The sequence below is a fragment of the Methylosinus sp. DMC45 genome, assembly GCF_056313885.1.
Genome location: NZ_JBQUZK010000054.1, coordinates 1 through 57,671 on the forward strand (window position 1 = coordinate 1; position 57,671 = coordinate 57,671).

Below are 57,671 nucleotides of genomic sequence, written 5' to 3' on the forward strand. Positions count from 1 at the left end.
TTCGCCAAGCTCAAAGACTGGCGCCGCATTGCCACCCGTTACGATCGATGCGCACACGCCTTCTTCTCGGCTATATGTATCGCCGCCGCCGTCGCCTTCTATCTCAATCAATGAGTCCTGAGCCTAGCACGCGCACCTGCTGAAAGGAACCATTGCTCAAAGTGTAAAAATATAGAACAATACACGCCTCACCGCGCCCGACACGGACCCGCCGTCCACGGTCTATTACAGTGGTGATTTAAAATAAATCGTTATATCTGCTATAATTAATTACAGCATTGCTATTTTTATGCAAGAAGCGATATTATTTTATCGTTGGTCGAGCTTTGATGCTACTCGGTTTATGGAGGTATTTACGGAAATAGAGGCTCGCCCTGGCATTGTTCTCGGGAGACTCGAATGACGCCACGACAATTCGTCGAGACAGACAACAAGAATTTTTTTAGGGTGCATCGGCAAGTCTATGTATGTAAAGACACATGGCGCCGGGAGCTGACGCGAATATTCGACAAATGCTGGCTGTACGCCGGTCATGCGAGCGAGTTGCAAAAGCCTGGCGACTTTCTCACACGCAAGATTGGCGGTCGGCCCGTCATCTTGGTCAGGGACGTAGCTTCCGAGACGCCGCTCGCGTTCTTGAACGCCTGCGCGCACCGCGGCGCCGTCGTCTGCGCGGACACGAAAGGAACCACGAATCGATTTGCATGTCCCTATCATGGCTGGATGTACGATACGTCCGGCGCTCTCACCGGCGTGCCGGGCAGGTCCGCTTATGGACGCATCGGCGAAGGACTGCCCGCCCCTTCCTTGCCGCAAATCAAGCTCGACGATTATCGCGGCTTTCTCTTCATCAGCTTCGGCGCCCCGTCGGCAAGCCTCGCCTCCTATCTCGGAGGCGCGAAGGAATACATTGACCTCGTCTGCGATCAGTCCGAAGGCTCCGTCGAAGTTCTGCCCGAACATCTTCATCATTCCATCCGAGCCAATTGGAAGCTGCTCGCTGAAAACGGCGTCGATGCTTATCATCTACCGTTTGCCCACAAGCGATTTCTCGAACTTCTCGATTCGCTCGGCACTGATCCGAACTCGCACAAGCGCAGCGGCATCGGCTATGCTCTCGGGGGCGGCCATGCTGTCATTAAGAGTGGGCCGCCTTCGACTGGACGGCCAATTGCCTATTGGAGTCCCCTATTCCCGCCGGACATGAAGGCATCGATCGATAAGAAATTCGATGATCTCGTCGCTCGTGTCGGACAAAGCCGCGCGGAAGACATGGCTCATACCAACCGCAGCCTTTTCGTTTTTCCAAATCTGGTCATCAACGACATCCTCGGATTGAACATCCGGACTTTTTTCCCGACGTCTCCCGACGAAGTCGAAGTGACCGTCTGGGGCGCCGGATTTTCGAATGAGACGCCGGAAGAAAGAGCCATGCGCGTCAGCGCGCTGATCTCTTTCATTGGGCCAGGTGGTTTCGGAACGCCCGACGACGTTGAAATTCTGGAATCCTGCCAGCGGTCGTATGCACACGCGGGCATCGGCTACAGCGACTTCTCACGCGGCATGAGCATCGGCACGACAAATCATACAGATGAAGAGCAGAACAGAGCTTTCTGGCGCGAATGGGCCAATTATGTGGAGCAGCCGTAATGACAGCAACATTCGTCGTTCCCTATATGAGCGCAGTCCCGATCGTTCCGGACATCGTAAGCCGCATCACTTCCTTTCTCGCCTTGGAAGCGGACCTTCTCGATGATTGGCGCCTCGAAGACTGGTTCGAGCTTTTCGAACCGGACGGGCGCTACATCGTCGCTCCATTGCAGCGCCACGCCGAAAGCGCGCCTGAGCAAGCTCTCTGCCTCATTTTGGACGACTATGACCGACTGCGGGCGCGCGTTCGGCATTTCGCGGGCGCGTCGACTTGGATGGAACAACCGCGCTCGCGGACGCGCCGCTTGGTGTCCAACTTGCGATTTTTGGCGCCTCCGACGGAAGAGATCGTCGTGAGAGTGAATTTCGTCGTCTATCAATTTCGAAATCACGAATCCTGGGAATTCGTCGGCAGCGCGAGATATCGGCTCGTTCCGCATGAAGCCGAGTTTCGTATCCGCGAGCGATCGGTGCAATTGGACCATGAGTCGATTTCGAAGCAAAGACGCATCAGCATCATCATCTGAGACCTTTCACGGTGAAAACCATGCAGAACCACGACGGCTATTCGAAGAGTGAAAGCGAAGCCTATATCCACGATGTCGGCTACGCCGATCGAGAGCGCTTGGAGATATTGACGGAGCTATACGATCCCGCGAGTCGAGACTTCATCTCGAGCCAGCTTCCTGACAATGCTCGGTCCGTGTTGGAAATCGGATGCGGGCACGGCCAAATGGCGTTCTGGTTCACCGATCAGGTCAGGTCGCGCAACGGAGCTGTAGTGGCGATAGACGAGTCGCAAGCTCAGATCGACGTCTGTCTCCAAAGACGGGACGAGCGCGGGATCGACAATATTCGCTTCATCCGCCATGACATGACATCCACGCTGGACATCGGAGAAGCGTTCGACGTCGTCTACTGTCGCTTCGTTCTCGCGCATATCACGAATTGGACGACATTTTTCGAAAACGTCTTATCGCTGTGTAAGGACAACGGCTCGATTATCATCGAGGAGCCGACGACACGGCGCTTTTCGATTCCGCATCACCCCTCCGTCCCCCGTTCGGTCGAGCTGCTCGAAAGGTTGGGCGAGAGAATAAATGTCAAATTCAATTGCGCGGAGCCTCTTTGGACATATGTGCAGAACATCGACGTCGACATCGAAGCGGCGCAGTTCACGCAACCGGCGCTCAGGACTCCCCGTCAAAAGAGCCTGATCTGGCGTTCGTTCGTTCAGATTCGTGATCGGCTGCAAGAATTCGGGCTCGCGACTAGTCCAGAGATAGAAGCGCTCGACCGCGATCTCCGGAACGTCGCAGAGGACGACGGCTACCTACTGGAAGGCGTTCGTATTCTTCACCTGCATTTGAGGAAGCGTCCTCCGGTGCGAAACTAAACGGCGCCCATCGGATCGCAGAGCGACGCGGCGGGACGTCTCTTCATCCTTCGGCCGCGTGGCGGAAACAGCGACAAGATCGAGTCCGCGCAAGAATGCTGGAGTCTGCATGTCTCATAATAGTTTCGGCCACCTCTTCCGCGTCACGACATTCGGCGAGAGCCATGGGCCGGCGCTCGGGGTAGTGGTCGATGGTTGTCCGCCCGGAATTGAGCTGACGGCAGCAGAAATTCGACATGCGCTCGATAGACGCCGCCCCGGTCAGTCGCGCTTCACCACGCAACGGCGGGAGCCGGATGACGTGAAAATTCTCTCTGGCGTCTTGACGGACGGAGATGGCCGGCAGATGACGACGGGTACGCCGATCGCTTTGATGATAGATAACACCGATCAGCGCTCGAAAGACTATAGCGAGATCGCGAACAAATTCCGTCCCGGTCATGCAGACTACACCTATGGTGCGAAATACGGAATTCGTGACTATCGCGGTGGCGGACGCGCATCGGCGCGGGAAACGGCCGCGCGCGTTGCAGCGGGCGCGGTCGCCCGTAAAGTCGTCGCGGGCGTGTCGATTCGTGGAGCGCTCGTGCAGATCGGCTCGGACAGAATCGATCGTGAGCGCTTCGACTGGAGCGAGGTGGGCAGAAATTCGCTATTTTGCCCGGATCCACAAGCAGCGCGGCGTTGGGAGGATTATCTCGACGAGGCGCGGAGAACGGGCTCGTCCGTCGGCGCCGTGATCGAAGTGATCGCGGAAGGCGTCCCCGCAGGCTGGGGCGCGCCGATTTACGGTAAGCTCGACGCCGAACTCGCGAGCGCTCTCATGTCGATCAACGCCGTCAAGGGAGTTGAAATCGGAGCGGGCTTTGCGGCCGCGGAACTCTCGGGCGAAGCCAACGCCGACGAAATGCGCTCGGGCAACGACGGCAAACCGGTCTTTCTCTCCAATCACGCCGGCGGCGTCCTCGGTGGCATTTCGACAGGGCAGACTATCGTGGCGCGTTTCGCTGTCAAACCGACATCGTCGATCCTCACGCCGCGGGCGACGATCGACATCCTCGGCGGAAACACGGAAATCGTCACGAAGGGCCGGCACGATCCCTGCGTCGGCATTCGCGCCGTGCCAGTCGGCGAAGCAATGATGGCGATCGTGCTCGCCGATCAGTTTCTGCGGCATCGCGGCCAAGTCGGATAGCGTCGAATGGCGGGAACTTGGCGTCACGCGGCGAGCCGAAGTATCTCCGCTGGAGGACCGACACGAAGCGGCTTCGCGAGGCGCGCCCACTGGAGACGCGATCCGGTCAACGGCCGGGCAAATACGGACGTGCGGCGCAGTGACCGCCGTGGTCTTCACGAGAGCGATGATCGCTGCGCACTGCGGTCCGGCGCTCAAAGCTTTTCGAGCGCGCGTCTCCATCGGAGAACCGAAAATAATCCCTCTCACCGTTGCTCCAAGCAAGCTCGTTACCATCATCAACGGCCCATTCCAGGACGCTACGCTGTGGCGCGATCAAACCGCTCGACCCTGAAATCCATCGCAGAGATTTCCTCCTAACGCGAACGGAGCCTTTTGAAATCATGAACGCCCCCTCTTCCCGTCGCACGGTAAAACCTCTCATGTTTAGCGCTTGACCCTGACATTGATGTCAGGGGCTAGGCCATGCGGAAGGAGGGCGGATGAAGATCGGAGACGTTGCAAGAAGGACTGGGGCGAGCGTGCGCTCCATCCGTCATTACGAGAAAGTCGGCCTGATCCGCGCCACCCGCGAGGAGAACGGCTATCGTGATTTCGACGAGGCCGACGTGGCTTTCGTGCGCCGCATCAGCCGGATGATCCGGCTCGGCTTCACCACGGACGAAATCGCGACATTTCTCAACTGCATCGTCGACGATCCCGCCGCGGTCACCGCCTGTCCGAAGGTGGCCGCTGCACATCGGTTGAAGCTCGAGGCGATCGAACGGCAAATAGCCGATCTCGAAACCCGCCGCCAGAAGCTTCTCATCACGCTGAAGGCTGCCTCCGGTCAGGACGACATCAACTTACCGGAAGCGCTTGTCCATGCCGAAACCGAATCCAACCCCATCGCCCTCGCTCACCCTCGCCACCCTGGCGCTCGCCGTCTATTTCGTCGGCGCGGTTGAATTCATGCTCGCGCCGATGCTGACGCCATTGGCGTCGGCCTTTGCTGCAAAGCCCGCCGATATCGCCTGGCTCGTCTCGGCCTACGCGGTGTCCTATGCCGTACTCGCTCCGCTCATCGGCCTCCTCAGCGATCGGATCGGTCGGCGGCGTCTGTTGTTGCCGGCGCTGGCGCTTCTTGCCGCCGATGCGCTGGCTGTAGCCTTCGCTCCCTCGCTCTCCTTCGCGATCGTCGCCCGAGCGCTCGGCGGCGCGGCGGGAGCGGCGCTTACGCCGACGGCCTTCGCCTTGATCGCCGAGACCGTTCCCGAAGAACGTCAGGCCGGAGCCATGGGGTTGGTCCTCTTTGGCTTGACCCTCGGCATCGCCACGGGTCCGACATTTGCGGGGCTCTTGACCGAAGCTTATGATTGGCGAGCGCCGTTCATTGCCGTCGCCTGTGGCTGCATCGCGGTGCTCATCGTGGCGGCGCGCATTTTGCCGCCATCCATCGCGCGGCAGAGTCGCCCGCTCAAGGCGTCGATGGCCCGATTGCTCGACGGCGCGATCCTCCGGCCCAACCTTTCCAAGGGATTCTGGCTCGGCGCGACGATCGCCGGCTATCTGATCTCCGGCGAGGTTCTGCGTAGCCGCTACGGTCTTTCCACGGGCGTCATCGGCCTTTCCGTCGCTGCCTTCGGTCTCGGGCTCGCCGCAGGCAATCTCGCAATCGGACGGCTGACCGCCTGGGCCGGACGGCCCGAGACTGTGCTGGTCTTCGCCATCGGCCTCATCTTCTTTACGCAGAGCGCGTTCCTCGCAACCGAGCCCAGCCGCGGAACCGCAGTTATCCTTCTGGCTCTTTGGGGATTTGCCTCGGGTCTCGCCGCCCCCGCCAACACCGCTGTTCAGGCGAGCCGAGCTGGATCTGACGCGGGCTTTGTACTGGCGTCATCGGAATCGATGAACAATGGCGCTCTTCTTGTTCTGGCACCAGTCGTCGCAAGTTGGATCGGACGAGCCGACACCGTCGACGCGGCGATCCTGCTCGGCGCCTGTACGCTTGTGGCGCTCGGCGTAAATCTCCTCGATCAGCGGTCGCTCCCGCAAATCCTTCCCGGCGAGACTGCCTAGGTTTCCGGCTTCCGTGATAATCTGCGCTTGTCCCCTTGCGGATAGAGCGCGTCGTCGACGTGCGATTCGAGGAAGTAACGGGAGATGATCGGCGGGTCGAAGCCTGCACCTCTCGACCTCGCCCTGACGCTCGCCATCGCAGCGTCACGCAGCGCGCGAGCGAATTGCTCGCGCGTACTCAACAAAATCGTCGCCAAAGAGACGGCGTGACCCAGATGCTTCTCACTCATATTCAGACTCTCGGTCGGTTCGGACTCGCCCCCTCTGCCGCGCCGGCGCTCCCCGCTCAATAATCGGCCAGCGATCAAATGGCGGGAGCTTTGCAACAATCGGATATTGCTGACGCGGAGCCCCGTCGATTCTGAGCTCGAGCAATCGCTGATATTTTTTAGAAACGAGGAAAGAAACGCGCCTTCGCGGGCGACGGGGCAAGGGCGCACGGCACGGGCGGGAGCGCAGCGACGAACCCTCGCGGCGTTGATCGCGCAAGGGGCATTGGTCTTGGTCGGCGTTTCTCGGCGTTTCGCTTCGTTTCGCGCCAGGTGAGAAAGGCCATCTTGCTACGGTCGAGCCACTGGAGCGGATCGTGCGATTCGTCGAGCTGGTCGAGCGCCGAGCCGAACTCGGATTGGCGGACGTTGCCGCATATTCTCGTGCTGGGTGTTCGCAGGAGCTGCTGGGCGGCGCGGATCGTCACGGCGAGCGCCGTGAGGGAGTAATGCGGGCGCTCCTCGGCGGCAATCGGGCTCGCCCACCGACTCGTGCGCCCGCTCGTTCACGGAGCGCCCGCGCCCTCTTGTCCGCCTCGACGCCTGAGCGCCTATCAGAGATATTGATCGAGAAACCGCAGAATTTTGTCCCGATATTCGGCGTTGGTTCGGAAATAGATGTCCTCATGGCCGACGCCCTCTACCGCCCAGAAGGCTTTCGGCTCTGGAGCGCGGTCGAAAAGTTCGCGCGCTTCGTCGATATGAGTGTTCGGATCCCGCACTCCCGAAATGATGAAAACCGGCGCCTGGACCTTCTCGATCCGGTCGATCGGACGCAACAGCGCTGGATCGAGGCCCGTCATCGTCTGCCCGACGAGCAGCAGGGCTGGCGTCACGAGATGGCCGAGCGGACCGAGAGGGGCGGTCATTCGGTCGTCGATGGCGCGCTCGATGTCAGGATAGACCGACTCCAGCACGAAGGCGTCGGCCGCGATCGGCCCCTGTCCGAGCAATGCCGCAGCGCCGCCGAGCGACTGTCCGATCACGGCGATCTTTCGGCCCGGCAGCTTCTCCCGCATATAGGCGAGCGCTTCGGCAGCGTCCGCGCTCTCGTCTCGACCGAATGAGATTCGGTCACCCGTGCTCTCGCCATGCGCGCGAAAGTCGATTGCCGCGACCGAATAGCCGGCCGCGTTCAAAAAGCGCATTCGAGCGATCATCGCGAGCCGGTTGGCGCGCACCCCATGCAACAGCAATACGCCGCCGCGTTCGGGCGCGCCTGGGATGAACCAGCCCTCTACGCTCACGCCGCCGTTCGGGGCGAGCATGAAGCGCGTCACAGATAGATCGTCCGGCGCCTTTACGATCGCTGGCGCGGGGGCCGTCAGCGCATCAACGAGGCCGATGAGCACGATCGGAACCAGCGCCATCGCGCCGACACCGGCGTAGAGGAAATGTAAAAATCTCATCCGTCTTCGAACCCCATGCCCAAATACGAGCATAGACCGCGTCGCTCGCCCCATTATCTCCGCGCCGCTTCGCCCGAGAGCTTCACAGAAGGTGGAAACGAAAATAGATCACATCCGGTCTCGACGCCAGAATAGCGGCGCGCGCTCGTTCGAGGACGCCTCGCGGCAGCGCGCGCGCCGGCGAGATAGCGCCAGATGGTCGAACCCGGCTGCAGCTGGGGGCGTCGCTCCCAGCGCTTGGCGAGCGCGAGCGCGGGCCTCGACTCTCCTCGGAAGCTCTGGAAACTGGGAAATCGCGGGGCGACGCCGGTGAAACCGCGCAGCACTTTGCGGACTTCGCCGAAATTTAGGCGCGGCTCGAGACGCTGAACGAGATCGAAGACATCGCCCTTCGCGTCGCTCTGAGGGTCCCACCAGCCGCGGCCCTCGTGATTGACGATCAGGATTTCTCCCTATCCGCGTCGGTATTTGAGGCAATTCTTCGTGCTCTCTCGGCGGTCGGGCCGCCAGAGCGGCGTCGCGCGCTCGAGAAACGCCGCCGACCACGAGACGGCCGCGCTGCAAGGGCGCGCGGAACGCGCTGGAGCCTCGGCGACACGCCGTTGCCGGCGTGGACAGCGCTAGCGTAGCCATGTCTTCCCTCTTCCTTTGCTCCGGATTCCCATTCGTGATTCACTCTTACTCGAATGCGAAGCGGCGGCGCGGAGGGCCGGCATGGCGGCGATGGACGAGATCGCGATTGCGTTGCAGGGCCGAAGTCCCGAGGCGAACCGCCATCGTTCCTGGCGCGTCGAGGCCGGGCGCGATCTGTTCGGATCCTGGATCGTGCGCGTCTCCTTCGGCCGGATCGGCTGCCGGGGCCGAACATTCGCGCGCGAATTCGGATCGGAGGACGAGGCGCGCGCCTATGTGCGCGACGGGCTGCGCCGCCGGAAGGGCGCGGTTCAGCGCTGCGGGGTCGAATATCGCGTCGTCGACTCCTCGCCCGCGGCGCAGCTTCTCTTGGCGACGCTCAGATTATCGAGCGGCCAAAAACCCACGGAAGCGCCCGAGCCCCGCCATGAAGAGTGAGCAGCCGCCGCAGAGCGGCGCCTCGCGGGAAACGCTCGTCGGCTCGGTCGAGCGCGCGACGTTCCACAATGAGGAGAATGGGTTCGCGGTCCTGAAGATCAAAGCCCACGGCAAACGCGATCTCGTGCCGGTCGTCGGCCGCGCCGCATCGATTTCCGCGGGCGAATATATTCACGCCGTCGGCGTCTGGATCAACGATTGCGTGACGACGTTCGAAACCATCGAAGCGACCCCGGAAAAGCTGAAGGAGGTCTCGGGGATCGGAGAGTTCCGCGCCAATAGGATTGCCTCCGGCGGGGCCGCGCAGAAGGCCGTGTGCGACATTATGGAGTTTCTGCACGCGCATGGCGTCGGAACCTCGCGCGCGGCGCGCATCTTCAGAAGCGGACGGGAAAGACTCTCGCGCCGTCGCAGCGCGCAGCGATCAAAATGGTGTGAGCTCCAAAGTCGCCGTGATCACCTCCCGACAGCCTCGACGTACAAATCGATGTCAGGTTCGACAACTGGTTCAGCAAGCGGGAGCGAAAATACGAAAGTAGCGCCCCCGCCGGGCGTGGCGTCGACCGAGATCTTGACGATTTGCGACGGCCATTACAATCCACCGTGGAAGGGAAATCCGACCGAGCGGAGATTTTCGCCGAACATCGGCATCCTGTTCAAGCTCACTCCCGAATATTCGTTCTTCGCGAGCTACTCGGAATCGTTCAGCTTTTCGAATTCCGCGATAAGCTTCGACGGTTCGGCGTTCCCGCCTCAGAAGGGCGAACAGTGGGAGGGCGGCGCAAAAGCAAGTCTCTTCGACGGTCGGCGCACGGGCTCTGTCGTGTATTTCGATCTCACCATGAGCAATCAATTGACCGCCGACGTGCTTCATCCCGGCTTCTCGGTCGCGACGGGCGAGGTCCGCAGCAGCGGCGTGGAATTCGACCTGGCCGGGCAGATCACAGACAACATAAGCCTCTTCTGCAGCTACACCTACGACGACACGATCATCATCAGCGACAACACGACAGGGGCCGGCGCGTCTCTCGGAAAGTGCTGGCCCGGCGTGCCGCGTAACGCTGGCATCTATGGGCCAAATACGATACGGCGCCGGGCCTGAGCGAGGGTTGGACCTTCGGCGCCGGCTTCTATGCGAATGGAGACCGTCAGGGCGACAACACGAACTCCTTGCAGCTTCCCGGGCTATGTCTGCGTCGACACGATGTTCGGATATAGAACGGTTCTGGCGGGCGTGCCTGTCGAGGCGCAGCTCAACGTCAAAAATATCAATGATATCGATATTTCGAGGCTACCGGCGGCGGAATCTACTTCTATTACGGCGCTCCGCGGACTTTCGTGGGCTCAATGCGCGGACTTTCGTGGGCCCAATGAAGGTGAAATTCTAAAAAATTGAAATGAATGCTATGAAGCTACCGCGGCTCCGATCAATTCGAGCTGCGGTGCGCCACGAAGGAGCAGGCTGGCGGCATGCGTCGGGATCGCTGCTTTGCACTTCGTCGCGGTGAGGGTTCAAATGTATATGCTACTGATGGAGGCCGATTTGACCACACTCGATTTGTCATCGCACCAGCCTGCCGCACGGCCGAAGACGCTCCGAAGCTGGCGCGCGGCATGGCTGAAAATTCACCTTTGGCTCGGCCTCGCCTTGGGCCTCTTTCTGTCGATCATCGGCGTCACCGGCTCGTCGCTCGTGTTTTTCCATGAGATCGACGAAGCGCTCAATCCGAAACTGCGCATCGTCACCGCGCCGGCGCAAGGCAAGGCGGCGTGGCGTCCCGTCGAAGAAATCGCCGATGCGGCGCGAAAGGCCATCCCCGTCGGATCGCAGCTCGGCTTTTGCTATTGGCCCCAGCGCGACGACGAGGCTTTCCTCTTCTATTACCAAATCAAAGCGCCCGGTTCGGACGATGTCGAGACCCGTCATGTCTTCGTCGATCCTTATCGAGCCGAGGTCACGGGAACGCGCCGCTGGTACGCGGCTGGCAATCCCTTCGACGACGCCTTCGTCGCATTCTTGTTCAGGCTGCATTACGCTTTGCTCGTCCGCGGAACCGGCGATATTGCGGTGGGGATAATTGCGGTCCTCGCTTTCGTCTCCACCGTGACGGGGGTCGTGCTTTGGTGGCCCCGGAACGGCAAATGGCGTGGCGCCTTCACCTGGAAATGGCCAGCGAAATCGGAACGGCTGAACTACGATATCCATCGCCTGTCAGGAGTCTTCCTTCTGCCTGTCGCTATCGCCGTGCTGCTTTCAGGGGTCTACTTCAATCTGCCGACGCAGTTTCGCACAGTGGTCGAACTGTTCTCGCCGCTTACGAACGCGGACAAGCTTCGTTCTGCGGCGCCCGATGGAACACTATCGGTTTCGCTCGATGATGCGCTCGAAATCGTTGCGCGGCGTTTCCCTGATGGGCGCGTCTATGCCTTGGTTCCCCCACAAGCTCCCGACAGCTCGGTCCGCATTCATCAACTGTTCCCGGTCGGCTGGGGTATCGAGGGCCGTCGTACGATTTACATCGATCGATACAAAGGGGACGTGCTGCATGTGAACGATCCCCTCGCCGGAAACGGTGATGGCTTCGTCGCATGGCAGTGGCCGCTGCATTCTGGCTATGTGTTCGGCTGGCCGGGGCGCATCGCGGTTTTTCTCTTCGGGCTGAGCTGGCCGCTCGTTTTCGTTACCGGCATCATCCGCTGGCGGCAAAAACGCCGTGCCCGGGATGCTGTAGCGCTAAGGCGAATATGATCACGTTAGCGAACGCTGACAGAGAGAGACGTAGGATCGTCATCGTTGCGCGACATCGGCGATTGTGTCCACTTGTATATAGAAGCGGACACGACCATCGCGCCACCTGTCAGGTAGCTATCTCAAAAAAACCGCAATCAACGCCAAGCGGCCGCCGCCGGAGGGATGCTGTCCGTCATCGGCGGGTTGATTGTCAGCTAGGCGCTGACGTTCTAAACGACGCCGGTCGTATACCGCGCCAGCTTGTCGGCGAACCGTCTCGCTGTGGCGCGGTACGGGGGAAGGCAAGGGGCGCGATTCTACACGGCCTGTCGCTCTCAATAATTCAGCGTCGTTCCGGCGATGTGGAAAATCAGGAAGACATAAGCGATGATAAGTCCACTCGCCGCAAGTCCGCTCTGGTGGAGGCGCGTCCACCTCCCGCCGACCCGCCTGCGCCAGAAATCGACAGCCACGAAAACGGCGAATGCGGCGCCGACGACGCCGAGCCAGGCCAAAACATAGATCGCGATCAGCGCCGGATCGAAAGAGTCGTTCAAAAGGCTGGCGTCGTTTCGCACGGCGAGCATGATGAGAGCCCCGACGACGAGGAGATCGACGAGCAGCGCTGATCTGACGAAAGCGAGCCGATGACGATCCGCGGCCGGCAGGCGGGACGATCGCTTGCGCCAGCGCCGCCATAGGGCGGCGAGAGGCCAGGCCAGCAGCGACAGCAGCGCAAATGCGACGCTAGCCGCGAAGGCGGGGACGACCCAGCGAGCGTCGATCGGCCAGGGGGCGCGCTCCAGCCGCTGTGCGCCGCCGTTGAAGTAGGGCTCGGACCCGAGAACGGCCGAAAAGCGCCAGCCGCTCGATCCCTCGAAGACATTGGCGCCGACGGGCTTCATCGCGCGGCCCGCGCCGAAGGGCCAAAAGGCCGGCCGAAGCGTCAGGCCGCCGTCGGCCTCGACGCGAATGACCTGCTGCCCCACCAGCGCCAAGACGCTCAGGAAATTGGTCTGCGCCCGGCGGCTTCCCTGATAGGCGCCGGCGAGACGCGGGTCGGCCGGGGAGACAGCTGAGAACGCCTCTCGCGGCGCGATGCGATCCGCCAGGGCCCGCGCGATGTCCTGGGGCTGCGGCTGATCGCTGAAGCCGTCGCGCGAGACGAAAACGCCGAGGCCCTTGTCGCGGAACAGCTCCAGATCGCTGAAAAAGGCCTGCGTGCCGCCACCATGGCCGGCGGCGTCGACGCCGCCGAGGCGTCGCAGAATGAAGACTAGTCCGACCTCGGCGCCCGGCTCGGCCAACGTCAACATCTGCTCGAGCCGAGCAGATGGGAGAATGCGCGCGCCGTCGAGTTCCCCGCCGCTCAGCAGCGCCCGCATGAATCGGCCCATATCCTCGCCCGTCGCCGTCAGCGCGCCAGCCGGGGCGGCGGCTATGGTCTCGAAATAATCGACCGGCGGCAGGCCGCGGCCGCGATAGCCTTTCGCCATCATCGGCCCGAGCGCTTCCGGCAGCGGTTGGCGGAAGGTGGCGCGCTCCATGCGCAGCGGTGCGAGAATGTGACGCTCGACATAATCGACGAAGCTCTCACCCGAGACGCGCTCGACGACATAGCCGGCGAGCGCCATGCCGTAATTCGAATAGGCGGTGACATCGCCATTGGGAAAAATTCGAAGTGGCAGAGATTTCGTGACCCAGGCGGAGAGCGGCATGGGCTCGACCAAGCGGGAAAAGAGATCCTTGAAATGCTCTTCGAAGCCGGCGCGATGCGTCAGCAGGAGGCGCAATGTAACAGGACGGCCGCCCGGCGGCGTCGGAATGGAGAAGCCGGCATAGTCGGAGACGTCCGTGTCGAGATCGAGCTTTCCTTCGTCGACGAGCTGCATCACCGCTATTCCGGTGAAGAGCTTGGAGATCGAGCCCGGACGAACCAGCGTCCGATCGGCGGTGAAGGGGCGGCTCGCCTCCTTGTCGGCGACGCCATAGCCCTTGGAAAAGAGCGGGCGTTCGCGATCCACCACCACCACGACGGCGCCCGCGCCGCCATGGTCGAGCCATTCCTTCATGATCGGATCGACGACCTCAGCGATATCTCTTTCCTCGACGGTGGCGGGCTCGGCCAAAACGCTGAGACCGGCCGCGAACAAAAAGCCAACGGCGAGCAGGAAAAGCCCCGCCATCCGCGCGAAACGAAAACGCCGCATTTTGCAAATCCCTTCTACGAAATCATGGCGGCATCACCGCTCGGGGACGACCGTGAGCCCCGCAAGCAAGGATGCTCCGACAAAGTCGAGCGTCGGCGACTTCTAGGGCGCGATTCTGGCGCGAAACGCCATACGACACAAGTTACGGATTCGACAGCTTCTGGCGCGATTTTACGTTCCTGAGCGTGAACCAGTTCATCGGAATTGGAAAATGCAAATAGGCGTGCAATCTCATTCTAAACGGCGATGCTCATTATGCGCGACCCGCCACTGCGCCCATGCTCAGTCGACCTATGGTTCGCGTAAATCGAGCGGCCGATTATGGCGGAGTTCCCCTTCCGGCGGCGAAGAAGCAGGCGGCTCGAAAGACCGATGACGACGAAGACGGCGCCGGCGAGAAGGCCGAGCCCGAAATGCAGCTTTCGTAGTATCGGCCCGATCCTTCCACCTTTCGCTGTACGCTGGTCTCGCGATTTGGCTCCCAAATCAGTTTTCATGGGGCCGCTCCCATAGGGTAGGCTGCGGCGCGGCCCTGGAAAGCCGGCCACGCCGGAAAGTTCGATCAGAATTCGACTTTCAGCGAGCCAGTGAAGGCCCGCGGCGATTGCGGAGACACATTCCAGCCGCCGCCGAAGACCTGATAATAGGTTTTATCGAGGAGATTGTTGATATTGAGCTGCAGAGTGAGCCGTGTTCCCTGCCAAGCAAAGGAATAGCGCGTCATGAAATTGACTGTCGCATAGCCGGGCACGAGGAAGGTATTGCCGTTGTTGATCGGCGTGTCGCCGCGCGCATAGACGCCGGCGCCGATCGCCAGACCACGCAGGGGCTCATATTGCGGCTCATAGACGCCCCAGACGCTGCCGCTGAAGCGCGGCGCGCCATAAAAGCGATTACCCTTGTTGCCTGTGTCGTCCTTGACGATCCTCGCATCGAGATACGAGAAGCTGCCGATGAATTTCAGCTCCGGCGTCAATTGTCCAGAAGCGTCGACATCGACGCCGCGATTGCGAACGGCGCCAGTCGGAACCTGGATGCCCAGCGCCGCGGAGATCGGATCGGAGGCGGGTGACGGGACGTTGATTTTCTCTATGTCGAACCAAGCGACCGTGCCGGTCAGTCGGCCGTCCCAGAGGCTCGTCTTGACGCCGGCCTCCCATTGGCGGGCCTCCTCCGGCGGCAGATTGTACTGATAAGGCGAGTCATTTGAAAAAATATTCGCCGTGAAGCCTTCGACATAATCGCCGAACAGGCTCACTTCGGGGATCGGCTGCCATAATAGGCCGACGCGCGGCTTGATCACCGCCTGCGCCTCGCGCCCGCTCGAGATCTGCAGCGAGGGCGCATAAACCGTCTGCGTGCCGAGCGAGCGCACATTGTCGTAGCGAAAGCCTGCCAGCACATGGAAATTATACGGCAGCTCGATCTGGTCCTGGAGATAGAGTCCGAAAAGGCTCTGATGCTTCTCGAGAGAATAGCTCCAATCGGGCGCGCCGAGCAGATAGAGCGGCAGACCGGTGTGAACCGGATTATAGAGATCGATCGACGGAGCGGAGAAATTGAACGAGCGCGTTCCAGTGCGATGATAGAGCGAGAGATCCGTTCCCGCGAGCAGAGTATGGGCGAGGCCGAAGGTCGAGAAATGTCCGGTGACGTCGACGCTCGTGTAATAATTCTGCTCCTTGCTGTCGGGGTTGCTGATCATACGCTCGACCGTGCAGGACGTTGCGCCGCAGGCGTTGAACGGGCCGATCGCAAGGAGGGCCACTCCCTTGTTGTCGATGAAATTGGCGTCGAAACGATGGGTGAGCGACCAGTCGGCGGAGAAATCATGCGTCCATTTGAAGCCGGCACGGATATTCGTATTGTCGAATTGGCTTCCCGGCTCTCCGTAATTGCGTGACCGCGAGATGGGCGCGATCGCTCTCGGCGTTCCATTCCCGTCGACGAGCAGCGGCGTGCCGAGCTCGAGCGGGCCGGAGCCGTCGAGATAGCGTAGATAAAGGTCGAAACGCGTGTCGGCGGAAGGCTCCCAGTGAATGCGCGGGGCCAGGAATATATGGTGGCTATGGACGAGTTCGCGGAAAGACTGATCGTTCTCATAGGCGGCGTTGAAGCGATAGAGGATGCTCTTGTCGGCGGTCAGCGGGCCGGTCGCGTCGAGTGTGGTGCGATAATCGGCAAAAGAGCCGATCTGCTGCTGAATGCTGTAATAGGGAGCGTCGAGCGGCTTTTTGGTGGTGAGCTCGATGATTCCGCCGGGATTGATGCGACCGTAGAGGATCGACGCCGGCCCTTTGAGCACTTCCACCTGCTCGACGTCGGCGGTCTCTTCTCTTATAGGCGTGTTGTAATTTTCGACGCGGACGCCGTCGATGAAATATTTGTATGTGTCGAAGCCGCGGATCTGATAGCCGGACTGCAGGCCGCCGATCGATGTCGCATAGACGCTGCTGACGTTCTGGACCGCGTCGTCGATGGTGATGACTTGCTGATCCTTCAGCACCTGTTGCGGAACGACGACCACATCGACCGGCGTTTTCATGATCGGCGTATCTGTGCGCGTCGCGAGGTTCGTATCGGTCCGAGTGTAGGACTGCGGTCCATTCGCCTCTCCTACGGCGGCCCGCGGGCGAGCGCTGTCGCGCGCAGCCATATCCTTGCCGATTTCGATCGTCGGCAAGGATTCCTGCGCGAAGGAAAAGGAGGGTGAAGCGAGCGCTATCGTCAGCGCGCCGAAAGAGGCGGAGACCCGCCGTTTGGAACGTAGCATGAAATTCTCCTTGAGCGGCCGCTCTGGGCCGTCTCGACCGAGGTGGGGAATACGCAGCCGCAAGGCCGCGCCGTCGGTTCAGGAGAAGAAGGGAGGCGCGCGCGAGCACCAGCTGCCACCCCAACCGAGCGGGGGGCCGCCGGTTCGCTCAGAGGGCATATTGGCGATACGCGTGAGGTCTCGCACGGGAGAGGGAAGTTCGGCGTCCGAACGAGCGGAGACGAGCGGAAGGCCGGCCGCCGCCGGACAGGCGAGACAGCAAGTCTGACAATCGCGCCGATGATCGTGCTTATGCCCGCGCTCGCCGTCGCATTGTCCGGAGTCGCTCGCCTGCACCAAATTCGTGCGCAGAATCTCCGCCTCGGCGGAGAACGGCGCGGGAGCCGCGGTCTGGGCGACGAGCAGCCAAGCGGCCGCGAGCACGAGAATCGCGCGCGTGAAAAGCCGCAGCTGCCGAAAACATCGCATCAGCGATTTGACCCATGGAGGCCGGACCGATCGACCCGAGCGTCGGTTCCTCGCATGTGAATATCTCACGAAACTCTCACCCGAGCGCTGGGCCCGAAATTCCGACGCGCTGTGGCGCCTTTGCCACATGGACGTGACGCTTGCGGCGCAGATCCGGGGCGCTTGTCATCGGACGCCGGATCGGGAAGAGTCGGACGGTCGCACTCGTGGCGAGTCTATAGGATAGTAGACGCAGGGAGCGGCGCGTGAAGGCGTAAGTTTCCGTGATAACTCGCGACCTGCGAGACGTCGTGCTCGTAATATTGAAAGGCGAGGCGCTTCTCGCGTCGCTCGCGCCGCCAATATTCATTCACGAAATCCGCGCGCGAATAGACCAGGCCTCGAGGTCGAGGAACCTCCACCCCATCGAAGCCGCGCTGGATGGCCAGCCGCTTGGCGACATGGAACGCCTCGCAGTGCGGCTACGGAGATTCCGGCGTGATCGGGCCCGGGGCGGCTCGTGGCGCGACGGGCCGCGATTCGCGTGAGGCGTCGCTCGAGGCCGCGTCAGACATACCCGAGCCTCTCACTCGGCGCTGAGTGTCTCGTCGGAACGATGACGCGCGGGCTTCGCCATGAGGATCGGCGTGATCGTCTCGATCTCGCGGCCGTCATGCTCGAAAGCGATGCGCTTCAGCGGCGCGCGATAGAGCGAGCAGAGATTGTCCTCGGTCAAAATCTCGTGCGCCCTGCCGCCGAGATAATCGCCTTGCCCGCGCATCAGCAGCGCCTCGTCGGCAACCGCCAGAGCATGATGCGGATGATGCGTCGTCATCACGATCGTCAGCCCGTCGTCGCGCGCGAGGGCGGAGATGCGCTCGAGCACCAGCGACTGGTTCTCGAGGTCGAGCGCCGATGTCGGCTCGTCGAGCACGAGAATATCGGCTTCCGCGACGAGCGCACGCGCGAAGATGACGAGCTGGCGCTGGCCGCCCGAGAGCTCGCCGAAGGGTCGCTCGGCGTAGTCGGCCATGCCGAAGCGGTCGAGCGCGGCGAGCGCCGCCGCCTCGTCGGCGCGCGAGGGCTGCGAGAACAGGCCGATCTTTCGCGCGCGCCCCATCAGCGCCATGTCGAGCGCGGTATAGTCGAAGGTGACCTCGAAGAGCTCCGGCACGAAGGCGATGCGCCCATTCACCGTAAGGGAGCCCTCGCAGGGCTTCAGCGCGCCGATGAGGAGATGCAGCAGCGTCGTCTTGCCGCGGCCATTGGGGCCGAGCAGCGCGAAGACGCGGCCGCGTGCGACGCGCATGTCGCAATGGCGCAGCACCCATTGGTTCGGCCGATAGAAATAGCCGAGGTCGGTAAGGGCGATCGCCGGCTCACTCACGCATCCAGCCTTTCGATTGCGTCTTCCAGAACAGGAAAGCGAAGATCGGCGCGCCGACCGCGCTGGTCAGCAGACCAATCGGAATCTCCTGCTCGGTCGCGCTGCGCGCGATATCGTCCATGGCGAGGAGATAAATGCCGCCGAGACAAGCGGAGGTCGGCAAGAGGCGTGTATGCTCCGGCCCGACCAGCATGCGCGCGAGATGCGGCACGATGAGCCCGACCCAGCCGACGCCGCCCGAGACGGAGACCTGCGCGGCGACGAGCAGGGCCACGAGGCCCATCAGTCCCCAGCGGAGCGCCTCGACATTGACGCCGAGCGCCGCGGCGTCGGTCTCGCCGAGCGAGAGCAGATTGATGCGCCAGCGCAAAGCGAGCAGCGCCGCGCCCGCAAAGAGCGTGACGCCGGCGACGATCGCCACTTTGTCATAGGTCGCGCCGGCGAAGCTGCCGAGCAGCCAATAGACGATGGAGGGCAGCTTCACGAGCGGATCGGCGAGCGTCTGCAACAGGCCGACGAGCGAGCCGCAGAAGCCGCCCACGATGACGCCGGAGAGCACGAGAGCGAGCGTGCTGGCGCGTCCCGTGAGCCGGGCCAGCGCGAAAGCGGCGGCGAGCGCGCCGAGGCCGGAGCCGAAGGCGAGGCCGACAATGGCGAGAGGCGGCCAGGACAGCATGATGGCGGCGACGCCGCCGAGCGCGGCGCCGGAGGAGACGCCGGCGATCTCCGGCCCGACGAGCGGATTGCGAAAGACGCCCTGCATCGCCGCGCCCGACATGGCGAGCCCCATGCCACAGAGCGTGACGAGCAGAATGCGCGGCATGCGCACGATCTCGACGACGACCCAGGGGGCGTTCTCGTAATCGCCAACGGCGTTGATCGGGAAGGTGGTGAAGACGATGCGCGCGACATCGGCGAAGGGGACGGGATAGCGGCCCAGAGTCAGCGAAAACAGCATGAGGAGAGCAATGGCTATCGAGAGAAGGATGGAAACATGATCGGCGCCCGGCTTGTGAAGCATTTCCGACCCAATCCCCATCATAAGGTCCTACCTGCGCGCTGAAATGCGCTATCTATGTAATTACGTTATATTGATTTTTCGACGAGAAAAAGCCGTTTCTTCGAGCGCCCGTGCCCTCGACATGCGGCACAGGCTCGTCGCCTGCTTCGGCGCCCTATGGTCACAACCGCGCGAAGTCGGACAAATAGCGGAATAGCGAAGAGCGACATCGAACGGCTTCGATAAAGAGAGGACGTTTGGGGAGAAGGGATGCCGTTCTGTGTCCCTCGACAGCAGCGGAGACCGTGGACGGCGGCGGGCTCCGCCAGGATCTCGGACGAACGCCATGCGCGCGCGGCGGCGTCCGGCCTCCAATATCGATTTGTCCAAAAATTGTGTTACATAACGGACAAAATATCTATTCGTTTTCAGACAAATAAAAAGGCGTTGACTGCTTTCAGCTATTCTGTTGGCTATATGGCGTCGCCCTTTCGTTCGAGCTCGCCGTGCCTCGCAACCCGCTGCTTCCGAAACCGCAGAAAAAGCCGATCCGTTGGCGCATCGGAGCCCTCAAAGGCACGATCGGCGTCCCTTCGATGGCGGCCGCGGCGCCTCTCGCGACAGTCGAAGAGTCCTGCGAGCGCTTTTACAAAAAGGATCCTCGCGGCCGGAAACCAAAGTCGCCCGCGAAGGCGCGCCCGACTCGGGATCTTCGGCGAGATTCGGGTCATTTCGAGACGATCGAAACGCGCACGCCGCCCTCCTATCCGAACGCCGGAAAAATCGACTTCTGCTCTGGCGGTCTGCTCGGCCATACGGTCGCGAGCTGGGCGTCGGCGCTGGATATGGTCCCGCTCGATCACGGCCCGGTCGGCTGCGGCGCCTATGGGCAGACCATGCGCCTGACGGCGCCCGGCCATCTCCAAGGGGTCGAGAGCTTCGGCGCGCTTCATGCCTGCACCGACCTTCGAAGCGAGGATATCGGCGACGCCGGCGACCGCCGCCTCGCTCGCGCGATCGACGAAATCGCGGAGCTGTTTCCACTGGCGCGCGGAACAGTCATCGCGAGCGAGGAGCCGATGCCGGCGCTCGGCGCCAATATCGCCGGAATTGCGAAAACCAAAATGGCGGAGCAGCGAAGGCTGATTCTGCCGCTCTGCGGCTACCGGTCCTGGGTGGTCGAGACCGCGGCCGCGCTGCGCGCCGCCGAGCTGCTGCATCCGCTCGCGACGAGCAGCAGCAAGCGCGTGGTTCTCCCTTATTCCCGGGAGGCGACCGCGCTCGTCTGGATCGTCAGCAAGCTGCTGATGGAGATCGGCCTCGAGCCTGTTCATGAGATGACGCAATCATCTGCGATCGATCTCGCCCGCGTGAGCGATTGCAAATTGGTGATTGGATTCGCGAGCAAGGCGGACGCGCTCGATGAGCGATTGCGCGGCGGCTACGCCGATCTGCTGCATCGATGGTTCGCGACGCCGATCGTCTGGACATGCTTCGAGAGCCCGTCCATGACGACGGCCTCTTTGCGGTCCATCGCGAAGCGCTTCGATCGCCGTGTCGCGCGTCGCGTCGACGCGGCGATCGTGAAGGGCGAGGCGCTCGTAGCGAAGACCATCGAGCTTTATCGGCCGCGGCTAGAGGGAAAGCTGGTTCTGTTCTTTCGGCCGATGACCGAGGCGCAGCTCGAGCCCTATCGTCTTCTCGGGCTCCGCATCGGCGACGCATCGGGCTGGACAGGCAAGACGGGCAAGCAGCGCACGCCACGCCTGAAATGCTGCGGCGACGATCCAGACGAGAGAGCGATCGACTCGTACATATCCGAAGCGAAGCCCGATCTCGTGATGCATTTCGGCAATGGCGAAACGCGCGGCGAATATGAATGGCGCAAACGCGGTCAGGTCGCGCTTCCCTTCTCGCCTTTCTTCGACCGAAAGGGCAACGCCTTCTGGGGCTATGATGGCTTCGCGTGTCTCGCGGCCGCTCTCGACCGCGCGATGAATGCGACTTGGCGGGATCTCGTTCAGCCGCCTTGGTGACGTTTCTGCGTCGATATTTTCAGCCATGACTGGAGCTTTGAAAGTCGCACCTTCGCGGCGCGGGGACGCGCGTCCGTGCGTCTCTCATCGATGTGCTCCGCGTCACGGCTTGCGAATCTCAGTCCGGCCGCCGAGCGGCAACCACGGGGGTGCTGAAGGATGAAGACCACGACACATTCTGCGAGCTGCATGATCGCTCGCGCTCTGCTGGCCAGCGCTTCGGTCGTCGCCATCATGGGCTCGCTCGGCCGAGCCAGCGCGCAGGAACCGACGACGCTTCCTCCGATCGATATCGCCGCCACGCGCGCCGCCAGCGATCACCGAGGCGGTGGCGCGAATGGCGGCGCCGCGGCCGGCTATCGTTTCGACGCGACGTCGACGACCGGCCCTTGGGGCGAAAGGGCGTTACAGGATACGCCTTATTCGGTCTATTCGGTGAGTGCTCCTTATATAGAAAACCGCGTCTTCTCGACGACGGACGAGGTATTCCGCGTCAATCCGCTCACCCAGCTCAATATGGGGCAGGGGCGCGGCTACGGCTCGGCGATCTTTATCCGTGGGGTCAAGCAGCAGAGCGGCTTCAGCCAGATCGACGGCCTCAACATGTCGGGCGTCACCGATCTCATCCTGCCCTTGGAGGACAAGGAGCGCGTCGATGTTCTCTCCGGCCTCTCCGGCTTCCTCTATGGACCGGCGCATGTCGGCGGACTCGTCAATTTCATCACCAAGCGGCCGACGCCCACGCCGTTCTCGAGCGTGACTTTCGGCAATTATGGCGGCTCGCAACCTTTTGTGCATGTCGACCTCGGCGGCCCGTTCGAGAAGGGAAGCGACTTCGGATATAGGCTCAACTTCGTGAAGAGCAGCGGCGAAACGGCGATCGACGACAATTTCGTCGACAGATGGCTCGTCAGCGGCGCGCTCGATTGGCGGCCGCTGCAGAAGCTGCTGTTTCAGCTCAATTATTCGCATCAGCATATCTACGAGAAAGGCACGCTCGCCGATTGGGGATCGTTCAACGGAACCTTCCCGCATTTCAGCGCGAGCATTCTCGATCCCGCGAAAAATTATGGCCAGCCATGGACGTTCAACAAGAACGACATGGACGTGCTCGGGGCCAATGTCACCTATGACGTGACGCGCAATATGAAATTTCGCGCCGCCTATCAATATGTCGACATTGAGAGCGAGAACCTCTATGTGGGCGATAATATCGCCTATAGCAATGGTTCATACTCCTATTCACTCGCATCTCTCTATAATGCGCCGCATGTGCAACGAAATCAGGCATGGTACGCCTTCACCGACTATGACCTCGACCTTCTCCCGATAAAAGCCAAGACGACATTCGGACTCTACGGATCCAGCTACTCGCTACGCCAGCATCAGGACAACACGCTATTCAAGGGCCTCGGATCTTTTCCTGTTTCCGCTGATCCCGTCTATGTCACGCGTCCGATCTTCACGAATGGCGCGCAACCGTATTTCCGACAGCAGCAGCTGGATCAAACGAATTGGATCATCGGCGAGGACATCGCTTTCAACGATCAGTGGTCGCTGCTCGCCGGCGCGAGCCTCGCCAATATAAAGGCGACGAATTTCAATACCAATGGAACGGTGTCGAGCTATTTCGACAAGACCAGGCTCACGCCGACCGCCTCCCTGATCTATAAGCCGCTGCCCTGGCTGACCGGCTATGGAACCTACATCCAATCGCTCCAAAATGGCGGAACCGCCTCGACCAGCTTCTCCTCATTGCCAGTGACCAACGCCAGTCAGGCGCTCAGTCCGACGACCAGCGAGCAGGTCGAGATCGGCGCGAAAGCCAATATCTCGCAAATTCTTCTGACTGCCGCTCTGTTCCAGATCGACAAAGCCAACACCTTTTACAAAGCGAATGGCGCCAGCTACACATTCACCAATGATGGGCGGCAGCTTCATCGCGGTCTCGAAATGACGGCGACCGGCAAGATATTCGATGATCTCACCGTCACCGGCGGCTTCACGCTGCTCGATGCGAAGATCACCCAGACCAACACATTCTATCTTCTCGGCCAGCCTCCCGCAGGCTCGGCGAAAAACATGGGGAAGCTCTATGTCGAATATCGCCTGCCCTTCGTGCCGGGGCTGACATTGACAGGCGGCTTCAACTATGTCGGCCCACAGGTCGGGAATGTCTTCGCGCCGACGAATGTGCGCGCGATCGAATGGCTGCCCTCTTACGTGACCGGCGACATCGGGCTACGCTACGAGACCCGCATTTTCGATACGGAGACGATCTGGCGCGTCGACATGACCAATATCGCCAACGCATCCTATTGGCAGCAGACTGAAATGCTGGGAGCGCCGCGCACCGTCGCTTTTTCGGCGACCGCGAAATTCTAAAGGGACGAAGATTGCGTTCTTTCACGACTGTGAGCCTCGCTTTCCTGCCGATCCTGGGCCTGGGATTGGCGGCGGCAGGCCCGCATGTCGCATCGCCTTCGCCACATAGATCGATCAAGGATATGAGAGGCCGCGACGTCACCGCCGCGGTCCCGGCGCGCCACGCCCTCATCTTTGCGCCAGTGGCCTCGATCTATCTCACGGTAGACGGAGATCCCGGACATATCGCCGCTGTCAGCAGTTCACGTTCCGGCGGAAACGAATTGAGTCGCGGGTTGCTTCGTCGCGCGTTTCCCTCGGTGCGCGACCTCGCGCCGGCGCCGACGTCAGGAGGCGACACCGCCGTGCCCGGCGACCCGGAAGCTATTCTGATGACGCGAAGCGACGCGATCCTGTCGTGGTCCTGGTTCGCCGCGCCCTTGCTGAGAATCGGCGCGCCATTGGCGCAGCTCGATAGCCGAGCATCTGGCGATGTGTCGCACAGCGTGGAACAGCTCTGGCGCTTGATCGGCGCCGTCGCCGACAGGCGAGAGCGTGTGGATTTCCTGATTCGTCGTCACTAGGCGGAGCTCGGCGCTTTTTCGAAGGAGCGCCCCGCCGCGCCGGTTCGTCGCAAGGTCGCTTATCTCTTCCAGATCGACCCGCTGATCATGGCTTTCGGCGGAACGGGCATCGACGCCAATCTCGATCAGGTGAATGCAGAAAATGTCGCAGCCTCGCTCCATGCTCCTCATATGACGATCGAGGAGCTGATCGCGCGCGCGCCGGATGTCATCATAATTTCTGGCTATCCGAGAGACGACGCCGTTCATCGCTTGCTCGACAATGCGGCGTTACGATGCGTGCCCGCGGTCCGATCACGACGAGTCTATCGCGAGCCGCGTGGTGGAATGCGCATGGAAGGATTGGTCGAGGAGCCGATCATGCTGCAATGGATGTCCGAAATCATCTATCCAGAGACAGAGCGGCGATTTCGCAGTAAGCTGCGGCAGGCTTATGCGGATGTCTACGGCTTCAGCCTCACGGACGATGCGATCGACGAGACCCTGGTTTTGCGAGAGAATGCGGACTCGGCGGATTACGCCCGCTTCCTCGCTTCGACCGACACGGAGCGACGCTGAGCCATGCCGCGAGAAATCATCGTCACTGGCGTTCATCTTCACGCCAACGCCGCGCCATGCTTCCATCATTGCCGCTATTGCCAGCTGAAGAGCTACAGGCTGCGACCAGCGCCTTTCGAACGCTTTGTCGCCCTGATCGAACGCTTCATCGAATGGCGCAATGACGGACACCAAGATTTCGAGATCGCGCCTTGGTATGGGAACAGCCATGATTATTCATTGGCGACCACCAAAGCGCTTCGCGAGCTGGAGAAGAAGCTCGGCTGGACAAGCCATGTCGTTCTGCTCGGCGGCGTCGCGCATCGATCGCGACAAGAGATGAAGCAATGGCTGCTGGAGCGGCGTGATCTCGGGATCGACACAGTGGTCGCGACGTTCAGCGGCCATGGCGCTCGCCACGATCATTGGAACAATATGGCCGGCAACTACCAATTCCAGCTCGACGCCCTTCACTTGGCGGCGGAGATCGGCATGAAGCTGCAACAACGTATTTTGCTGATCCGCGACAGCGTTCCAAGCTTGGACGAGCTGCTGGACGATCTGGACCGCGTTCCAGCGACGTCTCGCGAACGCTGGGCCATTCCGCTTTTCTATTCCGGCGTGGCGCGTGGTCTCGAGGAGCAGCGTCTGACAGAGGTGGAGATCGATTCGCTTCCGGCGCGCGTCAAAGATTGTCTTCGTGATGACAGGTCCAATTGGCGATCCGAAAAAAATTGGATCGAGCATGTCCGCCAGTCGCCCGATGACGAAGCGGAAGCGATGGCCATCAACCTCCCGCTCGATGAGCGAAGTCTCGATTGGGCGGATGCGCGCTCCTGCGATCAAATCATCACAGAACTCGTAGCGCGCTGGCGTGCGGCCCATCTCGCCGCGCCCTCTCGCAAAGAATTATGCGAAGGCTATGGCGACGTCGCCAATGATAGGCTGTATTTCAACGTGCAGCAGATGGAAAAAGCTTGGTTCGATCGCTACAAGAAGGACAACATCGGTCGGTTCGATATCACCGCCACAAAATTTTCGTGAATTCCACGGCTCCATTGCCGCCCGCGCGGGAGGGCCGCCGAGCATCTCGAACGTGCAGCGTAGGTCACGCCATCGTCCGACGAAAGTATGTTGGAATGGCTCGTGAGGGTTCATTCGTGGACTGGAGCCGACAAAGCCCAGGAAATCGAGGAGCCGCACGCTCGAGAGCCGCGCGGCCGGACCCTGAAGTGCGTCGACTCATGGTGCGCGAACCCGAATCCCAGGATACCAGGAAAGTTCAGCCTACTCGTGAACCGCGAACGAGGGAGCGACGACGTTGCGGCATTCTCAGAGCAAGCGAGCTGTCTCCTGACACAGACACCCTTGCCCGCGAAAAACAAAATTCGATCGACATATTTCGCCGCGCGTCAGCCCGATCAATCGTTGCGTAGCTTCGACTCGACGACCGAGGCGATGTCGCGGAGTCGCGGATCGGCGCGCCGTCGCGGACGCGCGACGTCGATCGCGACCGAGGCGCGAACCTCGCCCGGCTTGCCCCCGAGCGCGATCACGCGATCAGCGAGATAGACCGCTTCGTCGATATCATGCGTCACGAAGAGAATCGTCTTGCCCGTCTCGCGCCAGAGCACGAGCAGATCATCCTGCAAGCGTTGCCGCGTCGGCGTGTCGAGCGCGGAGAACGGCTCGTCCATCAGCAGCACGTCCGGCCGCACTGCGAGCGCGCGCGCCAGGGCGACGCGCTGCCTCTGTCCGCCGGAGAGCTGATGCGGAAAGCGTTCGCCATAGCCCTCGAGACCGACGCCGCGCAATGCCTCCAGCGCGCGGATGTGGCGCTCCTCTTTCGAGAGCTTTGTCTTCTCGAGGCCGAGCGCCACATTGGCCTCGACGCGTCGCCAGGGAAGCAATCGCGCATCCTGGAACACCAGCGCCATCGCGCAATCGGATCGCGAGTCGAAACGCAGCACGCCGGCCGAAGGTTCCGCGAGGCCGATGAGCACGCGCAGCAAGGTCGATTTTCCGACGCCAGAGGCGCCGAGAATCGCGATGAATTCCCCGCGCGCGATGGTAAGATCGAGCCGTTCCAGCACAGCGACATGAGCGCCGTCATGGTCATAGCCGAGCGCCAGCTCCTCGATCTCGATGAGCGGCGGCGGAGGCGTCACGCCTTCCATGTGAGAAGCCTCGATTGTGCGAAGATGAAGGCCATGTCGATCAGGCCATAGAGCGCCGCCATGGTCAGCATGTAGACGACGACGATATCGGTGGCGAGCAGGCTGGATGCCTGATTCATGCGCTGCCCGAGGCCGGCGACCCCGAACAATTCGGCCGCGACCACCGCCATCCAGGCCTGGCCGAGCGAGGTGCGCACGCCGACGAGAATGCCAGGCAGGCTCGCCGGAAATTGCACCTTCACCAGCTTTTCCCACCTGGTTCTGAAACCGAATGCGGCCGCCACCTCGACGAGATCGCGATCGACATTGCGAATGGCGCCGTGAGCCGAGAAATAGACGATCCAAAACACTCCGATGGCGATGATGAACACCGCCGCCTTCTCCTCGACGCCGAACCAGAGAATAGCGAAAGGAATCCAAGCGAGTCCGGGGATGGGACGAAGAATGCGCGTGATCCAGGCCGTCGCCCATTCGAGCGGCGGATGCACGCCGGTCGCCACGCCCGCCGCAGCGCCGAGCGTCACGCCGACGAGCAGCCCGGCGAGATAATGCGAGAGGCTCGCGCCGACGCAGGCGAGCCAGACGCCATTCTGCAGCTCTCGCCAGAAGGCGCCGGGCAATTGGCTGGGCACGGGCAGAAGCGCGCGCGCTCCCGGCGTGAGCATGGGAATCAGCTCCCATGCGCCGAGGAACAGCGCGAGACCCAGCAAGGAGGCGAGGCGCTGTTTCACTTCGCCTCTCCTGCGTTCTGTTCATCGCCGAAGGTGATGAACAGCGCCGACGACCACACTTTCGCGTCGTCGCGCTGACGGCCGAATAGATAGATCGGGCGGAATCCGAACGGGCCGTTGCGCGGCTCGAGCGTGAAGCGTCCCGCGACGTCGCGTGGAAGCGGCGCGTCTGTGAGACGCTCGAAAGCAACGAACATTTCGGCCCCGCCGAGCTCCCATCGCAGCTCGCCCGTCTCGAGCAGCTTGCTTCCCGTCGCCTCGAAACGAAACTCCGGCGCATGGACGAAAGGCGCGGGAAAGCGCGGATCGCCGACCTTCACGAAACCGCCGATCGTTCCCTCGACGACAAAGCGCGCGGCGGAAAGATCATCGATCTCGAGCTCCAACGCGTCGGAGTCGCCATAGGTCTCCGAGCGAAAAGCGATGTCGGTCGCTCCCGAGCGCCATGCGCTCTCCTCGTCATGCTCGAAGCCGACGCTCGCAAAGCTGCGCACGACGGCGCCCTGCACGCGTAGACGACCGTTCCAGCTCGCCCAGCGATAGCGATCCTTTATTCGCGCGCCGCCCCAGCGCAGCCGCGCGCGCGTCCGCGAGAAGCCGAGCTCGGCATGGAGATTTCGGCGCCAGAGCAGCCCCTCATGGTCGAAGGCGGCGATCTCGTCGAAGCCGGCGTCGCCGAGGAAGCGATAGTCGATCTCGGCCGGCCCTCGATGCGCGAAGGCGTCGCCTTGGAGGCAATCGCCGCAGCGGACGATGAGCGCGACATGTTCGCCGGTGGTCGCGAAACTATGACGCGCGCGCAAGGCGCGGCCGATCGTGACGCGGTCGAGGCTTTCGGCGAAAACGCCGGTCAGCCCTCCGCGCACGCCGAACACTTGCACGCCGGGCGCGCCGCCGCCCGGCCGACCGCGATGCTCGTCGCTGTTCGCGCAGACGCCGAGCCGATAACCGCGGGCGATCACGTCATGATAGAGCCAGGGGAAATGGCCCCAGGCCGAGGCGATCTCGACGAGCCGCTCGAGCTCGGGGTGGTGCCAATCGGCGATATAGCGTCGTCCGCCGACATGTGGCACGACGAGATGGGTCTCCGGCGAATGGCCGTAAGCGTCCCACAGCTCGTTCACCGGCCAGCGGCCGAGCTCGACCTTCGGAGACTTCATGTCCTCGTTCCAGGACAGAGTCCGATTATGCCGCCCTTGCGCGTCGTAAGGAAAATCTGGCTCGTCGTCGCCGAGGAAGATCACCTTATGATCGCCTCCCGCCGTCGAGCTTCCGCACCATTCCTGCACCGGATAGGTCACGAAGCGCCCTGGCGCGTCGAGCGCGTTCACAGCGGCGACGCCGTCATGCCAATTGGCGTCCGTGATCTGAAAATCATTGGCCGTGTAGCCGAATATATCGACGCCGCCGACATCGCGCGCGAAGGCGGCGTTGTAGGAGGGGCTGTTGGTGCCGACCGTGTCATGCGCATGAACATGCAGATCGGCGTAGAAGCCGCGCGGCGCCGGCGCGTCCGCGAAGACCGAGAGATAGGCCCGAGCCGTGGGAATCGCGTGCGCCTCCGGCTCGGCGGCCAGCGTCACGTCTCCCCGATCGGTGGGAACATCCTCTATTGCGACGCTCGCCCAGCCCTTTTCGGGAAAGACGAGCTCGCGGGAGGCGATCGTGTCGGCGCCCGCGAGAATCGAGAGATGGATGCGACCGGGAAAATCGCTGACGATATTCCCCCAGCGATCGAGCGCCGAGAGCCGGAATGGCGCGCGAGCGCCCGGACGCACGAAACGCGGGCCGACGAGCGACAGCCGCGCCGGCGCGCCGGCGACGATGCGCAGCGAGACGTCGCCCGGCACGGCGACATAGCGCGACGTGCCGAGCGGGTCGACATAGGCGCGAAAGCGAAAATCATCGTCGACGAAGGTCTGGACCCGCGTGCCAGGTCCGCCGGCGCGGCGATCGCCCAACCGGATGACGATATGGTCGCCCATGTTGAGATAGCCGTCGATCACATCGACGATCATGGCCTTCTGATAAGGACGCTCATGTCCTTTTTGATCGAAGCGGACCGAAAGATGCTGCACGCTCGCCGGCGATTGTCCGGGAGCCAGCGGACCGGCCTGATATTCGACGCTGAGATAATCGGCGCCTTTCGGGTCGACGGTCTGGAACAGCGCCCAGTCCGAATAAAATTTGAACGTGGCCTTGAAGGTCGCGCCGTCGGCGACGCCGCTCGCGCCGACTTCATAGTCCAGAAGGATTTCCCGCCAGGATCCGGCCTCCGCTTCGTCGAGGCTGCAAGTGAGCCGGCCGGCGAAGGGAGCTTGCTTCATCTTCTCATAGAGCCCATCTGGCGCGACCGGCGCCGAGGGTCGCGATCCCGATGGCTGGGTCCGCGCGCTATCCTTCTCATCCGACAATCCGGCCCTCCTTCTGTTCTATTTCAACCATAGACTAAATCATCATATTGACGCAAACTCACCCCGTCACAATTCGAGACGGAGGAAAATCAGTGTCGAAGAAGCTCGTCGCGATGGCCATGGCCCTCGCCTTCCACGCCAGTGGCGCCGCCGCCGAAACAGTGACCGCGCGCGTCGGGGTCATCCCGGTCATCGGCGCGGCCCCCCTGTTCGTGGCGGAGAAGGAAGGCTGGCTCCACGAGAGCGGACTCGATCTGCAGACCAAGGTCTTCGAGAGCGGCCCCAATATCGTTCAGGCGGCCGCGAGCGGCGGCATCGACATTTACATCGGGGGCGTCGCGCCTGCCGCCGCGGGACGGGCGAAGGGCATCGATCTGCGCGTCGTGGCGGCCCTCGCCGTCGACGAGAATGTGCTCGTCGGCGGCCCCAAGCTCAAAGCGTTCTTCAAAAAAGGGGTCGCGCCAGCGGCGGCTTTCAAGGCCTTCCGAGCCGCCAACGGCCGGCCGGCCAGGATCGCCACCCAGCCGCCCGGCTCGGTGCCGGCGGCCAATTTACAATATTGGCTGCGCGAGGCGACGCATACCGATCCGTCCGACGTCGAGATCGTCTCCATCGGCATAGACGCGACGCAGCAAGCTCTGCTCGCGAACGCCGTGGAAGCCGCGACGGTCCGCGAGCCGACGCTGACGATCGTGCAGAAGGCCAATCCCGAGATCACGCTGATCGCCGGAGGCTCGGAGCTGTTTCCCGGTCAGCCGGGCACGGTCGCGGCGGTCTCGAAGGATTTTCTCGAGAAGCACCCGCAGCAGACGCGAGCGCTGGTCGACGGGCTCGTCCGCGCCGTGGAGGAACTGCAGAAAAATCCCGATCGCGCCGCGCCCCATGTCGAAGCGGCGCTGTCCAAGGGAATCGTCGACGGCGCGACCATTCGAAAATCACTGTCGTCGCCAGCCGTCCATTTCGTGGTCGATCCGAAATCGATCATAGAATCGACCAAAGCGCTTCTCGCCTATCAGGTGAAGCTCGGCGTTGCCGACAAGGCGCCGAGCGTCGACGGCCTTTTCGATTCGAGCTTCTTCGACAAGACGACGAGCGAGAAATCCTCGAAGAAGTGAGCCAATGTCGCGCTGCCCTCGATCGCGTCGCTCCCGGATCGAAGCTATGGGCGCAAGTGAAGGCGGTCGCGCTGCTGAGCGCAGAGAGATAAATGCGGGCCGGATCGCTGCAAGTCGCCGGCCCCGCGGACGCTCACCAGCCGCCGCCCAGCGCCCGATAGAGTTGGATGGTCACGGCCGACTGCGCCATCTGTGTTTCGAGCAGATCATTCTCGCGCTCGAAGACGTCGAGCTCGGCGTTCAGCACGTCGCCGAACGTCTTGCGGCCGCCTTCGTATAGGCCTCTCGAGGCCTGATGATTGCGCCTCGCGCCGATGAGCGCGGCGTAGAGACGCTCGCTGCGCCGATCCAGTCCACGGCGTCGGCCATAGGCGTTCTCGACGTCTTCGAGCGCCTGGAGGACGGATTTGTCGTAGTCGGCGACAGCCGCTTCGAGACGAGCGTCATTCGCCGCTATATTGGCTTCGATGCGCCCGGCGGTGAAGATCGGCAGATGCGCGGTGAGGCCGACCAGGCCGCCTGTGCCTTGAAGGCCAGGGATTCCCTGAAAGTGCAGCCGGCCGTCCTGACCGAGGAACTCGATCTGGAAGCGCGGCAGCAGATCCGTCTTCGCGCTGGTCAGGCTCGCGATGCGAGCGCGCACGACATCGACGCGGGCGCGCACGTCGGGGCGACGCTCCAGCGTCTCGCTCGGGAGCTGGCCTCGCGGAGGCGACGGGACGAGGAACGGCCCGGGCGCCGGCAACGAGACGGGCGGCTCCGGCGGACGACCGGTCAAGACCGCGAGCCGGCGTTGGCGCGTCTCGAGCGCCGAAAGCAGGTCCGGCCGCTTGCTTCGCTGGGTTTCCAATCGCTCTCGAACCAGCGTCACATCATAGGCGAGCGCCTGCCCCGCCTGGTAGCGAGCCTCCACATAGCGGAGAAGCTTGCCGAGAGTCTCGACGGAATGGTCGAGAACGAGCAGCCGTCGCTGCAGCCCTTTGGCGTCCTGATAGTTTTGGGCCACCTCGGAGACGACGATCATCCGCGCCCCGTTCGATTGTTCCTCGACTCCGGCGGCGTTGGCGCGGGCGGCTTCGGCGTCATAGCTGCGGGCACCGAAAATATCCGGCTCCCAGCTCGCCGCGAGGCCGCCGATATGGGCGTCGACGCGGCGCGCCTTGCCGGGAATGAAATCGACGACTGGATTGCGCCACTTCACATCCGCCTCCCAGAGACCGGCGTCTGCGCCGAGCGTCGGATAGAGAGCAGATTCCGCGACCGTGACCAGGGCGCGCGCTTCCTCGACGCGCGCCTTCGCAATGCGCAAATCTGGATTGCCGGCGAGCGCCTCGGCGATCAGGCGATCGAGCAGCGGATCGCGCCAGACAATCCACCAATGGGCGAGATCGAGCGAAGCGGGGGAAGCGCCGATCGACGAGGTTTCGTCGAATGACGCCGGCGCCACGACGGTCGGCGACGGCGGCGTGACGTCGAGCTCACGACAGCCGGCGATGAGAAGAGAGATGAGGATGGCGGCGCGCCTCATCCCTGCCTCGCCAGCATGGAGCGGAAGCGCGACAGCGCCAGAGACAGAAATATCGCCCCCGAGGCGATCACCACCACGATCTGCGGCCAGACCGTGTCGAGCCCGGCGCTGCGATAGAGGACCGCCTGCGTCATCGAAACGAATTGCGTGGTCGGCGCGAATCTCACGAGCCCCTGCACCGCCTCCGGCATGCTCTCGACCGGAGTCGCAGCGCCAGAGAGGAGGTAGGCGATGGCGTAGACCGGAACAGAGAGCAGGCCGAATTGCGGCATCGTCGGAGCGAGCGTCGCCAGCCACATGCCGAGCGAGGTGACGGAGAAGAGATAGAGCAGCGCGCCGAAGGCGAAGAGGCCGATGGAGCCTGCGATCGGCACGCCCAGCCATTTCTGCACGACGAGCCAGAGGGACAGCATCGTCGCCGCGAGAATGACGAGGCCATTGGTCATGATCTTCGCGATGGCGATCTCGCTCGCCCGTACCGGCATCACCAGCAGATGCTCGATCGTCCCATGCTCGCGCTCACGGATCACAGCGGCGCCGACCAGGATGATCGACAGAACGGTCAGATTGACGACGATCTGCATAACGGAGGTGAACCAGAAAGAATCGGTGTTGGGGTTGAATTCTATGCGGCTGACGACGCGGATCGGCAAGCTCGACTCTATGCTCCTCGCGCCGAGGAATTTTTGCGTCTCGACGACGAAGATCTCGTTCAGATAGCCGGCGCCGAGACCGGCTTGCGTCATCGCCGTGGCGTCGACCAGCACCTGCACGGCGGGCTTGCGCCCTGCGAGGACGTCGGCCTCGAAGCGCGGGGGAATTTCGATCACGAAAATATAGCGGCTCTGGTTCATCGCAGCCGCGACATCCTCCCGCGCAATCTCTTCGGGCGCGATGAAATAGGGGGGAAGGATCGCGTCGCGCAGGCGTCGCGACAATTCCGAATGATCGCCGTCCATCATGGCGACGGAGGCGTGCGAGACCTCCGCCTTCACGCCTTCGGACATCAGCTGAACGGCGGCGGTGAAGGCGAAGACGATGAGCGCCATCAGCGTCACGTCCTGCAGCAGGCTGCGGAGCTCTTTTCCGCTGAGCAGAGCGACATTGACGAGCCAGCGTCCCATGGCTCGCTACGCCTCCTGCTTGCGGAGGAGAAGCCGCGCGCCGATGAGATACAGCGCCGCGAAGCCGCCGAGCGCGAGATAGTTCGGAGCAAAGCTCGAAAGGCCGAGCCCCTTGGTGAAGCAGCCGAGGCTCACGATCTGGAACCAGGAGGAGGGAAAGCCGACGCCGACGGCGTAGGCGCCGCCGGTGAGCGTCGAGATCGGATAGAGAAGGCCGGAGAAATTCACCGAGGGGATGAGGCAGATGATCGCCGTGCCGAATATCGCTGCGACCTGCGAGCGAACGAAGGCCGAAATCAAGAGCCCGAGCGCCGTCACGGCGAGAATGAAGAGCAGCGCGCCGAGCGTGAGCGCGAGAAAGGAGCCGTGCAGCGGCACGCGGAGAATGAAGATGGTGATGAGCGTCAGGCTCAGATAGGAGACCATCGCCACGCCGACATAGGGCAATTGCTTGCCGACGAGAAACTCGCCGATCGTGGCGGGCGAGGCGTAGAGATTGACGATGGAGCCGATCTCCTTCTCGCGGACGACGCCGAGCGCCGTCAACATCGTCGGGATCAGGATCAGCGCCAGCATGACGACGCCGGGCGTGATCGCATAAATGCTGCGGAACTCCTGATTGTAGATGAAGCGAGGCTCGACGGAAATCGGCAGCGAGGCCGCGGCTCTCGCGCGATCGAGGCTCGTGACATATTCGAGGACGACGCCCGTCGCATAGGCGCGAATGTTCGACGCGGTGAAAGGCGCGGCTCCATCGATGAAGAAGCCGACCTCGGGTTGCCGGCCCGCTTCGAGGTCGCGGCCGAATGAGGGCGGAATCTCGATGGCGAGCTGGGCCTCGTGGCTGCGCAGACGCGCCTCCATCTCCGCATGACTGCGCGAAGGCGCCATCTCGACGAAATAGCGCGAGCCCGCGAAGCCGCGCAGAAATTCCCGGCTGGCGAAAGTCTGGTCGCTGTCGAAATTCGTGAAGCGAATATTCTCGACATCGAAGGAGATGCTGTAAGCGGAGACCAAGAGAAGAACGATCGGGCCGAGCAGCGCGAAGGCGAGGCGAGCCGGATCGCGCGCGAGCTCCATCGTCTCGCGACGCGCAAAGGCGAGAATGCGTCCCGCCCAGCCGGTCGCGCGATCGTCGAACATATCGGTCGGCTCCGGCTCGGGCGACGATGCTTCGTCCGGCGACGGCGCGGGGCGCGGAGCGGCGGCCGATGCGCTCTCTTCCGCCTGCTCGAGATAGAGGATGAAGGCGTCCTCCAATGTCGCCGCGTTCTTCTCGCGCCGCAGCTCATCCGGCGCGCCGACGGCGAGAACCTTTCCGCGATGCATGAGCGATATGCGGTCGCAGCGCTCCGCCTCGTTCATGAAATGCGTGGAAAGGAAGATCGTCACCTGCTTCTCGCGCGAGAGGCGGATGAGATGACGCCAGAACATGTCGCGCGCGCCGGGATCGACGCCGGACGTCGGCTCGTCGAGGATCAGCACCTCGGGCGAATGCAGGCAGGCGGCGGCGAGCTGAAGTCGCTGACGAATGCCGAGCGGCAGAGACGCGGGCGAATGGTCCGCATGTTCTGCGAGCGCGAAATCGATCAGCGCGGCGTCGACGAGCGACTGCGCGCGATTGCCGCCGACGCGATAGAGCCGCGCGTGCAGAGTCAAATTCTGCCGCAAGCCGCGTCTGCATATCGCCGGCGTCGATCGTCCGGCCGAGCAGCTTCGCCGTCCCGCTCGTGGCGTCCAGCAAGCCGGTCAGCATTTTCATCGTCGTCGTTTTGCCGCAGCCATTGGAGCCCAGAAAGCCGAATATCTCGCCGCGTCCGATGCGGAAGCTCACATTGTCGACGGCGACGAAATCATCGAAGCGACGAGTCAGCGCCTCCGCCTCGATCGCCGGCGCGCCGCCGGGGTCGCGATAGGGCGGAATCTCGACTCCCGACGCCTGCGCGCGTCGGCTTTCCGGCAGCAGCGAGACATAGGCCTTCTCGAGCGTCGCCGCGCCCGTGCGGGCGAGCACATCCGCCTTGGCGTCCGCGATGAGAATGCGGCCGTTATCCATCGCCACGAGATATTCGAAGCGCTCGGCTTCCTCCATATAGGCGGTGGCGACGATCACCGTCATCTGGTCGCTCTCGCTGCGCAGCTCGTCCACGAGCTCCCAGAACTGACGACGCGACAGCGGATCGACGCCGGTCGTCGGCTCGTCCAGGATCAGGAGCTGCGGATCGTGCACGAGCGCGCAGCAGAGCGCGAGCTTCTGCTTCATGCCGCCAGAGAGCTTTCCCGCGGGCCGATCGGGAAATGGATCGAGGCCCGTCGCTCGCAGCAGCCTGCGAATGCGCGCGTCGCGTCGCCCCGCGCCGAGGCCGAAGAGACGGCCGAAGAAGTCGATGTTCTCATAGACGGACAGCGTCGGATAGAGATTGCGGCCGAGCCCCTGCGGCATGAAGGCGACATGGGGGAGAAAGGCCTCCCTCTCCCGTCGCTCGCGCAGATCGGCCCCCAAGACGTGGACCGCTCCCGTCTGAATCTTCTTCACCCCCGCGATGACGCCGAGCAGCGTCGACTTGCCGACGCCGTCCGGGCCGATCATCCCGATCGTCGCGCGCGCCGGCAAGGACAGTGAGACATTCTCGAGCCCGCGAACATCGCCATAGTCGTGGTAGAGGCCCGAGATTTGGATGGCGGCCGGCGCCTTCGTCTCCTCGGCGGCGGTCATTTGGCGTGTCCGAGAGCGAGCGAGGACGGCCAATGGCCCGTCGGGTCGACGCGCACATAGCCATTGCCGGTCATGCCGGCCTTCAGCCTGCCGTCGAGACGGCGGGCGGCCTCGACCGGAATTCTCAGCTTCACGCGATAGACGAGCTTCTCGCGCTCGCTGGCGGTCTCCACATATTTCGGCGTGAATTGCGCTTCGGCCGCGACGAAGGAGATGGTCGCCGGCAAAGGCGGCCCGTCGAACGCGTCCAGGGCGACGCGCGCCTCGTCGCCGATCGTCAGCCGTCCCGCCACCGCCATGGGAAAGAAGACGGTCATATAGACGTCGTCCGTCTCCAGCAGCGAGGCGATCCGCCCGCCGGAGGGAAGCACCGCATCCTTCTCCACAATTCGATATTCGATGCGCCCGTTCACCGGAGCGCGGATCGTCGTCTCGTCGAGGATCGCTTTCAACCGGGCGATTTGCGCCTCGGCCTCCGAGAGCGCATTGCGGGCCTCCTTCACGGCGGCCTCGGCGGCGGCGGCGCCGGCCGTCTCCGCATCCTTGGCGATACGCCGCCGGTCGAGCTCGACCTGCGAGACGAGCGCCTTGCCCCGCATCGTCGCGGTCTCGGTCATCTCGAGGCCGGCGAGCCGCAGATTGTTGCGGCGGACGTCGAGCTCCGCCTCGGCGCGTCCTATGGCGCTGACGGCGCGCTGATGCTGCGCTTCGGCTCCGGCGATCTGCGCTTTGATCTCGGCCGCATCCTGGCGAGCGAGCACGGCTCCAGGGCGCACGACATCGCCCTCACGGATCGGCAAATCGATGATGCGCCCTGCATATTTGACGGCGATGTCGATGCGCGTCATCTCCAGCCGCCCATTCGCGCGCGAGACATAGGCCGGCAGAGCAGGCCTATGGCTGCGCCACCACCAATAGCCCGCCGCGGCCACGCCGATGACCAGCAGAGCGAGGAGGATTCGGGCGATCCCACGGTTCATCGAGAGCGCCTCAACCCTTCCTCCGGCGGCCGGCGGGGGCCATGGTCGAGCGCAACATTCGACGAACCCCGTGGCCCGGCTCTGCGATACGCATCGGCTTGCTCACGTCCACACAATGGGTTCGAGCATAGCGAAAGCTCAGAGGGAAGCCGTCTGACGGGCGTTGGCCGAAATTCCTGTGGAAGTCGGAAAGCATCGGCGGGCGGCGAGAGAATGCGGCCTCACACGCCGGCGACCTCACATGTCGGATGGCGATCTCTCGACGAAAAATATGAGACTCACGCGCTTTTGTCCGGCGCCGCCCGATAGGCGCTCGAGAACGCCAATACTCCCGCCTCCACGCCCTTCGACGGGGCGATCCCATTGGTCGATCGAAACGACGAGCGGCATGATCCTGCTTCCTCACCCGGCGGCGGACTAGACTGAACGGTTTAGCTCACCACCGCAGCCGCCGTCGTAAAGCCTCGAACGAGGCGAAAGCGCACGACCGCAATGAGAGGCGTCCTCCAATGACGCGAGCGCCTCTTGCGTCGCCAGCGTCGATGGATGCGCGACGCCGCGGCTCGGCCTCACACGAAAGGCGCCCAAAACGGAGACGAAGAGAGCCGGCACGAAGAAGATCGCCAGAAGTGTCGCCGAGAGCATGCCGCCGACCACGGCCGTGCCGATCGCGATGCGGGCGGCCGAACCTGCTCCCGTCGCCACGACCAGAGGCAGCGTGCCGACGACGAAAGCGATGGACGTCATCAAGATCGGCCGCAACCTCTCTCCGGCCGCGGCGATCGCGGCGTCCTCGAGCGTCGCTCCCGCGTCGAAGAACGCCTTTGCGAATTCCACGATCAGGATCGCATTCTTCACTGCGAGACCGACCGTCGTGAGAAGGCCGACCTGAAAATAGACGTCATTGGCCAGTCCGCTTCCCAGCGTCGCTACGATCGAGCCGATGACGCCGAGCGGGACCACCAGAATGACGGCGAGAGGAATCGTCCAGCTTTCATATAGAGCCGCGAGACAGAGCAGCACCACGGTGAGCGAGAGGGCATAGAGCGGGGCCGTCTGGGCGCCGGATTTCTGCTCCTCATAGGAGAGGCCGGTCCATTCGTAGCCGACGCCTGGAGGAAGCTTCTCGATGAGACGCTGCATCGCCGCAATAGCTTCGCCCGTGCTGTGGCCGGGCGCAGGGGCGCCGAGAATTTCGAAGGATGTGAGGCCATTGTAGCCTTCCACCTTTTGCGGGCCCGATGTCCATGCGCCATCGACGAAGGCGTCGAACGGAACCATCTTGCCGGATGAATTGCGCACATGCCATCGCGCGAGATCCGAAGGGGACATTCGCGAGCTCGTGTCGCCTTGCACATAGACCTGCTTCACGCGTCCCGCTCGCAGGAACTGGTTGACGTATTGCGAGCCGAGAGCGCCCTGTATCGCGGCGTTGAGATCGCTGACCGAGACGCCGAGCGCATTGGCCTTCTCGCGATCGATCTTCAACCTGTATTGCGGCGCATCTTCGAGGCCGTTCGGGCGCACGCCGGCGAGCGCGGGATCCTGCGCCGCCATTGCGAGCAATTGATTGCGCGCGGCGAGAAGCTTGTCGTGACCGAGCCGGCCTCGGTCTTCGAGCTGAAGGTCGAAGCCCGTGGCGTTGCCGAGCTCCATCACGGCCGGCGGCTGGAAAACGAACAGGCGGCCGTCACGGTTGCCGGCGAAACGCCGCATCACGCGGCCGGCGACCGCCGCGCCGCTCTGCGCGGGATTCGGCCTTGCCGACCAGTCCTTCAGCTTGATCGCCGCAAAGCCGGCGTTCTGCGCTTGGCCGCCGAAATTGAAGCCGGAGACCGTCAGCACCGATTCGACATTGTCCTTTTCGGCCGTCAGAAGATATTCCGTCAGCTGCTCGTTCATCCGCGCCGTTTGCTCGGCGGTCGCGCCGGTCGGCATGGTCACTTGGCCGAACAAGAGCGCCTGATCCTCTTCGGGAAGAAAGCCCGTCGGCATGCGGCCGAACATCACGACCACGGCTGCGGTGATCGCGATGAAGATCAGAAAGCGGGCGCGCGAATGAGCGATCAAATTATAGACGCCGTTCTTGTAGCGCTCGTTGACGCGATCGAACATCGCATCGAACCATTTGGAAAAGCCGGTCTTGCGCTCGCGCGCATGCGCGCTGCTCCGCAACAGAGTCGCGCAGAGAGCCGGAGTGAGAATCAGCGCCACGAGCGCGGAGAGCGTCATCGCGGACACGATCGTCACAGAAAATTGGCGATAGATGACGCCGGTGGAGCCGCCGAAAAACGCCATGGGAAGGAACACCGCCGAGAGCACCAGCGCGATTCCGACGAGGGCGCCGGATATCTCGTCCATCGACGCGCGCGCGGCTTCACGCGGCGACAAGCCCTTCTCGCTCATGAGCCGCTCGACATTTTCGACGACGACGATGGCGTCATCGACGAGAAGGCCGACGGCGAGCACCATTGCGAGCATGGTCAGCGTGTTGATCGAATAGCCGAAGGCGGCGAGCACGCCGAATGTGCCGAGCAGCACGATCGGCACGGCGATCGTCGGAATGAGCGTCGCGCGGAGATTCTGCAGAAAGACCAGCATGACCAGAAAGACCAGCGCGACGGCTTCGAAGAGAGTCTTCACGACTTCTTCGATGGAGAGCGTGATGAAAGGCTCTGTGTCGAGCGGATAGGCGAGCTTGAGACCAGGCGGGAAGAACTGCTCGAGACGCGCGAGCTCGGCGCGCACCGCGGACTCCGTGGAGAGCTGGTTGGCTCCCGGGGCGAGCTTCAGCGCGAGAGCGCCGAATGGCTTGCCGTTATAGAGAGACGCCGTGGAATAGGATTGCGCGCCGATTTCGACGCGCGCAACGTCCCGCAGTCGGACTTGCGAGCCGCTGGGATTCACCTTGAGCAAGATATTTTCGAATTGCTCGGGAGTCTCGAGCCGGGTCGGTCCGATGATGGCGGCGTCGAGCCTGTTTCCTCGGCTGGCCGGCAGCCCGCCGAGCTCGCCCGACGACACCTGCACATTCTGCGCGGTGAGCGCGCTCGTCACATCGCCGACGGTCAGCGAATATTTATAGAGCTTGTCCGGGTCGAGCCAAATGCGCATGGCGTATTCGGATCCGAAAGACGTGAAGTCGCCGACGCCCGTGATGCGGGTCAATGGATCCTTGAGATTGGAAGCGACATAGTCATCTATGTCGATGGCCGACATGGCGCCGTCGTCGGAATACACGCCGACGATCATCATGAAGCTTCTGACCGATTTGTTGACCTTGATTCCTTGCTGAGTGACCTCGGTCGGCAGAGTCGGCTGGGCGAGAGACAGCTTGTTCTGGACTTGCACCTGCGCGATGTTCGGGTCCACGCCCTGCGCGAATGTCAGGTCTATCTCCATCGAGCCATTGGATTGGGCGCTCGACGACACATACTCCAAGCCGTCCAGGCCGGACATCTGCTGGAGAATGGGTCGGACGACGGTATCCATGACCGTCTGGGCGGAGGCGCCCGGATAAGCGACCGAGATCGAGATTTGCGGCGGAGCGATGCTGGGATATTGCGCGATCGGAAGCCGAAAGATCGAGATCCCGCCGAGCAGCATCACGATCAGGCCGAGCACCCATGCGAAGACCGGACGGTCGATGAAGAAACGTGACATCGAGGGCGCTCCCGCGGGGCTCAGGATTTATTGTCGGCGCCGACGGCCGCGTCTTCGACCGCTATGGGACGAACGACGTCGCCTGGACGAATGTTCTGCAATCCGTCGACAATGACGCGTTCGCCAGCGTGTAGACCAGCGGTGACGATCCATTTGTCTCCGATGGCCTGGCCCGTTTGTATGATGCGTAGGCTCGCCTTGTCGCCGTCTCCGATCAGGAGGACGGTCGCGTCGCCATGCGTATTGCGGGACACGGCCTGCTGCGGGATCAAAACGCCGTTTCGATCCATCCCTTCCTGCAAGGTCGCGTGCACATACATGCCCGGCAGCAAGAGGTGCTTAGGATTGGGGAAGATGGCCCTCATGAGAACGGTCCCCGTCCCCTCGTCGACCGTGACCTCCGAGAATTGCAGCTTGCCCGTGAGCTCATATGCGCTGTTGTCTTCGAGCTTCAAAGTGACCTTTGCCGCGCCGCGGCCGACGCTTTCGATCTCGCCGCTCGCGAGCGCCTTCCGCAGACGCAATAAAGTCGTCGCCGATTGCGTCACATCGACATAGATCGGATCGAGCTGGGTGACTGTCGCGAGCATGGTGCTCTGATTGGCGGTCACGAGCGCGCCCGGCGTGACCGTGGATCGCCCGATGCGGCCGGAGATGGGCGCCAGAACTTTCGTGTAGGAGAGGTTGATTTTTGCTTGGGCTATGCTGGCCTGCGCGATCGCGATATCCGCCTCCGCCTGCTGCGCCGCCGCCACTGCGTCCTCCAATTCCTGCTTGCTGACCGCTTTCATCGAAGACAGCGATCTGTAACGAGCGGCTTTGGCGTTGGCCGCGACCAGCGTCGCCTGACTGCGCGACAATGTGGCGACCGCGCTGTCATATGTCGCTTGATAGAGCGCAGCATCGATCTGGTAGAGCTGTTGGCCCTCCTTCACTTCGCTGCCTTCTTCGAACAGCCGCTTGAGCACGACTCCGTTGACCTGCGGCCGCACGTCCGCGGTCAAAACGGCCGTCGTGCGGCCGGGCAATTCCGTCACGCGGGCGATCGGCTGTAAGCGGACGACGATAAAGCCTGCTTGCGCGGGCGGAGGCGACGGCTGTGCGCCGCCTGCCTGGCCGCAGCTCGCGAAGAATGTGACCGAGAGCAGCCATAGGAAACGGCCGAAGAGGCCCGCCACGCGTTGGCGCGACGACAGCCGAGCCCTCTGGGCGACGATAGGCGACTGGATTCGAAGAGACATCGGGCTCATGCGGTTTTGCTCCAGAAGAATGCGGATTGCTGCGTGGCTTTCGAGGCGAGGCGTCGGAGACGTTTCCGTCAACGTGGAGCGTCCCCGGACTCGGAGACCGAACGGCCTGTCGAGAGCGGCGCCGAAATCGCGCGACCGAACATTTCCGCGAACTGTTCGAGAAGCCGATTCGTCCGGTCGGGGGATGTCTGCAGGAGCTCACGATGGATGAAGCCCAATTCGAAACTCAGGCTGAGCAGCATTTCGGCGGCGGCGCCGATATCGAGATCGGGATCGGCCATTCCGGCATAGACGTAGCGAGCGAGTCTCGATTCGAGGCCGCTCTTGACGTCTTCGCGGATCCAAATGCGGTTGAAGCGAGCCTTGAAGGCTTCGTCGAGCAAGGCTCTCGAGATCACGATGCGAATTCGGTCGGATCGTTCCGATATCTTCTCGACCGAATGCGCGAGCATCTCTCGCGCTTCCTGCGCCAAGCTCGAGCAGAGCGGGCGCCCCAAAAAGAGCGCCGCGTCGGAGCGGTCGTCCTCCTTGTCGAGAATGGCCAGCAGCAGCCCTTCCTTGCCGTTGAAATAGCGCTGGATCAGAGCCTCCGAGCAACCCGCGGCGTCGGCGATCGCGCGCGTCGTCGCTCCCTCGTAGCCGCATTCGGCGATGACCGTCACGGCGGCGGCCATGAGAGCCTCCTTGGTCGCTTGGCGGTCGCGGGCTCTCGGCTTGTTGACAGTGGCGACGGACAAGGCGCGCTCCATTAGATTATGTATGTGATCACACACATATCGTGCGTAAGGCTCTGTGTCAATGGCGCTATAGTACCGCCACCGCTGAAGCGATCACCTCACAATGGCGTCGACTCTAGCGCGGCTGTGGGTTGCAAGCGGATCACATTTTGCTGCAGAATGCGGGAACCGCTCATTCGCAGGCCTCCCTATCAGAAAGCGAAGAAGGACGATCGGCGACATGCCTCGCGGACGAATTCCGACCTCCAAAGGCGCCCTTGTCCGCTCCCGGCCATCGATGCGGACGCGTCCCTCTCGGTCGCTCGTTCGAGCCCTGGCCGGCGCAGCCATTTTGTCGCTGACATCGCCGGCCTTTATCGCTCCGGCCTCCGCCCATGGCGCGAAATGGGAAAGCCGATGTCAGATTTTTGTCGGTCCCGACGTCATGAATCTCGCCAGCTACTCGCCGGACGCCTCGCGCTCGGAGTTTTGCGTCGATATTCCGTCAACTGGCCACGCGATCATCGCGCTCGACGCAGAACAGGATGAATTGCGCGGCATGGCGATCGAGATTCGCATCGTCAAGGACACCGGCCGCGAAGAGCAGGAAGACATCGACGCCGTCACCGTCGCTTACAAGCCGCCTCACGTCTATCCGACCGGCACCATCAATTTCGAGCATGTTTTTCCAGACGCCGGCTATTTCATCGGCATCGTCACCGTCACGGGCGACCACGGCGAACACTGGGTTTCGCGGTTTCCCTTCTCGGTCGGCATGACCTTCATGCGCTTGCTGCCGGTCTATATCCTGCAGATGATCGGCGTAGCCGTGGCCTTCTTCCTCTATCTGCGGCGCCGCCCGATATCGATGAAGAGGAACACCTGAAGACGATCGCTGTCTACGCCGCCGACAATCGGGCGAAGTTCCTCGGTTGATCGAAACGCAATTCCGGCTCGGCGCGAAACGCCGAGCCGGCGCCATCCTCCAACCGAATTGTCGGGCGACCGTCGTTCGGATGGAGTTCCGGCGAGCGCGTCCCGCTTTCCGATCCACGTCGGGCGACGCGCTCCGCGCAGCGACGAAATCGAGCCGCCCCGCATCCAGCCGATCCCAGATCATCGTGGCCGGCTCTCGTGGCGGACGCGCGGCGGCGTCGTCCAGAATCGAGCTGGTCCGACATCTTGCGCGCAGCATCGGCGGCATGAGCTTAGATACTTGCGAATATGTCTAATCTACCCGGAAAGCGGCCTTTATTGGAAATGTTTCAGCCACCGAGCGCTTGTTGCTTCGCTATCAGTAGTCCTCGCCCAATAGTATAGCCGAGCGAGGTCGAAAACATGTCGCGTGTCAATATCGAAGCATCTTCCACCGTCGCATCGACGCTCCTCTTGTCGCTCGTCATGGGTCACGCTCTCGCGCAGGAAGCCCTGCCGCCGATCGATGTGGCGGCGCAATCATCGAATGACGGCGGGCGAGGCAAAGAGCGCCGGCCCGTCGTCGGACCACTCGGCCCCACATATGCGGAGACGAAGAGCCTGAAGCAAATCACGCAGACGATCTCCGTCGTCGATCGACAGCAGATCGAGCTCGCCAATCCTACGGGTCTTCTCGAAATCCTCGCTCAGGCGCCCGGCGTCTCCATTGCGCGCGCGGGCGGAATCGGCGGACAGATCTATCTGCGCGGCTTCAGCTCCAACACCATGCGCTCGCCGCTCTATGTCGACGGCGATCGCCTGCACGGCCGCAACACGCTGCAGCTCAATTATTTCGCGCCGGAGGAGATCGAGCAGGTCGAGGTGATCCGAGGGCCGGCCTCCGTGCTCTATGGCAGCGACGCGCTCACCGGCCTCGTCAATGTCGTCACGCGACGCCCGTCGTCCGATGTCGACGGCCCTTTCCGTTTCACACGCGGCGGCGCCTCGTTCGGTTTCGCGAGCGCGGCGACGGCGCTCAGCACATATGAATGGGCGGAGGGCGCAGGCGACGGATTCTCGGTGAGGGGCGGCCTCGCCGGACGCAAAGGCCTCTCTTACGAGACGCCTTCGGGAGTGGCGCGCAACGGCGATTACCGCAGCGTCGGCGGCGATTTCACGCTCGGCTATGCGCCGACGCCGGATCAACGCCTTCAAGCGAGCTTTCGCGGCTATGTGGAAACAGACGGACGCGCCGGAGGCGTCGGCGGCGCGCCAGGCTACCCCTATCTCAATGTGCGGCAGAGTCCCAACGAGCTGCTGATGGGCCGCCTCGCCTATTCCGGCGACTTCACCGGCAGCCTGATCTCTCATGTCGAAGCTTCCGCCTATGTCAATTATTTCGACACGCATCTTCTCACCGTCAACACGACGAGCGCGAAGCAGGCGGTGTTCTCGGACAGCCATGTGATCGGGCCGGTCGTCATCGGCGGACGCGTGCTCGCCGTCGCGCCCTGGTCGATCGACGGATTCGGCAATGTGATGACGAAATTCGGCGGCGACGCGTTCTATGAACGCCGCCCCGGCAGCGTCGGAACCACCGCCACCGCGACGCTCTCCAACGGCGTGGCGACCGCTCTGAAATATTCGCCGGCGACCCAATCCGTGCCGGAATCGTTTCAGACCAACGGCGGCATTTTCATGCTGCACGAATGGACGCCTCTCGAAGCGCTCACCATCTCCGCCGGCGGCCGGCTCGATTATTTCAACACGCGGACGCGTCTGTCGCCGCTCCCTTCCGCAGCGCTGCTGCCCGCCTATGTGGCGAATAGCGACACAGACCGGCTGGCGCCGACCGGCAGCGTCGGCGCCGTGTTGCGCGTCGCCCCGACTCTCGACGTCGTCGGCAATGTCTCGACGGCCTTCCGCCATCCCACCAACGCCGAGCTGTTCAATTCGACGGCGACGTCATTGCCAAATCCCAATCTGCAGCCCGAGACCGGCGTGACCTATGAAGGCGGCCTTCGCCTTCATATCGCGGAGGCGACCGCGAGCATCACGGGCTTCCACAGCGTCTATCACAACCTCCTGCAAACGCAGTCGGTGACTTATATGGGCGTCTCCACCTACACGCAGAGCCAGAATGTCGGGCGCGCCGAGATCGACGGCGTCGAGTTCGAAGGACGCTGGCAGGCGACGCCGGAGCTCAATCTCTTCGGCAATTTCACAGTGCTGGAAGGCACGAACACGACGACCGGGCGGCCGCTGCCCAATATCGCGCCCTTCCGCGCGCGCTTCGGCGCGCAGGTCGCGCCGCCCGGCGCCGGCTATTCGCTGCAAGCCGTCCTCAACGCCGCAGCCGCCAAGACCCGTATCGACACGACGCAGGAATATGCGACGTCCGGCTATGTCACATTGAATCTCTATTCGAGCTTCGATCTCGGCGTGCTGGTCTCGCCGCGGCTCGGCGACACGCGACTCGCCATCGGGCTCGAAAACGTCTTCAACACGGCCTATGTGGACGCTGCGACTTTCGCCAATATCTCCTACGGCCGCAGCGTCACGAATCCATTGCACGAGCCCGGACGCAATTTTATGATCAAGCTCACGCATGAATTCTGAAGAAATGCGGATGGAACGAAAAAAGGCGGGTCGTCGGACCCGCCTTCTTTTTTGTCTCCGAGTCGATCAAAGAGCCGCGCGCGCGGCCGCGTCATAGGCCTCTTCCGCCGGCAGGCTCATCAGGCGGTCGGCCATATCCTGCTTCAGCCATTCGAGCCGCTCTCTTTCCTGCGGCGTCGCAGCGCCGCGGCGGGAGAGCTCGATGAATTCCGCACGCACCACGCCTTCGCGCAAGGTCACATCGACGCTCGCGTCGCGGTAGGAGAAGCGAAAGAAATAGCGGCCGCGCGGGCTCTCGACAACATCCGGCCCGCCGAGATCGAGATCGACCATATAGCGTCCGCCGGTGAAGGCGCGGGTCGTCATTTCGATCGCGTCGCGGCCGCCAGGACCCGGAAAAGCGGTGGCGATCGTCAGCTCGTAGCGCTCCGGCCGACCGTCGGCGCATAGCAGCGGAAAAGCGCGCTGCATGGCCTTGAAGCCATGCGCCGCGCCGCCGATGAAGCTACGGCCATGATATTTTAGAATATCCGCGAAGGAGATCGCGATCGGCTCGCCGTGATCCAGCACCGTCAACGAATCGTCGGTCATGTTTTTCAGAACTCCTCCTTCAGCCAGGGCAGAAAGCCGTCGAGAAATCGCGTCGCCGCCGGCATGAAATGCGATCCGTGGTGATAGAAAGGGTCGAGGCTCGTCACCAGCATGCGGCCCTTCGTCGTCGCCTCGTCGATATAGAGAACCGAGCGTCCCTCGGCGTCGTCTATGAGCGAACGCGCGCCTTTCGGAGGCGCGAAGACGCCATGCAGATGCCAGACGATGTCATTCGCGCCGATGCGCGCGAACAGCGGATGCTCAGGATCTGCGATCGACAGGCCGAGGCTCGCGCCCGGCTCGAGCCACCACCACCAATTGGTCGGAACGCCGGTGAAGCGGATCGACGGCAGCCATAGATGCTGATCCGTCTCGCCCATGGCGACGACGGCGCCGCCGGAATCGAGATAGTCCGAAAGACGCGCGCGATGCGGCGCGAGCCGGCTCGCAGGCGTTCGGCAAGGCGCGAGCACGATGTCGAAGCGCGACAGATCAATGTCGCCGAGCTCCTCCGGTCGCGCGAGCGCGTCGAAGAGAGACGCATAGCGCGGCGCTTCCAGCGCTTCACAGTGATAAGCCGCGCCCGAATGAATGGCGAGAACGCGATTCATGTCGTCGCTCCCGAGCACCAGGCGACGATGCGCTCGGCGAGCGCGACATTGACGGAAGCATCGTCGCAGACGGTCCAGAGATCATTGCCCGCGTGCATCAGAATTGCGCCGCCCCCGGGCCGCTCCCAAATCCAATCGATCGGCGCTACGCCCGGGCCGAGGCCGGTGAGCGCGCGGCCGCCCGGCGGGATCGGCGCGTGTCCGCGGCCGTAGAAGCCGGCGACGCCGCGCCGCGTCTCCAGCCGCGCGCGGTCGAGCCCTTCGAAGACGGCGTGTTCGCCGAGCGCGACCAGCGCGAAATCGGCGCGGCGTCCCGCGCCGAGCGGAACGAAAGACGCGAGCTGCGGCAGAAACGGCCGCGCGAGATGGCCCATGAAGGCGAGCCGTCCGCCGCGATCGAAAAAGGCTTCGAGCGCGGCCGAGCGGCGCGCGAAATCCACCTGATCGAGATGCATCGTCGTGACGACGCCCCGCGCCGCCGCGAGACGCGCATCGGCGAGTTCCGTCTGCCGCACGATGGCCAGCGCGCCGGCCTCGAGCGGCACGGCGAAAGCCTTGGACGGCGGCCCGTCGCCGCTCAGCACGAGCAGAATCTCGTGATCGGCCATAGTCGTCACGGCCCGGCTCCCGCGAACAAAGGAACGACCGTTTCGATCGGCGCGCATCCGTCATTGTCGAGCGTGACGCGCCGCACCGGCAGCCCATAGAGACGCATGAGATCGGCTTCGTTCAAAACGGCGCGCGTCGGGCCGATCGAATGTTCCGATGGTCCCAGCATGAGCAGCGCGTCGTCGGCGACGCTCAGCGCATGCTGCGGCAAATGCGTCGAGAACAATATGGCGTGACGCCCCTGGCGCTTCACCTCGCGCAGCACTGTGAGCAGACGATTCTGATTGGCGAGATCGAGCGCCGACGCCGGCTCGTCGAGGACCAGCGCCGGCGAGCCCGTGGCGAGCGCGCGGGCGAGCAGCACGATCTGCCGCTCGCCGCCGGAGAGCCTGTCGAACGGCCGCTCGGCGAAATCGCGCGCGCCGACGAGCTCCAGCGCCTCGACCGCGGCGCGATAGTCGGCGGCCCCGGGCGCGCCGAACAGGCCGAGGCCGCGCGCCCGGCCCATGACGACGACATCGAGAGCGCGATAGGGAATATCGGCGCCGATCGACTGGGACACATAGCCGATGACATTCGGCGCGACCCGGCGGCCGGCGGCGAGCGGAACGAGCCCGGCGAGGGCCTTGATGAGCGTCGTCTTGCCGCGGCCGTTCGGACCCAGAACGGCGAGAATGCGGCCCGCCTCGAGCATGAAGGAGATGTCGGTGAAGATCCACCGCCGGCCGCGCTGCGCGCCGGCCTTGTCGAGACCGATCATGTGGCGAGCTCCTTGCGGCGCGTCTGCCGCAGCAGTGCGGCGAAGGCCGGCGCGCCGATCAGCGCGGTGATGACGCCGAGCGGTATCTCCGCCGCGGTCGCGCTGCGCGCGAGACTGTCGACGAGCAGCAGATAGGACGCGCCGAGCGCGGCGGAGACCGGGAGCAGCGCCCGCTGATCCGCGCCGACCAGGAGACGCGCGGCATGCGGCGCCATCAGCCCCACCCAGCCGACGACGCCGGCGACGGCGACCGCCGCGCCCTCTATGAGCGCGACGGCGGCGAAGACGAGCCAACGGTCGCGCTCGACCGGCAGGCCGAGCGCGCGCGCCTCCTCCTCGCCCAGCGAAAGGACATTGATGCGAAAGCGCATGAGCCAAAGCGCTGTCATTCCGACGAGGACGCCGGGCGCCGCGACGCCGAGACGCGCCCAGGTCGCCGCGGAGAAGCTGCCCATCAGCCAGAACACGATGGCCGGCAGCGAGCTGTTCGGATCGGCGAGAAATTGCAGCAATGAGACGAGCGCGGCGAACAAGGCGCCGACGACGACGCCGGTCAGCACCAGCATCACCGTATCGCTGCGGCCCTCGACGCGCGCCAGCGCGCCGACCAGAGCGAGCGCGAAGGCGCCGGAAGCGAAAGCCGCGCCGATGAGCGCGAGGCCGCTGAAGCCGAGCGCGATCGCGAGCGCGCCGCCGAAGGCCGCGCCGGGCGACACGCCGAGAATTTGCGGCGCCACCAGCGGATTGCGGAACACGCCCTGCAGCGCCGCGCCGCTCACGGCGAGCCCCGCGCCGCACAGAGCGGCGAGCAGCACGCGCGGCGCCCGCACCAGCAGAACGATGCGCTCGTCCATCGCGCTCCAATCCGCAGTGGAACTCGAGACGCGCGACAGCAATATTGCGATCGCCTTTTGCGGCGCGATCTGGAAACGTCCGACGCAGAGCGCCGTCAGCGCGGCGACGAGAAGCAGCATGACGACGGCGAGCGCTCCCGCCCAGACCGGAAGCGCGCGCTTTTGCGGCGTATCGCCGCTCGCGGTCGCGAGCAGGCTCATTTCGACGCGCTCGCGGCAAAGCGATCGTAAAAGCGCGCGTCGCCATTGATCGAGAGGCGAAGCACATCGTCCAAATCCGCTTGCGACGGCGTCCGGCCGTAGAGCAGCCGATAGGCGCCGACGATCTCGGCGCGCAAATCATAATGGAACAGCTCGGGATAGAGAAGATCGGCGAGCCACATCCAGGTCAACGGACTCTCCTGGCTGGGCGGGTCCCAGCGATAGCCGCCGATTGGCATTTTATAGACGCGCCGCTCGCGCGCGGCGCGCGTCGCCGACAATATCTCGTCGTCATAAACGCGTGCGGGCGTGAGCTTTTCCTCGAAACCGTTGAGCAGGATCACATCCGGGTCCCATTGCGCGATCTGCTCGGCGCTGATCGCGGGCGCGCTCGAAAGACCGTCGGCGGCGTTGCGGGCGCCGACGAGGCGGATGTAGAAATCATAATAGCTGTTCGCGCCCGCCGCCGCGAGACCGCTCGCGGCGCGCTGCAGATAGACGACGCGAAGCCGCCGCGCTTCGGGAATGTCGCGCGCCTTGGTCTCTATGTCCGCGACGGTGGCGGCGCGCCAGGCGATCAGTTCCTTCGCACGCTCCGGCTTGCCGACGATGTCGGCCATCAGCGCGAGATTCCCGCGCGCCAGCGGCTCTGTTCCATAGCGCAGCAGCGCCGTCTGCAAGCCGGCGTTGCGCAAGGGACCGACAATGTCGTCGCCACGATCGCCCCATTGCACGACGACCTCTGGATCGAGCAGCGCGAGCGTCTCGACATTGGGCATGAATCCATCTGCGCCGACGCCGGCGACCGACGCGTCTATGGCGCGCGCCTGCGGAAACATGCGTCCGAGCAGACCCTCGTCGATCGCTTTCTTCGAAGAAGGGTGCATTCCGACGAGGCGCTGCGCCGAGCCGTCCACGGCGATGAGAGTGGAGGCGGAGGGCATGGGAATGGTGACGACGCGTCGCGCCGGATGCGAAAGACAGACCTCCCGCCCGGCGAGATCGGCGAAGCAATCGGCATGCGCGCGCAATGGCGCGCAAGAAGCGACGAGCAACGCTGCGCCGCCGACAATTCCCACCCGATTCATGCTCACCTCGTAGAAGGCAATGCTCGGAGCCACGCTCGTCGACTCTTCGAAGCGCCGATTGGCCGCACGACGACTGCATGCGTGATCGTTCATTCGCATGCAAAGCTCGTGGAGCCGGCCGTTCGAGTCAATGGCGGCGCGCCGCTTCTGGAAATGTTGCAATGTCCTGGCGCGGAGCTACCGCCCGACATCCAGCGCAGAGGCGGACGTTTCATGAAGCGCGAGACGCGGCGCCGGCTCGGCCGCCTCCGCAATTCCAGGGACTCGGACCGCTAAGCCGTCAGTATGGCGCCGCCATCGACGACTATGTCCTGCATGACGATATGGCTCGCGAGGTCCGACGCCAGAAAGGCGACGACATTGGCGATCTCCTGCGGCGTCGCGATTTTGCCGAGCGGAACGCCGAGCTTGAACGCCTCTGGACATCCGGCGACGACGCGCTGCTCGGCGTCCGGCGCGCGCCACATGGAGCGCTGCATGGACGTGTCGGTCGAGCCGGGAGAGACGAGATTGCATCGCACGCCATAGGGCGCCAGCTCCAGCGCGACGCAATGCGTCAGGCTGGCGAGCGCGGCCTTGGAGGCGCAATAGGCCGCCATCGACAGGCGCGGAACATGCGCCGCATTGGAGCCGACTGTCACCACGGCGCCGGAACGTTGATGCTTGAATTGAGCGATCGTGTTGCGGAGCAGATGAAAAGCGCCCGAGACATTGACGTCGAAAGAGGCGCGCCAATCCTCGAGGCTCACCTCCTCCGTCGCGCCGAGACGCAGAATTCCCGCCGCGTTGACGAGCACATCCAGCCGCCCCGATTCGTCCAGAAGACGCGCGCAGGCGCGCTCTGCCTGCGCATGATCGGCGATATCGACGACGAGCGTGCGAAAGGGATAGCGCGCTTCTGCGAATGCCTTGTCCAGCCCGACGACACTCGCGCCGAGCGCGACGAATGTCGTCGCGGCGCAAAGGCCGATCCCCTGCCCCGCGCCCGTCACCCAGACGCGCTTGCCCGTGAAGCTCATCTGCGGGCTCTGCGCAGAATTCATCTCGACCCTCCCTCCCGATGATGATGATCACGCTGCTGCGAGCTTGCGCTCAATCAACGCCCACCAGCGGTCCAGCGTCGGATTATCGGCGAGATCGACGAAGCCGATCTCGACGCCGAGCTTGCGCCACTCGGTCACCAGCGTCATGACGCGAATGGAGTCGAGCCCATAGTTCATGAGATTTTCGTTCGGATCGAAAGCCTCCCCGTCTAGCGAGATGAGCGTTCGCACACGCGCCTCGACTTGCGCGCGCGTCAGGCGCGGCGCCGGCGCGCCGATCAGCGCATCCGCCGCGACGACGACGCCGCAGCGGCCGGCGACATAGCGCAAGGTCATGTCGTGGTCTTCGGGCGAGAAATCGGCGATGGCGTCGCCGACGATGAAAGTCTCGAAATCGCGCATGAAGGAATCGAGCGCTGTCGTGAGGCATCCGATATGCCCATAGACGCCACAGATCACGAGCTGATCACGCCCCCACTCTCTCATCATCGCTTCGAGCGGCGAACGCTGGAACGCGCTGTAGCGCCATTTGACGAGCACCGTGTCGTCGCTTTCCGGCGCGAGCGCGGCGGCGATCTCCTTCAGCTGTGGATGCGCATTCAGCCCCGGCCCCCACATATCGTTCAGCAGGCCGCGATCCTTCGGGCTCTGGTCGATCGGCTGCGCCGTGTAGACGACAGGAACGCCGCGCGACTTGCAGAAGGCGCGCAACGCCGCGACATTGGCGAGGAGCTGCGCGACGAGCGGACTTTCATCGCCGAAGAAATGCAGGAAATAATCCTGCATGTCGTGAATGAGCAGCACGGCGCGCTCGGGCGCGAAGGTCCAGCCGACCTTGTTCTTCGGCAAGTCCTCGGGCCGCGGCAACGAATAGGTCGGAAGCCGGGGAATGGCCATTGTCGTGTCCTCTCCACGCATCAGGAAACGGGTCTGCTCGAGACGAGATCGCGCAAGGCGCGCTTGTCGATCTTGCCGGCGGCCGTGACCGGCAGCCGCTCGAGAAATTCGAATCGGTCCGGCAGCTTGAATTCGGCGACGCCGAGCGCGCGCAAATGCTTGCGCAGCGCGAGCGGCCGCACGTCGCCGCGCGCCACGACGCAGGCGCAGCTCTTCTCGCCCATCAGCGCGTCGGGAGTCGCGACCAGCGCGGCGTCGGCGATTTGGGCGTGCGTCAGCAGCAGAGTCTCGAGCTCCTCGGCCGCGAATTTCTCGCCGCCGCGGTTGATCTGATCCTTCTTGCGCCCGACGACTTGAATATGTCCCGTCTCCGTCATGCGCACGAGATCGCCGGAGCGATAGAAGCCCTCGACGTCGAAGGCGCGGGCGTTCTCCTCGGCGGCGCGATGATAGCCGCGGAATGTGTAAGGCCCGCGCGTGAGCAATTCGCCGATCTCGCCGGCGCCGACCGGCGCGCCCTGCGCATCGACGATCTTCACCTCGTCATCCTCGCACATGGGCCGTCCCTGCGTCGCGAAGATCGTCTCCTCGTCGTCGTCGAGGCGCGTATAGTTCACCAGCCCTTCGGCCATGCCGAACACTTGCTGCAAGCGGCAGCCGAGCGTCGCGGGAATGCGCCGCGCGACCGCTTCGCCGAGCCGCGCGCCGCCGACCTGCAATAGACGCAGGCTCGAAAGCGGCGCCTCGCCGGCCGCGGCCTCCAGCCAGAGCATGGCGATCGGCGGCGCGACGGCGGCGATGTCGACGCCATGTCGACGGATGAGATCGAAGCAGACGGATGGGCTCGGGTCCGGCGCCAGCACGACCGTTCCGCCCATGTGAAACACGCCGAGCGCGCCCGGCGAGCTGAGCGGAAAATTATGCGGCGCCGGCAGCGCACAAAGATAGCGGCTCTTCTCGGTCAGCCCGCAAATCTCCGCGCTGCGGCGCAGGCTGTAATAATAATCGTCATGCGTGCGCGGGATGAGCTTCGGCGTTCCCGTGCTGCCGCCCGACAATTGCAGAAAGGCGACCTCTCCCGGAGCGGAGCCGTGCAGCTCTCGCGCCGAGACGTCGTAGCGACGCTCAGCGAAAGGCGCGAGGCTTTCCGCATAAGAGGTCTCGCCGAGAATCCGCACGACGCGCAGCGCCGGGATGGCGATCTGCAAGGCTTCGACATAAGCGCCATTGGCGAACAGCGGATGCCGCGCGCAGGCGATGAGCAGCGCGGGGCGTATCTGATCCGCATAGGCCGACAGCTCGAGGCGATTATGGCTGAACAGCGCATTGACGGGTGCAACCGCGATTTTCAGCAGAGCGAAGAACACCGCATAGAATTCGGCGACATTGGGAAGCTGCACGAGCGCCGTGTCGCCGGCGCGCAGTCCCTGGCGCGAGAAGCCTATGGCGAGGCTCGTCGACCAGGCGTCGAGCTCTGCGTAGCTGAAGCGGCGCTCGCCGCAGATGATCGCTGTGGCGTCGGGCGCGATCTCCTGCCGCTTCGTGAGGAGAGCGGTCAAAGGTTCGCCGCGCCAATAGCCTTTCTCGCGATAGCGGCGTGCGAAATCTTCGGGCCAAGGGGTGAAATCGACGCTCATTGCGCGATCCCCCGCTCGACGCCGAAAGCGCGCAGCATGGTGGCGAGCTTGGCTTCGGTCTCCGCCCATTCGGCGCGCGGGTCGGAGGCCTCGACGATCCCCGCTCCGGCGAACAGGCGCACGACCATCTCGTTCACCGTGCCGCAACGAATGGCGATCGCCCATTCGCCGTCGCCGCTCTCATCGCACCAGCCGACGATTCCGGCGAAGAAGCCGCGATCGAAAGGCTCCAGCCGCTCGATCAGCATGCGCGCTTGCGCGGTCGGCGACCCACATATGGCCGGCGTCGGGTGCAGCAGGCTCGCGAGCTGTAGTGCAGTGAGACGTCCGTCGGCGAGCTCGCCGGAGATGGAGGTCGAGAGATGCCACATGGTCGGCGTGTTCATCAGCGCCGGCTCGTCCGGGATGCGCAGCTCGGCGCATAATGGCTCGAGCAGACGACGAATTTCGTCGATCACGAGCCTGTGCTCGAAATTGTCCTTGCTCGATTGCAAGAGACGACGCCCGACGCGCGCGTCCTCTTCCGGCTCTGCGACGCGCTTTGCCGAGCCCGCCAATGGATTGGAACGGATGGAGCCGCCGATCTTGCGGATCAGCAGCTCGGGACTCGCGCCGAGCAGAACGCCGCCGTCGGGCAGCGGCGCGTGGAAATGATAGCCCGCGGGATTCTGGCGCCGCAGAATTTCGAGAATCGCGACGGCGTCGACGCGCTCGGCGAATTCGATCTCGAGAATGCGCGACAGCACCGCCTTGCGCGCATGGCCGTCACGAAAATTGGCGACGGCCTGGGCGACGGCCTCCTCGAATCCGCTCTGCCCCGGCACGCTGCGATACCAGAGCGCGGGAACGCTGGCCTTCGCCTCCGGCGCGCTCGTCGCCATGCCCGACGCGCCGATGCGATGCGTCTTCGGCGTGAAAAGGAAGGAAGGCTGACGCGAGTCGAAGGGGATAGCGCCGACGACGATCGGATGATCCTGTCCCGCGCGACGCGCTCTCGCCAGCGCGGCGTCCACCGCCGCCTGCAGCACGCTGTCTGCGCCGCCGCCGCCGACGGCGGGCGTGCGAATTCGCTCGAAAACGCCATAGGCCTCTATGGCGAAATGGGGCGAGCTGAACAGAAACGACGGCGTTTCGGCCTGCGCCGAAATCTCTCTGGAAGGTCTTTCTGCGACAATCGCGTCCATCGGAGCGCTCCTTTGTGGACGAATGAAAATCGGTCGAGCGGGACGCGCGTTCCCGGCCGCGGCGACAAGCGCCGGCGCGTCTGGGAAGAAGCTGGTCCCTCGTTCGGGTCTGGACGTCGCGCCTCAGCCGGAGGGCGCGAGACTCTGCTTTTCCTTTTCGATCGCCACGCCTTCAGCCGCGGGTTCGGCCAGCGATCGGCGCAATGCGCCGAAGGCCGCCGCCATGAGCAGGCAGGAGAGAAGCGCGGCGAGGCCGAAAACGCCCACCGCCGGCGCGGGCGGGAGAATCCCTCCGAGCAGGCCGAGCAGAAGCGCGCCGAGCGCGTCGCCGACGATGAATTGCGCCGTCCAGAGGCTGTTGACGCGCCCACGCAGCCGATCCGGCGTGTTCTTCTGCACCAGAGTGAATTGCAGCAGCGAGACGATCGAGCCGAGATAGCCATAAATGACGAGAAGGAGCAGCGCCGGGACCAGTCCGCCGATGGCGCCGAGCGCGGCCAGCGCAGCGAATGCGGCCGCGGCGCTGGCGAGCAGAGCGAGGCCGGGACGCGCGAGGCGCGCGACGAAGCCGCTCGTCGTCGCGCCGAGCGCCGCGCCGAGCGGAACGGCGGAATACATGAGCCCCGCATCCGCCGGGCCGTTCCCATAGGCGCTCGCGAGCGCCGGAAACAGCACGCGCACGCCGCCGGCGAGGCTCGCCAACGTCCCCACTGCGACCACGGCGCCGACGACGCGATTTTCGAAGAGATAGCGCACGCCCGACAAAAGCGCGCGCGCCGGCGTCTCGGGGCTCGCGCCCATCAACGGCGGCGACATGGGCGGCAGCGGCGGCAGGCGCATCAGCGGCGCCAGAGTCGCGAGCACCCCGGCAGCGGCGCAGGCATAGGTCCAGCCGACGCCCGCCGACATGATGAGCAGCCCGCCGAGCGCCGGGGAGGCGACGCCGCCGAGCCGCATGGCGATTATGTTGAGCGCGCCGGCGGCGGCGAGATTCTCGCGTCCGACGATGGCGGGAGTCGCGGCGAGCAGCGCCGTCACGCCCAATGCGCTGAAGAAGCCGTCCCAGGCCGCGAGCGCATAGACGACGACGAGCGAGGGCGCGGCCGCGAGCCCGTTGAGCGCGAGCGCGAC

Annotated in this window: 45 protein-coding genes and 3 pseudogenes (1 of these 48 running past the window's edge); 20 read left to right on the forward strand and 28 right to left on the reverse strand. The window is 63.5% G+C overall.

The annotated features are described in order from the left end of the window. The 7 genes and pseudogenes from ACT53T_RS18245 to ACT53T_RS18275 form a co-directional block, all read left to right on the forward strand. Positions 1–114: pseudogene (locus ACT53T_RS18245) on the forward strand (IS5/IS1182 family transposase); the annotation flags it as partial. A gap of 285 nt (positions 115–399) precedes the next feature. Beyond that, positions 400–1,650, forward strand: coding sequence for an aromatic ring-hydroxylating oxygenase subunit alpha (locus tag ACT53T_RS18250; RefSeq protein WP_476162300.1), 1,251 nt, complete (start codon positions 400–402; stop codon positions 1,648–1,650). Further along, entirely contained in the window at positions 1,650–2,177 is a 528-nt protein-coding gene (locus ACT53T_RS18255; RefSeq protein WP_476162301.1) for an aromatic-ring-hydroxylating dioxygenase subunit beta, read from the forward strand. Before ACT53T_RS18250 ends, ACT53T_RS18255 begins: the two co-directional genes overlap by 1 nt. A gap of 20 nt (positions 2,178–2,197) precedes the next feature. Next, positions 2,198–3,046, forward strand: a complete 849-nt coding sequence (locus ACT53T_RS18260) for a class I SAM-dependent methyltransferase (RefSeq protein WP_476162302.1) — start codon at positions 2,198–2,200, stop codon at positions 3,044–3,046. A 109-nt stretch (positions 3,047–3,155) separates the two neighbouring features. After that, on the forward strand, positions 3,156–4,241 hold the full coding sequence (gene aroC, locus ACT53T_RS18265; RefSeq protein ID WP_476162303.1) for a chorismate synthase: 1,086 nt from the start codon (positions 3,156–3,158) through the stop codon (positions 4,239–4,241). Positions 4,242–4,723: 482 nt separating this feature from the next. Beyond that, on the forward strand, positions 4,724–5,188 hold the full coding sequence (locus tag ACT53T_RS18270) for a MerR family transcriptional regulator (RefSeq protein WP_476162304.1): 465 nt from the start codon (positions 4,724–4,726) through the stop codon (positions 5,186–5,188). Between the two features lie 4 nt (positions 5,189–5,192). Then, the gene (locus tag ACT53T_RS18275; RefSeq protein ID WP_476162305.1) at positions 5,193–6,299 is read left to right on the forward strand and encodes an MFS transporter; all 1,107 of its coding nucleotides are present in this window, start codon (positions 5,193–5,195) and stop codon (positions 6,297–6,299) included. On the opposite strand, the gene ACT53T_RS18280 is transcribed toward ACT53T_RS18275, so the two are convergent. Both ACT53T_RS18280 and ACT53T_RS18285 read right to left on the reverse strand, forming a co-directional pair. Then, the gene (locus ACT53T_RS18280; protein WP_476162306.1) at positions 6,296–6,529 is read right to left on the reverse strand and encodes a hypothetical protein; all 234 of its coding nucleotides are present in this window, start codon (positions 6,527–6,529) and stop codon (positions 6,296–6,298) included. The genes ACT53T_RS18275 and ACT53T_RS18280 overlap by 4 nt on opposite strands. Positions 6,530–7,122: 593 nt before the next feature. Then, complete coding sequence (locus ACT53T_RS18285) at positions 7,123–7,977, reverse strand: alpha/beta hydrolase (protein ID WP_476162307.1); 855 nt, start codon at positions 7,975–7,977, stop codon at positions 7,123–7,125. Between the two features lie 714 nt (positions 7,978–8,691). Between ACT53T_RS18285 and ACT53T_RS18290 the strand changes: the two genes are divergently transcribed. The 4 genes and pseudogenes from ACT53T_RS18290 (at position 8,692) to ACT53T_RS18305 (ending at position 11,797) form a co-directional block, all read left to right on the forward strand. After that, the gene (locus tag ACT53T_RS18290; protein ID WP_476162308.1) at positions 8,692–9,048 is read left to right on the forward strand and encodes a WGR domain-containing protein; all 357 of its coding nucleotides are present in this window, start codon (positions 8,692–8,694) and stop codon (positions 9,046–9,048) included. Next, positions 9,038–9,433 (forward strand): annotated as a pseudogene (locus ACT53T_RS18295) (YrrC family ATP-dependent DNA helicase); the annotation flags it as partial. The gene ACT53T_RS18290 and the pseudogene ACT53T_RS18295, both read left to right, overlap by 11 nt. Beyond that, positions 9,422–10,150, forward strand: a complete 729-nt coding sequence (locus ACT53T_RS18300; protein WP_476162367.1) for a TonB-dependent receptor domain-containing protein — start codon at positions 9,422–9,424, stop codon at positions 10,148–10,150. The pseudogene ACT53T_RS18295 and the gene ACT53T_RS18300, both read left to right, overlap by 12 nt. A 441-nt stretch (positions 10,151–10,591) precedes the next feature. Next, entirely contained in the window at positions 10,592–11,797 is a 1,206-nt protein-coding gene (locus tag ACT53T_RS18305) for a PepSY-associated TM helix domain-containing protein (protein WP_476162309.1), read from the forward strand. Between the two features lie 317 nt (positions 11,798–12,114). Here ACT53T_RS18305 and ACT53T_RS18310 read toward each other — a convergent pair whose 3' ends face one another. Further along, entirely contained in the window at positions 12,115–13,851 is a 1,737-nt protein-coding gene (locus ACT53T_RS18310) for a serine hydrolase domain-containing protein (protein WP_476162310.1), read from the reverse strand. On the opposite strand from ACT53T_RS18310, the gene ACT53T_RS18315 reads away from it, so the two are divergent. Beyond that, entirely contained in the window at positions 13,831–14,172 is a 342-nt protein-coding gene (locus tag ACT53T_RS18315; protein ID WP_476162311.1) for a hypothetical protein, read from the forward strand. The two genes, ACT53T_RS18310 and ACT53T_RS18315, sit on opposite strands and share 21 nt — an antisense overlap. Positions 14,173–14,551: 379 nt before the next feature. Here ACT53T_RS18315 and ACT53T_RS18320 read toward each other — a convergent pair whose 3' ends face one another. From ACT53T_RS18320 to ACT53T_RS18335, 4 genes are all read right to left on the reverse strand, one after another. Then, the gene (locus ACT53T_RS18320) at positions 14,552–16,762 is read right to left on the reverse strand and encodes a TonB-dependent siderophore receptor (protein ID WP_476162312.1); all 2,211 of its coding nucleotides are present in this window, start codon (positions 16,760–16,762) and stop codon (positions 14,552–14,554) included. Positions 16,763–16,840: 78 nt separating this feature from the next. Then, positions 16,841–17,230, reverse strand: coding sequence for a hypothetical protein (locus tag ACT53T_RS18325; protein ID WP_476162313.1), 390 nt, complete (start codon positions 17,228–17,230; stop codon positions 16,841–16,843). Positions 17,231–17,795: 565 nt separating this feature from the next. Beyond that, entirely contained in the window at positions 17,796–18,596 is an 801-nt protein-coding gene (locus ACT53T_RS18330) for an ABC transporter ATP-binding protein (RefSeq protein WP_476162314.1), read from the reverse strand. Further along, entirely contained in the window at positions 18,589–19,617 is a 1,029-nt protein-coding gene (locus ACT53T_RS18335) for a FecCD family ABC transporter permease (protein WP_476162315.1), read from the reverse strand. Before ACT53T_RS18335 ends, ACT53T_RS18330 begins: the two co-directional genes overlap by 8 nt. A 485-nt stretch (positions 19,618–20,102) precedes the next feature. Here ACT53T_RS18335 and ACT53T_RS18340 point away from each other — a divergent pair, with 485 nt between their 5' ends. The 5 genes from ACT53T_RS18340 to ACT53T_RS18360 all read left to right on the forward strand — a co-directional run bounded on the left by ACT53T_RS18340 (position 20,103) and on the right by ACT53T_RS18360 (position 26,161). Then, positions 20,103–21,632: a nitrogenase component 1 gene (locus ACT53T_RS18340; protein ID WP_476162316.1), complete on the forward strand. Its 1,530-nt coding sequence runs from the start codon at positions 20,103–20,105 to the stop codon at positions 21,630–21,632. Positions 21,633–21,821: 189 nt separating this feature from the next. Further along, complete coding sequence (locus tag ACT53T_RS18345) at positions 21,822–24,017, forward strand: TonB-dependent receptor (protein ID WP_476162317.1); 2,196 nt, start codon at positions 21,822–21,824, stop codon at positions 24,015–24,017. Between the two features lie 122 nt (positions 24,018–24,139). Beyond that, positions 24,140–24,580: a hypothetical protein gene (locus tag ACT53T_RS18350; RefSeq protein WP_476162318.1), complete on the forward strand. Its 441-nt coding sequence runs from the start codon at positions 24,140–24,142 to the stop codon at positions 24,578–24,580. Positions 24,581–24,667: 87 nt separating this feature from the next. After that, positions 24,668–25,138: a substrate-binding domain-containing protein gene (locus ACT53T_RS18355; RefSeq protein WP_476162319.1), complete on the forward strand. Its 471-nt coding sequence runs from the start codon at positions 24,668–24,670 to the stop codon at positions 25,136–25,138. A 3-nt stretch (positions 25,139–25,141) separates the two neighbouring features. Next, positions 25,142–26,161: a hypothetical protein gene (locus tag ACT53T_RS18360; RefSeq protein WP_476162320.1), complete on the forward strand. Its 1,020-nt coding sequence runs from the start codon at positions 25,142–25,144 to the stop codon at positions 26,159–26,161. A 377-nt stretch (positions 26,162–26,538) separates the two neighbouring features. On the opposite strand, the gene ACT53T_RS18365 is transcribed toward ACT53T_RS18360, so the two are convergent. From ACT53T_RS18365 to ACT53T_RS18375, 3 genes are read right to left on the reverse strand one after another with little or no spacing between them, the layout of a single operon-like run. Beyond that, positions 26,539–27,294: an ABC transporter ATP-binding protein gene (locus ACT53T_RS18365; RefSeq protein ID WP_476162321.1), complete on the reverse strand. Its 756-nt coding sequence runs from the start codon at positions 27,292–27,294 to the stop codon at positions 26,539–26,541. Then, positions 27,282–28,025 carry an ABC transporter permease gene (locus tag ACT53T_RS18370; protein WP_476162322.1) on the reverse strand — a complete coding sequence of 248 codons (744 nt, stop codon included), beginning with the start codon at positions 28,023–28,025 and terminating at the stop codon, positions 27,282–27,284. The genes ACT53T_RS18365 and ACT53T_RS18370 overlap by 13 nt, the downstream gene beginning before the upstream one ends. Further along, positions 28,022–30,352 (reverse strand): hypothetical protein, encoded by a 2,331-nt coding sequence (locus ACT53T_RS18375; RefSeq protein WP_476162323.1) that lies wholly within the window; start codon positions 30,350–30,352, stop codon positions 28,022–28,024. The genes ACT53T_RS18370 and ACT53T_RS18375 overlap by 4 nt, the downstream gene beginning before the upstream one ends. 179 nt (positions 30,353–30,531) lie before the next feature. On the opposite strand from ACT53T_RS18375, the gene ACT53T_RS18380 reads away from it, so the two are divergent. Beyond that, on the forward strand, positions 30,532–31,554 hold the full coding sequence (locus ACT53T_RS18380; RefSeq protein ID WP_476162324.1) for an ABC transporter substrate-binding protein: 1,023 nt from the start codon (positions 30,532–30,534) through the stop codon (positions 31,552–31,554). Between the two features lie 133 nt (positions 31,555–31,687). Here the strand turns inward: ACT53T_RS18380 and ACT53T_RS18385 are convergent, their stop codons facing one another. The 7 genes and pseudogenes from ACT53T_RS18385 to ACT53T_RS18415 form a co-directional block, all read right to left on the reverse strand. Next, a complete protein-coding gene (locus ACT53T_RS18385) occupies positions 31,688–33,082 on the reverse strand; it encodes a TolC family protein (protein ID WP_476162325.1) in 1,395 nt (464 codons plus the stop codon). Next, positions 33,079–34,206 (reverse strand): ABC transporter permease, encoded by a 1,128-nt coding sequence (locus tag ACT53T_RS18390; protein ID WP_476162326.1) that lies wholly within the window; start codon positions 34,204–34,206, stop codon positions 33,079–33,081. The genes ACT53T_RS18385 and ACT53T_RS18390 overlap by 4 nt, the downstream gene beginning before the upstream one ends. Before the next feature lie 6 nt (positions 34,207–34,212). Then, a pseudogene (rbbA, locus tag ACT53T_RS18395) lies at positions 34,213–36,922 on the reverse strand (ribosome-associated ATPase/putative transporter RbbA). After that, positions 36,919–37,902, reverse strand: coding sequence for an HlyD family secretion protein (locus ACT53T_RS18400; RefSeq protein ID WP_476162327.1), 984 nt, complete (start codon positions 37,900–37,902; stop codon positions 36,919–36,921). The pseudogene rbbA and the gene ACT53T_RS18400 overlap by 4 nt, the downstream one beginning before the upstream one ends. Positions 37,903–38,319: 417 nt before the next feature. Then, positions 38,320–41,565 carry an efflux RND transporter permease subunit gene (locus ACT53T_RS18405; protein WP_476162328.1) on the reverse strand — a complete coding sequence of 1,082 codons (3,246 nt, stop codon included), beginning with the start codon at positions 41,563–41,565 and terminating at the stop codon, positions 38,320–38,322. A 20-nt stretch (positions 41,566–41,585) separates the two neighbouring features. Next, complete coding sequence (locus ACT53T_RS18410) at positions 41,586–42,743, reverse strand: efflux RND transporter periplasmic adaptor subunit (protein WP_400771130.1); 1,158 nt, start codon at positions 42,741–42,743, stop codon at positions 41,586–41,588. A 140-nt stretch (positions 42,744–42,883) separates the two neighbouring features. Beyond that, a complete protein-coding gene (locus tag ACT53T_RS18415; RefSeq protein ID WP_476162329.1) occupies positions 42,884–43,552 on the reverse strand; it encodes a TetR/AcrR family transcriptional regulator in 669 nt (222 codons plus the stop codon). Between the two features lie 331 nt (positions 43,553–43,883). Here ACT53T_RS18415 and ACT53T_RS18420 point away from each other — a divergent pair, with 331 nt between their 5' ends. Both ACT53T_RS18420 and ACT53T_RS18425 read left to right on the forward strand, forming a co-directional pair. Further along, the gene (locus ACT53T_RS18420; RefSeq protein WP_476162330.1) at positions 43,884–44,417 is read left to right on the forward strand and encodes a hypothetical protein; all 534 of its coding nucleotides are present in this window, start codon (positions 43,884–43,886) and stop codon (positions 44,415–44,417) included. 452 nt (positions 44,418–44,869) lie between these two features. Further along, positions 44,870–47,065 (forward strand): TonB-dependent receptor, encoded by a 2,196-nt coding sequence (locus ACT53T_RS18425; protein WP_476162331.1) that lies wholly within the window; start codon positions 44,870–44,872, stop codon positions 47,063–47,065. Positions 47,066–47,131: 66 nt separating this feature from the next. On the opposite strand, the gene ACT53T_RS18430 is transcribed toward ACT53T_RS18425, so the two are convergent. The 11 genes from ACT53T_RS18430 to entS all read right to left on the reverse strand — a co-directional run. Beyond that, positions 47,132–47,656: a hypothetical protein gene (locus ACT53T_RS18430; protein WP_400771120.1), complete on the reverse strand. Its 525-nt coding sequence runs from the start codon at positions 47,654–47,656 to the stop codon at positions 47,132–47,134. Positions 47,657–47,661: 5 nt separating this feature from the next. Further along, a complete protein-coding gene (locus ACT53T_RS18435; RefSeq protein ID WP_476162332.1) occupies positions 47,662–48,267 on the reverse strand; it encodes a hypothetical protein in 606 nt (201 codons plus the stop codon). Next, entirely contained in the window at positions 48,264–48,875 is a 612-nt protein-coding gene (locus ACT53T_RS18440) for a hypothetical protein (RefSeq protein WP_476162368.1), read from the reverse strand. The genes ACT53T_RS18435 and ACT53T_RS18440 overlap by 4 nt, the downstream gene beginning before the upstream one ends. A 5-nt stretch (positions 48,876–48,880) precedes the next feature. Further along, positions 48,881–49,636, reverse strand: a complete 756-nt coding sequence (locus ACT53T_RS18445; protein ID WP_476162333.1) for an ABC transporter ATP-binding protein — start codon at positions 49,634–49,636, stop codon at positions 48,881–48,883. Further along, a complete protein-coding gene (locus ACT53T_RS18450; protein ID WP_476162334.1) occupies positions 49,633–50,691 on the reverse strand; it encodes a FecCD family ABC transporter permease in 1,059 nt (352 codons plus the stop codon). Before ACT53T_RS18450 ends, ACT53T_RS18445 begins: the two co-directional genes overlap by 4 nt. Then, positions 50,688–51,812 (reverse strand): ABC transporter substrate-binding protein, encoded by a 1,125-nt coding sequence (locus tag ACT53T_RS18455; RefSeq protein WP_476162335.1) that lies wholly within the window; start codon positions 51,810–51,812, stop codon positions 50,688–50,690. Before ACT53T_RS18455 ends, ACT53T_RS18450 begins: the two co-directional genes overlap by 4 nt. Positions 51,813–52,051: 239 nt before the next feature. Then, positions 52,052–52,822, reverse strand: a complete 771-nt coding sequence (gene dhbA, locus ACT53T_RS18460) for a 2,3-dihydro-2,3-dihydroxybenzoate dehydrogenase (protein WP_476162336.1) — start codon at positions 52,820–52,822, stop codon at positions 52,052–52,054. Positions 52,823–52,849: 27 nt separating this feature from the next. Continuing rightward, a complete protein-coding gene (locus ACT53T_RS18465) occupies positions 52,850–53,719 on the reverse strand; it encodes an isochorismatase family protein (RefSeq protein ID WP_476162337.1) in 870 nt (289 codons plus the stop codon). Between the two features lie 20 nt (positions 53,720–53,739). Next, positions 53,740–55,356 carry a (2,3-dihydroxybenzoyl)adenylate synthase gene (locus ACT53T_RS18470; RefSeq protein ID WP_476162338.1) on the reverse strand — a complete coding sequence of 539 codons (1,617 nt, stop codon included), beginning with the start codon at positions 55,354–55,356 and terminating at the stop codon, positions 53,740–53,742. After that, the gene (locus ACT53T_RS18475; RefSeq protein ID WP_476162339.1) at positions 55,353–56,540 is read right to left on the reverse strand and encodes an isochorismate synthase; all 1,188 of its coding nucleotides are present in this window, start codon (positions 56,538–56,540) and stop codon (positions 55,353–55,355) included. Before ACT53T_RS18475 ends, ACT53T_RS18470 begins: the two co-directional genes overlap by 4 nt. Positions 56,541–56,663: 123 nt before the next feature. Beyond that, on the reverse strand, positions 56,664–57,671 hold the 3' portion of the coding sequence (gene entS / locus ACT53T_RS18480; RefSeq protein ID WP_476162340.1) for an enterobactin transporter EntS. It continues 288 nt past the right edge of the window; the window shows 1,008 of its 1,296 coding nt (coding positions 289–1,296); its start codon lies off the right edge, out of view; it ends in the stop codon at positions 56,664–56,666.

Coding starts and splice junctions, on each gene's coding strand:
- ACT53T_RS18405 (WP_476162328.1), bottom strand. CDS start 41,565: ATGTCACGTTTCTTCATCGACCGTCCGGTCTTCGCATGGGTGCTCGGC.
- ACT53T_RS18315 (WP_476162311.1), top strand. CDS start 13,831: ATGGTCGAGCCATTCCTTCATGATCGGATCGACGACCTCAGCGATATC.
- ACT53T_RS18375 (WP_476162323.1), bottom strand. CDS start 30,352: ATGAAGCAAGCTCCCTTCGCCGGCCGGCTCACTTGCAGCCTCGACGAA.
- ACT53T_RS18450 (WP_476162334.1), bottom strand. CDS start 50,691: ATGAGCCTGCTCGCGACCGCGAGCGGCGATACGCCGCAAAAGCGCGCG.
- ACT53T_RS18270 (WP_476162304.1), top strand. CDS start 4,724: ATGAAGATCGGAGACGTTGCAAGAAGGACTGGGGCGAGCGTGCGCTCC.
- ACT53T_RS18255 (WP_476162301.1), top strand. CDS start 1,650: ATGACAGCAACATTCGTCGTTCCCTATATGAGCGCAGTCCCGATCGTT.
- ACT53T_RS18325 (WP_476162313.1), bottom strand. CDS start 17,230: ATGCGATGTTTTCGGCAGCTGCGGCTTTTCACGCGCGCGATTCTCGTG.
- ACT53T_RS18250 (WP_476162300.1), top strand. CDS start 400: ATGACGCCACGACAATTCGTCGAGACAGACAACAAGAATTTTTTTAGG.
- dhbA (WP_476162336.1), bottom strand. CDS start 52,822: ATGAATTCTGCGCAGAGCCCGCAGATGAGCTTCACGGGCAAGCGCGTC.
- ACT53T_RS18345 (WP_476162317.1), top strand. CDS start 21,822: ATGATCGCTCGCGCTCTGCTGGCCAGCGCTTCGGTCGTCGCCATCATG.
- ACT53T_RS18290 (WP_476162308.1), top strand. CDS start 8,692: ATGGCGGCGATGGACGAGATCGCGATTGCGTTGCAGGGCCGAAGTCCC.
- ACT53T_RS18280 (WP_476162306.1), bottom strand. CDS start 6,529: ATGAGTGAGAAGCATCTGGGTCACGCCGTCTCTTTGGCGACGATTTTG.
- ACT53T_RS18350 (WP_476162318.1), top strand. CDS start 24,140: ATGAGAGGCCGCGACGTCACCGCCGCGGTCCCGGCGCGCCACGCCCTC.
- ACT53T_RS18440 (WP_476162368.1), bottom strand. CDS start 48,875: ATGGCCGATCACGAGATTCTGCTCGTGCTGAGCGGCGACGGGCCGCCG.
- ACT53T_RS18355 (WP_476162319.1), top strand. CDS start 24,668: ATGGCTTTCGGCGGAACGGGCATCGACGCCAATCTCGATCAGGTGAAT.
- ACT53T_RS18260 (WP_476162302.1), top strand. CDS start 2,198: ATGCAGAACCACGACGGCTATTCGAAGAGTGAAAGCGAAGCCTATATC.
- ACT53T_RS18475 (WP_476162339.1), bottom strand. CDS start 56,540: ATGGACGCGATTGTCGCAGAAAGACCTTCCAGAGAGATTTCGGCGCAG.
- ACT53T_RS18275 (WP_476162305.1), top strand. CDS start 5,193: ATGCTCGCGCCGATGCTGACGCCATTGGCGTCGGCCTTTGCTGCAAAG.
- ACT53T_RS18465 (WP_476162337.1), bottom strand. CDS start 53,719: ATGGCCATTCCCCGGCTTCCGACCTATTCGTTGCCGCGGCCCGAGGAC.
- ACT53T_RS18385 (WP_476162325.1), bottom strand. CDS start 33,082: ATGAGGCGCGCCGCCATCCTCATCTCTCTTCTCATCGCCGGCTGTCGT.
- ACT53T_RS18335 (WP_476162315.1), bottom strand. CDS start 19,617: ATGCTTCACAAGCCGGGCGCCGATCATGTTTCCATCCTTCTCTCGATA.
- ACT53T_RS18360 (WP_476162320.1), top strand. CDS start 25,142: ATGCCGCGAGAAATCATCGTCACTGGCGTTCATCTTCACGCCAACGCC.
- ACT53T_RS18430 (WP_400771120.1), bottom strand. CDS start 47,656: ATGACCGACGATTCGTTGACGGTGCTGGATCACGGCGAGCCGATCGCG.
- ACT53T_RS18435 (WP_476162332.1), bottom strand. CDS start 48,267: ATGAATCGCGTTCTCGCCATTCATTCGGGCGCGGCTTATCACTGTGAA.
- aroC (WP_476162303.1), top strand. CDS start 3,156: ATGTCTCATAATAGTTTCGGCCACCTCTTCCGCGTCACGACATTCGGC.
- ACT53T_RS18445 (WP_476162333.1), bottom strand. CDS start 49,636: ATGATCGGTCTCGACAAGGCCGGCGCGCAGCGCGGCCGGCGGTGGATC.
- ACT53T_RS18470 (WP_476162338.1), bottom strand. CDS start 55,356: ATGAGCGTCGATTTCACCCCTTGGCCCGAAGATTTCGCACGCCGCTAT.
- ACT53T_RS18285 (WP_476162307.1), bottom strand. CDS start 7,977: ATGAGATTTTTACATTTCCTCTACGCCGGTGTCGGCGCGATGGCGCTG.
- ACT53T_RS18390 (WP_476162326.1), bottom strand. CDS start 34,206: ATGGGACGCTGGCTCGTCAATGTCGCTCTGCTCAGCGGAAAAGAGCTC.
- ACT53T_RS18400 (WP_476162327.1), bottom strand. CDS start 37,902: ATGAACCGTGGGATCGCCCGAATCCTCCTCGCTCTGCTGGTCATCGGC.
- ACT53T_RS18320 (WP_476162312.1), bottom strand. CDS start 16,762: ATGCTACGTTCCAAACGGCGGGTCTCCGCCTCTTTCGGCGCGCTGACG.
- ACT53T_RS18365 (WP_476162321.1), bottom strand. CDS start 27,294: ATGGAAGGCGTGACGCCTCCGCCGCCGCTCATCGAGATCGAGGAGCTG.
- ACT53T_RS18425 (WP_476162331.1), top strand. CDS start 44,870: ATGTCGCGTGTCAATATCGAAGCATCTTCCACCGTCGCATCGACGCTC.
- ACT53T_RS18310 (WP_476162310.1), bottom strand. CDS start 13,851: ATGAAGGAATGGCTCGACCATGGCGGCGCGGGCGCCGTCGTGGTGGTG.